Raw genomic sequence first — 55,809 nt, forward strand, 5'->3', positions numbered from 1 at the left:
TGCTAGCACCTAGCACCTAGCACCTAGCACCTGTGATCATTCCTACGCGATATAAAATCGCTGCTACAATTTTGCCAACTTGCTAACTCGCAACTCACCTCATTTAATCGTCTGGGCCTTTTAGGGTAAACACTAAATGCCTGCGCATGTCTTTTAAAATCACGCCTTTTTTCAGCATTGCGCCACTAAGACGTTTTTGCCATTTTAATAGCTCTGGGGTCGCTGCATCGAGTGTTTGCTGGTTTTCAAATTGAAAACATAATAGCAATGAGCCTGGGAATAAGTGGTATTCCACATCAAACCAGCATTGCAACATGCCTTCAAGTTCTGCGCGACCTTGCTCTTCAAGGGCGTCGGCAACATTTAATACAAGGGCTTGCTGTTTTAATTGTACTTTAGAAAGCTTTTTCATTTAAAAACCAAAATCGAGTCGAAAAACTAATTATACCTAAGCTTCATGCTTGGCGGAATGCATTACGCCAGTCTCGCGGTGATAAACCAAACTGAGAGCGAAAATGGTGACGTAAAGTAACAGATGAGCCAAAGCCGCATTGCTCGGCTAAATGTTCTAGAGGTAAATCAGTTGACTCAAGAAGTCGCTGCGCGTGGTTTAAACGTTGATTTAACAGCCACTGCCCAACGCTCTGTCCAGTAAGCGATTGAAAGTGGCGGGTAAAGGTGCGTCGGCTCATGTGCATTTGCTCTGCGAGTGTATCAATCGTATGGTTGCTAGCTAAGTTTTTTTGCATCTGTTCAAGTAAGCTTGCTAAACGCTCATCAGCAACATTTTGCGGGATGGGTAGGGCAATAAATTGTGTTTGCCCGCCAGTGCGATACGGCGCAGTTACCATCATTCTGGCAATAGCATTAGTTTGCTCGCTTCCTAAAAATTTGCGAACTAAATATAAGCAACAATCAATGGCTGCCGCTGTTCCTGCCGATGTATATAGCCGATTATGTTCAAGGTAAAGCACTTGATTGTTAAGTTTCACTTTTGCAAAGCGCGCTTTGAAGTCATCGCTGTATGCCCAGTGGGTAGTTGCTTCAATATTATCTAAAAGCCCAATGTGCGCTAACGCATAAGCGCCTAAACAAAGCCCTACAATTATAGCGCCACGGCTATGCGCGTTTAGCAAACTGGTTGCTAATTCTTTAGAGGGGGCTGTTTCAGGTGATGGCCAAGACGGAATAATTATAATATCTGCTTGATCAAACTTTGTTATTGAGTGATGCGCTTGAATATCAAACCCCGCGCTTGAGGGCATTACAGCTTTACTTTCGCTGCACACTGCTAAGTTAAATTCTTTAATACCAGCTGAGCGAGCGCCTTCACCAAACACCATGCATGGTACTGCAAGGTGAAATGGACTGATATTTGGAAATGCTAATACTGCAACATTCATGGTAAAGCCTTATCAAACACTTTGGCCCAATATTATCGATAAATGGTGTTTGGGTCACTGTTTGATACGTTAAAAATTCAGCAAACTAGGCGTCAATACAATGAAAAAGGGTTTATACAATGACAAACACAGCATTACTAATTATCGACTTACAGAATGATTACTTTGAGGATGGCGCGTTTCCTTTATGGCAGGCTAAACAAGTAAAAGATCAGCTCGTAGATGTGATAAAACAAGCCACAGAGCACGGGGTTTTACCTATTCATATTCAGCATGTTGCTGATCCTTCTCAGGGTTTAGCGCCATTTTTTAATGAAGGTACAGAAGGTGTTGATATTCATCCTGATATTTTAAATGCAGCACCAGAAGCCCCTGTGGTTGTAAAACACTATGCAGACAGCTTTCATCAAACTAATTTAGAAGATGTCTTAAAGTTGCATGGTATTAAAAAACTATTGATCGCAGGCATGATGACGCAAAACTGTGTGACTCATACAGCTATCTCAGAACAAGCTAAAGAGTACGATGTGGCAGTTTTAACGGATGTGAGTACAACAGTATCTGAAATGCTACATTTAATCGCACTAAATGCGCTTGCCCCACGAGTAAAACTGCTAGACGCAAAGCAAGCCTTGCTTAGTTTGCAAAGTAATTAATATTTGCAAAGGCCGAAATAACATCTTTGGCAAATGCAATACGGGGGTGTTTTAATGCCCCTTTGTTCCAAACTAAGTAAATTATGTTTTCTGGGCCTTCGGGCCCCAGTTGCACAAGCTCCCCGGCTTTTATCTGATCGCGACAAAGGTAATCGGGTAATACAGAATAACCAATACCTGAACGAATAATATTGCTAATAGCACGTATGTCCGGGCAAATAGCAATGACGTTTGAGTGGCATTTTGCGTTGAATACAGCTTCAAAGTATTGTCTTATCAAAGGCAGCTCTTCATCATAAGCAACGACATTGTAGCTTGAGAGTAAATCTGCGGTAATGGTGCTGTCTTTGATTTCTCGGCCATGTAAACGGTTCATCACCAAAATGAGCTTTTCTTTGTCGAGCACTAGGCTATCGAATAGTGCTGGATCAGGCGCTGATGCGGCAATAGCAATATCTGCAGTACCTGATTGCAAGGCATCAAAAATTCTCACTTTATTACCAATATGCAGAACAAGATTTACATTGCCAGATTGCAGTAAGTTGGCAATTTGTGGCCCCGATACACTACTAATATATTCGGCAGGTCCTGCAATATTAACAGTGCCATGTGCGGCATCAGAACGTGCCCGTATCGACATGATCTTTTGCTCTAATATATCAATATGACCAGAAACCTGCAGCGCTAGATCATGTGCTGCAGCGGTCGGAGTAACACCGCGGGCTTTGCGCTCAAATAAAGATTTACCAACTACAGTTTCCATTGCTTGAATATGAGAAGTCACTGAAGGCTGAGATAAGCCTAAATTAGCCGCCGCCTTCGTAATATTTTTACAACGATAAACTTCAACAAAGGTTTTTAATTGCGTGAGATAAGACATGTAACTGTACGAGCCATAAATATTCTGATTGCTCCTCTTAATTTATCCGAATTCTACTCGCCCCGCAAACTCACTATGATAACTTCACTTTCTAAGAGGACGAATTATGAAAAAGATATTACAGCGACTAACGCTTGTTGCTGCATCAACTATGTCGATGTTTGCAGTGGCGGGTGAAGGCGAAGTGTTGGTTATTTTATCAAGTGAAACAACTATGGATTTAGCTGACGGCCAGAGCATTGAAACAGGCTACTACCTAAATGAGTTTGGTGTGCCAGCAAAAGCATTAGTTGATGCGGGTTATGAGCTTGTACTTGCAACACCTAAAGGTAATGCGCCTCAAGTAGATAAAAAATCAGTGAGCGCCGATTACTTTGATGGTGATGAAGCTAAAATGCAGAGCATTCAGCGTTTTGTAGCATCACTTCCTGATATCAATGATACCGCGAGTTTGAGCGAAATTTTAGCGGGTGACTTAAGCCAATATGAGGCTGTGTTTATCCCTGGAGGCCATGCACCTTTAATTGATTTAGCAAACAACCCAGAAGTGGGTGAGATTTTGCGTCATTTTAATAAGCAAGGTAAACCAACAGCGGCAATTTGCCATGGCCCAATTACGTTGTTGTCGGCACAAGTTCAGCCAAATTCTTATTATCAAGCAATAAAAGATGGCGAAAAGGCAGCGGCTAACAACTGGATTTATGACGGCTATAAAATGACTATTTTTTCAGACCCTGAAGAGCGTGTTTTTGAAAGCAGTTTAGAAGGTAAAAAGCTTAAGTTTTATCCAGCTATGGCAATGGAAAACGCCGGTGGAAATATGGCATTCGCTAGTGAGTGGCAGCCTAATGTGGTTGTTGACCGCGAACTCATTACGGGGCAAAACCCGTTTTCAGATAAATTATTAGCAGAAAAACTTTTAGAAATGTTAGCTAAGTAAATTAGCTAATTAGCAATTTAAACCTAATTTAAGGGGCATTTAAATGTTGAATTTTATTTATAAAAATCAAACCGAAATTTTGTTTGGTAAAGGTCAAATGAGTGAGATCACGTCACGTTTACCAGAAAACGCTAAAGTACTATTACTTTTTGGTGGTGGCTCAATAAAGAAAAATGGCGTTTACGGCCAAGCAATGAGTGCGTTAGCCGATGTTGATGTTATAGAGTTTGGTGGTGTTGAACCTAACCCAACATACGAAACATTGATGCAAGCTGTGGCAACTGCTAAAGAGCATAATGTTAACTTTATTTTAGCTGTTGGCGGTGGCAGTGTTATTGATGGCGCTAAGTTTGTTGCAGCAGCTTATAACTTTGCAGGTGAGCCGTGGGATATCCTTGTTAAAGGTGCTGAGTTTAGTAACCCGCTTCCTATTGGTGCAGTATTAACTTTACCTGCAACTGGCTCTGAGAGTAACGGCAACTCAGTGGTTACTAAAAAAGAGACGTCGCAGAAACGTGCTTTTTCATCACCGAGTGTGCAACCAGTTTTTGCAGTACTTGATCCTGAATATACTTTTTCGTTACCAGAGCGCCAAGTAAGTAATGGTGTTGTAGATGCGTTTGTACACGTTATTGAGCAGTACTTAACTTACCCAGTAAATGCGCCATTACAAGACCGCTTTGCAGAAGGTATTTTACAAACTTTGATCAGCGAAGGACCTAAAGCGCTGAGCGAACCGCAAAACTATGATGTAAGAGCCAATGTTATGTGGTCGGCTACAATGGCACTGAATGGTTTGATTGGTCAGGGTGTACCGCAAGATTGGTCTACACATATGATTGGTCATGAATTAACAGCACTTTATAATCTTGATCACGCACAAACACTAGCGATTGTTTTACCTGCGCTAATGCATGTTCAAAAAGAGCAGAAGTCTATTAAAATTCAGCAGCTTGGTGAGCGAGTGTTTGGTTTTAATTATAGCGATGAAGCTGAACAAATCGATAAAACGATTAAAGCAGTGCAAGACTTCTTCGAAGCAATGGCTGTGAAAACACGCCTTGCTGATTATGACCTTGATGAACAAGCAATCGACGCGGTTGTTAATAACTTAGAAAAGAATGAGTTAACTACGCTAGGTGAACACGGTGATATTGATTTAGCGAAAGTTAAGCAAATATTAGCGCTTGCACTTTAGGGCTTAAATTTAAAGGCGTAACATAAGCTGTTACGCCTTTTTAAAAAATTGAAGACGTTTAATTCTATTGCATAAGCTAGTAAAATCTAGGCAATAAATTATCGATAAAAATCACACCATGAAACTTACCCATTTATTTTCAAGCGCTTGTTTAGCTTTATCTTGCTTTGTCTATGCAGAACCTGCAAAGTTTTATGCTAATGAAGCATTGCAAAAACAAACGCCAACAGCATACGCGCTCAGTGAATCTAATATTCCTTGGTTAGAGCAAGCACATAAGCAAAGACAACTTGATGCAGAAAAACTGGTCAACGCCTTAAAGCAAAATAAAGCGCTTTATAAAAAGTTAATGAACTGGGAAGCGCTATCGTTTGAGCAGCGAATGGCTTTACTACCAGAGGTGTTTGCAATTGAAATTAAAAGCTTTGCTATTACAGCACCAACCTTGGTGATAAATAACACCTTGTATCCGCAAAGAGCAGTTAATTTTGTGTTTGATGTACGTTACCCAGGTGCAGGATTAGTTTATTTAAACCCAGATAAGCTCAAAGAGATGGAAGTTTATGCGCCATTAGCGTTTTTATTACACGAAACCCGCCATGCATACCAATTTCAGCTAGCCTTTAAAGAGCAAAACTTATTAGCAAAAGGTTACTTAAGCGCATTTAAAACGCAGAGTAACTTATCGGGCGCATCATTTAGTGATTTTTTAACACTACTTAATGAGTACGAGGCGTTTCAATTTGGTAATCAGGTACTTGAACTGCTCACTGATGGTAAGTTTGAATCAGCAATGATGGGCACGTTTGCTAGCCAATTTAATGAACATAACCACTTAAAAATTGATTTGCTCGAACTGGCTAAAGAACCCCAAAAGGGCAGTTTACTTGAGCGGTTTAATGCCGCGATGAAAGAGCAATATCAGCTACGTTACCCTGAAAAATAAACTAACGTAGTGAGTATTCACTATTTCATTGAGCGCCATGCAAAGGTCGAGGCTGCAACCACAATCGCAATAGAAATACCAAGGTAGAGGGTTTCTATTGTGCCGCCAAACTCAACGGCGTGTTCTAAAAACAGAATCACCAAAATCACAGATGTTACCTGCACTAAAGTAATTTTTAAGTCATGAAAATCTTCGATATGAAAGGCGGCCAAAAACTGGCTGCTTTTTGTTGTTGAGGGCGATATAAATAGCCGGTACAGACTGATGGTAATGACTTGAAGAGTAATACCGATAAGTAATAAGTCGAGAATTTTTAAAAGCTCGACAATTAACTCTTTCCCCCCTTTTGCTGAGTCAGGTAGCGCGGTGATGGTGACTTTAACAACATTGAAAACGATATTCACACAGGCAATGTAAACAAGTAATGATGAAATTGCTGTAGTGATAATCGCGATGATGACTAAAAACCGGCTATTTTGAAAAAGGCGCTCCATATCAACTCACACAAATTAATTTCTTTAATATACGAAGCTTAGCTGGTTTTTGATTAATTACTGAACTTATTATATGCCAAGTTAAACCTAACTTATTAGTTCTTTGAGTATTTACTCGTAAGGTCGGGTTGTGTATAAGTTTAAGGAACAACAAAGGTTGTTCTTATTTAGCTTTATTTTAAAAGGGATGTTTATGGGTTCTATGGCTAAGCACTCACTGGAACTGGATTTAAATGATAAAAAATGGTTTCGATATGCAGCCTTTAAAGGAAAATCGTCACTAACCGAAGAGTCAATAACAGAACTAGAATCTCTCCCAGGTTTAGCGACGTTATCTGGGTGGACCGAAGTTTTTTTTGCACTTATGGTATGCGCAATTTCACTATCTAGTTTTTATTTAGTAGATGCTTTTAACCCATGGTTGGCTTTTTTAATTTCCCTTATAAGCTTTTTATTGGTGTTTATTACCAAACGCATCATGACTTACAAGAAGTATGGCTTTGGTTCTAAATGGGCAATGAGCATAAGCAAGGATGAGCTTAAAGTTGATAAATTGACTTTTAAAGAGCACCAAAATCACACTCTCATCATTGCTAAAAACCAAATCGCAGAGGTGTTATTTCACTATACGATGGATCTAAAACGCAAACGAAAGTTTGGCGAACCACGAGTTAGATTACCCACCTTGCATGTGTGTGAAATTCACTTAAAAAATGGTGATACCCATGAAATTGACGGGATGCGGGTAGGGCTTTTTAACGTATTATATTTAATGGTTTTTCATGGCTACCCATTAAGCTTTAAAGGCACTTTTGCTGGTGGTGCAGGGAATGTCTTAATTTTGTTACTAAGGATGTTTGCTCTAACAGCAATTGCAAGTGCGCTTAGTATGCTTTTCGTTAATTTAAAGCCATGAGCAGTTGTTGTGTGTTCTTGAATGAAATAGCGCCTATTAAAATCAATAGACGCAACAGGTACGCTCGTATTAAGCAATAAAGTCGAGGGTTACAAGTAGTCGTTTTTCGCCAGCAGCGAGTGCTGGTGAGCGGTGCACAAGGCCTTTGCCTTCGTTATCTTGCCAAGTTTCGCCTTTTAATAAGGCTACATCACCGACATTTAGAGAGTGAATTTTAGCATTTGCTGTCATTAAGCCTGATTCTTCATCGCTTAATCCTTGATGACCAGCGCCAAGTTTGGTGCGATCAAGTCCTGCATTTTGCAACCACTGCGAACCACTACCATAATATGTGCTGACTAACCGGCAAGGGACTTTATCAACATGAAAACGTGGGCACATGGCACGTTCAAGAACTCTTAAACGTAATCCGGTGCGCTTTAACTCAAATAAATAACAAAACATATCAACAAGCTGAGCGAGGTCGGCTTTAAGCTCTTTTGTTTGAGGTAGTTTTTCAAGGGCTTTATCAATGTCAGCCACAATGCTGTTTTGATTGATCACAGCGTTAATGCTGAGTTCTGGGTTGGCTGTAATACTATCAGCTACTTCTGATTGCAGCTGCTGAGATAAGTTACGTTGCCAAATTACAATGTTATGCTCAGGTTTATAAATTTGTGAAAACACCACAGGGCTTAGCGCTGTTGCGGCCGCTGATGGTAGGTTATCAGTGTCATGTTCTAATGCGTAGGCTGTCATTATGCTTCCTCCCAGACAGGAAATGGATCGGGCAGGGTTTGCCAAAGCGCTTTGCTTGCTAATAGTTCATCGTCGCTAAGTAAGCAGTTATCGAGAGCTTGAATGATCGCTGCTTGATTGAGGTTTTGACCAATAAAAACCAGCTCTTGGCGCATATCACCAAAGGGTTCTTGCCATACTTGGTTAATTGAATCTAAGTAGTCGCTATCTGTAGGCCACTGATCTTTCGGTAAGGCTTTCCAAAATACCCCGCCAAAACCATAGCGGGCTATGCCGCCAGCTTGATTCCATTGGCAAGCAAATTGTGGTCGAGAGGCTAACCAAAAGTAGCCCTTGGAACGAAGTAATTTGCCTTCGCGCTGATTGTTATGAATAAAGTTATAAAATTTTTCAGGGTGAAAAGGGCGGCGGGCTCCGTAAATAAAGCTGCTAATACCGTATTCTTCGGTTTCTGGGGTATGCTCGCCGCGCAGCTCTTTTAGCCAGCCAGGTGCTTGCTGAGCTTTTTCAAAGTTAAACAGGCCCGTGCCGAGAATTTTATTGATATCAACTTGGCCATTTTCAATGGCAATTAGCTCTGCAGAAGTATTTAATGAGCTTAAAATGGCTTTTAAACTCTCAAGCTCATCGGCGCTAATTAAGTCTGTTTTACTAATTAAAATAACATCAGCAAACTCAACTTGATCAATGAGTAAGTCGGCCACGCTTCGCTCATCTTCTTCGCCTAAATGCTCGTTGGTTTCTTGTAAAAATTTGGCTTCGTTAAAGTCGTTTAAAAAGTTAACGGCATCAACGACCGTGACCATGGTATCAAGCCTTGCAACATCAGAAAGTGACACGCCATCTTCATCGGCAAAGGTAAATGTTTCGGCAACAGGAAGGGGCTCAGAAATACCCGTTGATTCGATAACCAAATAATCAAACTGGCCCGTTTGCGCTAAAGCGCGTACTTCAATGAGTAAGTCTTCACGCAGTGTGCAGCAAATGCAACCATTGCTCATTTCTACTAGTTTTTCTTCGCCTCGGCTCAGCGAAACATCGTTTTTAACTGTTGCTGCATCGATGTTTATTTCGCTCATATCATTGACGATTACAGCCACTTTTTTGTCTTCACGGTTATTTAAAATATGGCTGAGCACAGTGGTTTTACCTGCACCTAAAAAGCCAGAGAGCACGGTGACGGGAAGTTTGCTCATAGTAGTGACCCTTAATAAGATTAAACAAAATACGATAAATGTTTTGTTATAATATATCAATAAGGGGGCGTTTAGGAATAGTAATCGTTGTTCGAGTAAGACTATTTGGCAGTGTACTAATAGGTACAGCTAGCTTAGTCTTTAGCTAATTAATTGCTTATTAAGGACTTATATGCGCTTAGCCAAACTGTTGTTAGCATTTTCTATTACTTGTTCATCTTATACGTTATCGGCAAAAGAGCCGTTAGCACCAAAGCTCCCTGAAGCCATTCAAGAAATTTACCCAACAGTCATGAATCAACAGATTTGGGTTGCGGGTGGTATCTCTACTGAGCTGCCAGCATCAGCGGGTAAGATGACTGCAAAAGTTCATTTTTGGTCGCCTGATTATGCAAGTTGGCAATCAGCCCCGAGTTTGCCTGAAGGGCGTCATCACACGTATTTAATCGCAGTAGAAAACAGACTATTTGCTTTTGGAGGTTTTGTTAATAGCCAAGGCCAATGGACCAATAGCCGTGATGTGTTAATGCTCAATGAAGGTGCTAACGCATGGCAAAAAGTGGCGAGTTTACCTTTTGCATTAAGCGAAACGGTGGGCGCCGTGCTTAATGGTAAAGTGCATTTAGCTGGTGGCCGCAGCCCAAACAGTGAGAAAAATGGGCAATGGCAACATAGTTTAGATGTGAGTGCGCATTTAGTGTTTGATCCTAATAGCTTCACATTTACAGAAGCGGCTCCTTTACCTTCAGCTAGAAACAGTGCGGCGAGTGCACAAGTAAATGGTCGTTGGTTTGTACTAGGTGGCAGAACCGTTGGCGGTGAGCCTATCACTGACATGCTCGAATACTTACCCGAAAAAGACACTTGGCAAGCACATGCAGCACTCCCTAAAGCACGGGCAGGGCATGCGGCAGCGGTTATTGATAATGCTATCACTGTGTTTGGCGGTGAACATAGCAAAGGAGTTGATCGTGAGGTTTTTAGCTATGATTTGTCTAAGCAGCAATGGCGCAAATCTTTCGAGTGGCAAACGCCACGCCACGGTTTAGGGGCTGTTACGTTAAACAGCCAAATTTGGCTAGTGGGTGGCGCCACAAAGGTAGGACTTTCTGAAACGAGCCGTGAAGTGAATAATGCAAATGTGCTGCTTGAAGGTATGAAAGGTTTATGATTACTGTCTGTTAAAAATAATGTTATATTTGTATTCTTATTAAAAAGTAATAAAATAATACAAATTAAAATTTAACGATCAGGTTTCAAGATGACATTACAAACAAATAGTCCGTTAGTAGAGCAGCGTGCCGATCCATTTGTGCATAAGCACAGCGATGGTTTTTATTATTTTACCGGTTCTGTACCAACTTATGATCGCATTGAACTTCGTAGGGCTGCGACATTAGAGGGCCTAAAAGACGCTGAAACCTTTGATATTTGGTTCAAACATGACAGCGGCCCGATGAGTCGTCATATCTGGGCACCTGAAATTCATTACCTCGATGGCAAATGGTATATCTATTTTGCAGCGAGTGAAGAAAGTGATATTTGGGCATTACGCCCGTATGTGCTTGAGTGTAAAGGTCAAGATCCGTTAAATGATGAATGGGTTGAGCTTGGCATGATGCAAGCGGCTGAGGGCGATGAAAAGTCATTCACTGATTTTTCTCTAGATGCCACTATTTTTGAAAATAACGGTAAGCGTTACTTCTGCTGGGCAGAGAAAACGGGTGGTCAATTTGCGGCATCCAACCTGTATTTAGCACAGATGGAATCTCCAATTAAGTTAAAAACAGCGCAGTTTATGCTGACGACACCTGATTACGATTGGGAACGTGTCGACTTTTGGGTAAACGAAGGCCCTGCAGTACTTAAAAATAACGGTAAAATCTTCATTGCTTTCTCTGCAAGCGCAACAGGTGCATGTTACTGTATGGGCTATATGGAAGCTGATGAAAACAGCGATTTACTTGATCGTAATTCGTGGACCAAAACACGTATGCCAGTACTTGAAACAAGTGTTGATAAGAAAATTTTTGGTCCAGGTCATAACTGTTTTACAGTAGCTGAAGATGGTGAAACACCACTGTGTATTTACCATGCCCGAGACTATGAGCACGCAGTTGGTGAACCAAGTGTGGTGCCAAAAACAGACACTCGTCCACTTGAGGAAATAGTAAAAGATCCACTTTACGATCCAAACCGCCACGCTCGTGTGATGGAAGTAAAATACGACGAAAATGGTCGTCCGCTATTTGAATTGTATTAATTTACAGTGATTCAAAATTCGCTTACAAAGCCACCTACTCAGGTGGCTTTATTGTATGAGGTTTAGTTAGCTAACAATAGCTGGGTACCAGTTTGCCATAGTCACCCCAAATAAGCCGATTAAGAACACGATTGATATTAGCGTCATCAAACAGGCGGTGCCGATAGTGATAAAGGTAATATTCGTGCGAGCTGCATAGCGGACAAGTTCGGCTATTAAAAGGGGGACTAAGTAAGAGCAAAGGCTAACAGCAAGCACGGCAGGCCCTGTGAATGTGGCGGTATCGACGCCTAAGGTGCCAAATACTAAAAACCATGCAAATATTAATAATCTAAAAAACAACACACCGTTAGCGGCAAGATATAAGCGTATGGCCCATACTTGATGGGCGTTAAAGTTACGAGCCCTTGCGGTTGTAACCGCAAATAGACTTGATACGATAACCACTAAGCCGCCAAACATTGTCAGCGCATGCATTAAGGTATTACCAACGGTGCCCCTTACTATCATTAAATACATGCCAGCAAATGAAATACAGCAAGCTAAAACAACAAATACACGGCCATTATAGCGATGAAATGTTCGGTATTTTGTTCTCAGTTTTTCAATCAGCTGTAAGCTTCCGCCAAGGATCATCACGACAGCAAATAATACATGCACTGCATACATCAAATTCCCCGTTGCATCATTGGCAACATAAGCGGTGTTATTAAGTCGGTTCCAACCAGAAAGACCTGTAGTTAACCCTGTCACTCCATAACCAAGAATGAGGTAAATCACAAAGCAAGTTTGCGCCATTATCAGGCTACTAAACCAAATCTTTTTACTGTATTCGAGCGCCTTTAAAGGCGTGAGTTTGCTATTTTTGTTAAACATCATCAAATCCATTATATTTTTCTAATACCGCAAATATAAAGGGCTAGAGAAGAAACTCTTCTCAAATTCGAAATTTGATCAATAAAATATTGTGATTATTTATGAGAACTCACACAGGGTTTGACACATTCACTAACAAACTCTTTTTGCTATGTTGATTTTGAAAAAGTACACTTATCTGATTGGTAAAAAATTCATCAATCACCCAATTTAAGGCATGAAGAGTTATGCAAAATACATCCCCTTATTACTTACTCGTTTTCGTTTGTATGGGGCTCATGCTGCTAAATGGCATGAAAAAAGAAAAGCAACTTATTCATTATCTGTTTGCTGTATTTTGTGGCTCGCTTTGTATGGTTGGGGTGCAAAAAATTAGTGCGCCCAGTATTGGTGTTTACAGTTATTTAATTGGCTTATTTACCTGCGCAACTTGTAATATGGCTTGGCTTATCTCACGGACTTTATTTCGAGAGAAAAAGCCTATTACTAAGGTGCATATTGCAGTGGCAACTGCTATTGCGGGGTTAATTATGTTTAACCAGACGTGGCATTATTTGGTGAGTATTGATGTAGAGCTTTTCCCTGATAGCCAATTTATGTGGCGTTTAAAGCAAGGTATGGCCGAAATAACGGTACTGCTCTCTTCAAGTATTCTGGTGTTGTCTTTTTGGGAAGCATTACGGGGTTATAAAGGTAAAACACAAACGCAAAAGTTGCAGGCAAAGATTTTTGCTAGCTGCTACTTCTTAGCTGTATTTAATGCCAGCATTTTGCCTAAATTTTTATTCAGTGAGAGCGAATTTCGACAATTTGAGCCGCTTATAATTACCTCATCTGCATTGTTGATTGTATTTGCCATGCAGCTAGTAATGTTCTTGCAAAAACATGCCCACAACAGCGTACCTGAAGCTGTTGATAGCAAAGTGCTGAACTCTGAAAAGGTAGTGAAAGTTACCAATCAGGCTGAACAACCTGAAAATAGTGAGGTAGAGGCTGAGCTTATTACTGGCATAGAAGCACTCATCAATAAGCAGGTTTATTTGCAAACTAATTTGAAAATTTCTGATTTTGCCCAAGCTTTAGCAGTACCTGAGTATAAGATCAGCAGGGCAATTCGTTACCACTTTAAAGCTACAAATTTTAATTTATTTATTAATCAGTACCGAATACAGCATGCGCAAGGGTTGTTACTAAAAGACGAAGCAAGTCATTGGAGTATACTTAGTATTGCAATGGAAAGTGGTTTTTCTTCGCTTGCTACCTTCAACCGTGTTTTTAAAAGCATCGTTGGGGTTAACCCTAACGAGTTTCGTAAGCAGAACAACTCAATAGGTGAACAAAAAATCATAGAGCTTACCGACTAAAAGTTACAGAGGCTTTTGCGTTAAATGCTCAGCAATGACCTCAAACATGGTTTGTACTTCTATTGGCTTGGCGATGTAACCTTGCATGCCAGATTCTTTTGCTTTTGTTAGGTCGGCTTCCATGGTGTTGGCGGTCATGGCGATGATTGGAATATGCGCAAACTTTGATTGCTGTTTAATTTTATTCGCGGCGGTATAACCATCCATTCTTGGCATTTGGCAGTCCATCAAAATACAATCGAATGTGCCTTTTTCTACAGCTTCAATCGCTGCAATGCCGTCTTCTGCAATATCAACAATAAACCCATTTGAACGCAATATTTGCGATGCGACTTGTTGGTTTAGCGGGTTGTCTTCAACGAGAAGTATTTTTGAGCCTGCGAGCGTTTTAAAACAGGTGTTATCTACTTTGTTTTCCTTTTTAGTAGCGATCCCCATCACATGCTCAAGGGTTTTCAACAGGTTCCCTTTTATAATCGGCTTTAAAAGTATTTCTTCAACGGTTTTATCTAGCGTACTTAGCGTGTCTTTAACTTGTTGGTTTTCAAAAGATGCGAGAATAATGGTTTTTTTAATGTCGATAGAAAGCTGTTTTTTGAGGTTTTCTAAAATGTTATTTTGTTCACAGTTTAAAACGTGCCAATCTAAAAAAATAAAGTCGTAACTATGGCTAATATCGACCTCAGAGAGTTTTTCATCCATGCAATCAATAGTTTTTACATTGATGCTTAATGTGTTGAGCATGCTTTGGAGAATAGCTTCAGGTTGGCCGCTTTGCTCAATAATAAGAGCTCGCTTATGTTTGAAAATGTTTGTGTCGTGGCAGCTTTGCATACCCGATAGCGCAAATGACACATCAAAACTAAAGCAACTCCCTTTGTTTAATTGGCTTTTTACCTCAATGTGACCACCCATAAGCTCGATGATCTTTTTACTGATAACAAGACCTAGACCTGTACCGCCAAACTTACGTGTTGTTGAAACATCGGCTTGTGAAAAAGGCTTAAACACACTATTTACTTGCTCTTGAGACATACCAATGCCTTGGTCAATGACCTGAAATTTAATACAAATAGAGGTATCGGTTTGTGACTCTTTTGTCATTTTTAGCGTGACATTTTGCTGGTTTGAAAACTTAATAGCATTGCTCAGTAAATTTAACAAAACTTGATTGAGCCTAAGTGCATCACCGATTAAAAATTCAGGAATATCATCGTCAATTTCAAAAATGACTTCGATGTTATTTTTCTCAATTAAGCTACTGGCTAAATTAGCTAGGTTAGCGAGAAAGTTGTTTAGATTAAAATCACTATTTTCAAGTTCGAGCTTATTGGCTTCTATTTTAGAAAAGTCGAGAATGTCATTGATAATACCAAGCAGTGATTTGGCCGAGAGTTGGATTTTTTCAATGTAATCATATTGTTTGTCGGTTAATTCTGTATCAAGGGCGAGGTGGGCCATGCCTAGAATTGCATTCATTGGCGTACGGATTTCGTGACTCATATTCGCTAAAAACATCGATTTAGCTTGGTTGGCGGCATCGGCTAACTCTTTGGCTTTATTTAAATCCTGGGTGCGAATGATGACTTCTTGTTCTAGATTTTCGGCGGCATGTTTTAGCGTCATATTGGCTTCATATAACTCTAAGGACTTCTGTTCTAAAAGCGCTTCGGCTTCTTTTCGAGCCTGGCGCTCTCGTTCTATTCTACGTTTGTAGAGTTCTTCATCCACATTAAGCTTCTTTTGTTAGAGTAAAAGTGGCAGATTGATAGTTATCCTCAATCTCGCTTTTAACGGTAATAACTTCATTGAAATGTTCGCATGCGCCCTCAATTAAGCCCTCAGCTAGACATGCAAATGGGTTACCAGAGCGATAAAACATTTGCATTTCGCTCTGGCTAATTCGTTTAGTTTCAAAGCTTGGTAATTCAGCGTCGTTGTAGAGCTTTTTAACCTCAATATGTACGTGTTGGTCAATGGTATCAAGGAATTCAAAAGTACTTTCGACACTATCAAAAAAGTGTGGAAATAAAACAAAAAAACGCTTTAACAAATACTTACCATAAGCATGAACCAGTTCATCAACAGGTTTGTTTATATGTTTGCTCAATGAGCTGACCAACATTAACAGCTCTTTATTGTCGTAGTTTCCAACGCTGGTGTAAGCGCCGTTTGAAGTAAGTGAGTTTTCTTCAATGATTTTGTCTGCGACCTCATAAGAAAACTCATTTTCGACCATTTCTAAAAACTCGGTAAAGACGATACCTTTCATATAATTGGCCTAATGATTTTTCATACTTAAAGTTTAGATATAAACAAGAGTTTTACAATTTTTATGTATCAAACTTTAGTATGGCTAGCGATAAAATCAGCTATTAAGTTTTTTGCTTTAAATAACACAGACTTTGTCGGGAGTTGTAGCCATGTAGTTTTCAGATGGCTTACTAGTTTCTTTACAAAAAATAAACATTAATTGTGTTTTTGGGTACATGCAGGTAGTCTATCTTTATAGGTAATTTAATATTATAAATAGTTAAGGAAGATAGTCTTGAAGATTTACAGCTCAACTAAGTTGTTAGTGAAAACATTAATAGTACTTTTGTGCTTTACTCAACATACCTTACAGGCACGAGAATGTAGTGCTATGCCAGAATCTGGCAATGTATACTCTGTAATTAATAGGGGGTCTGGCCTTGCACTTGATGTAAATACCAGTGATTCTAGCTCAGCCCCGAATATTATTAGCTACGAATACTGGGGTGGAAATAACCAAAAGTTTCAGCTTATTCAAGAAGCAGATGGCTATTGGATTATTCGCTCTAAATTTAATAATAAAGTTCTTGATGTGTTGAACTCATCGCAATCAAATGGTGCAAATATAATTGCTTATGATGATTGGCAAGGAGCAAATCAACGTTGGTTGTTAAAAGCATCTTCATCGGGCGGCTTCAATATCGTTAATAAGTTAACCGGTAAATCTTTGACAGTTGCAGGCTCAAATAATACTGCAAATGTTTATCAAAATGATGATGCTGGCATCAGTTCACAAAGATGGTTTATTAATCCAGTAAATGGCGACTGTGGGACTTCAGGTACCGTGCCAAGTGATTTAATAGGATTTGCATCTCAAGCAGGCCAAGATGGATTGAGCACAACGACCGGTGGTGGTAATAACACAGCCATCACAGTATATAGCTGTGATGATTTAAGTACGGCGTTGAGTTCTAGTTCTGCTGCGGTTATTCAGGTTCCAGATAACACCGTGATTGATTGTAGAACCGCCAATAGAACGGTGCCAGCTTGCCCACTTGATTGTGGCCAATGGGGTGATTACGGTAAAACTTGGTACAGAATACCTGTTGGTAATCAAAGCTGTAGTGAGTTGGGAAGTAGCTCAAACTCAACCGTGAATGTTACCCGCAATGATAGACGTATTATTGTGCAATCAAATAAAACGCTGCAAGGGTTAGGTAAAAACTCGAAAATAATTGGTGCCAGCCTCGTTATCAGTAATCAGCGAAATATTATTATTAAGAACATTATGCTTGAGGATATTAACCCTGCGCTTGTTGAAGCTGGTGATGCTATTTCAATAGATGATAGTAGTCATGTATGGGTTGATCACATGGCATTTAATAAAATAAGTGATGGATATATTGATGTGGACAATAGTCAAAACGTTACTTTAAGTTGGAATCGTTTTTACGGGCATAACACGCAAGTTTGCGCTAACCAGCATTGGTATACTCATTTATTCAGAAACTCTCAAATAACAGCGCATCACAATTTTTGGGATACAGCAGCAGGGAGAAACCCTAAAGTCGATGGCTATAATTCACGTGTGCATATGTTTAATAATTACTGGAAGAACATTACTTACTTCTCAATTAGTGCAGGTAATGGCGCTGAGGTTTTAGTAGAAAACAATTACTTTGAAAATTCAGCAAAACCGCACTGGAATCAAGGCTCGGGTTATTTTAGTGCCTCAGGAAATGTTTACACTGGAAGATCAGCAACTGATCAATATCGTGATAGCGGAGCAGCGGTATTTGGTGATGTTCAACTCTATCCATATCGATTAGATGATCCAAATTCTTTGGGCAGTAAAGTGAATGGCGGAACAGGCCCACAATAAATACTTATTGTGAGTTGGAAAAAGCTCAGCTATTACTAAATAGCTGAGCTTAACGTTTTAAATTGCAACTAAGCTTTGCTCCAGCATCGCTTTAATTTGCTTAACAATTTTAGCTTCTGTTTCTGGCTCAAATTGTTGAATACGTGGGGTGTGAATATGCCCTGTAGGGATGTCTGAATTAAGCTCATCACGCAGGCGAATACTACGGTACGAAATTTCATTTGATAAGTAGCCGCCGCCACCGCCTTTTACTGCAATCGCACCTTCTAACTCTTTAAGAGATTGTGGCTCAAATGCTTTTTCAAGCGTAACGACTTTATGATTGTCGTTGATTGGGAATGGCCCTTTGGCTTTTTGCATTTGTTTAACTGGTAAGCTAAAAGTGACAAACTCATTGCCCGGAAGTGGGCGGTCGTTAAGGCTCGAAATTTTCGGTGCAGTGGCTGTGCCGCCATACACAATATTGGCGTTATCGGGCGCCGTTACACTACGGCGTTTACCTGGAAAGCGTTCAAGATCAAAGTCTTTACTGCCCATACTAATAGTGGCAATCATATCGACATTGTTAAGTGCGTAATAGGGCGCAAGTAATGATTCGATAATACCTTGATCAAAGTCTTCGTAGCGTACTGGCACCATTACCGTATTGATCTCTGCGCTAATGCCATTGTAATTAATCACTTGGCCATCAAGTAATAATGCCGCAACACCTGATGGGTTACTTTGATTAATATTTCTATCTAATAAGAATGGATCAAAACCTGTAATTAAAATGCGTTTATCGGTTTTTTTACTGTAATCAAGGTCGGTTCGGCCTCGGCTGCCATTTTCAAGCATGGTTAATAACGCGGTTTGTTCACTGTCGGTCATTGCAAACTGAGGTTTGCTGGTGCGAATAATCTTGCTTGAAAGTAAACGTGCCCAATACAGCTCTCGGTCGTCGAAGCTGTTGGTTTTAATTATACGCGCTTTGGCATCGCGCCATAATTGTTTGGCGTAATCATCAATAAGGTCACTTGCTTGCTGATAACTGGTGGCAGCTTGCCACTGTTTTTCAAATTGATTTACTTCATCAGAAAAAGCACTCAACACCTTTGGCATGGCTTTGCTGGCTTTTTCAATACGCAGTTCTTCAACGGTTAAATTGGCTGCAAATGCAGTAAATGACGAGGCGATTAAGCTAGTGGCAAGTAAAACTTTTTTCATGATTATCCTATTTAGTTACAGCAGGTTTTGTAGGCTTGAGTTAACTATCCTATGGATAAAAGCTGAGCGCAAATAAAATTGCTCAAAACAGAATTAGAGAAATAATGAATGAACAGAGGTAGCGCTTTTGCTCAATACTTTACCTCAAAGGAAGGACTTTAAATGTTCGATATGAGTTAATTAATTATCGTTTTTCGGTAATTTTGGTTTGTTTTTTAACTTTTTCAGTGCCATATTAGTTTTTTTACTAGAAGGATCGTGAAAATGAAATTTGGTTCTATAGCAATCGTTTCGCTGATTGTGTTGTTATTAACTGGTTGTACGACAATTAAAGTTGAGGAGTCTCACTTTTTGTATCCGGATAAAAAAATAACGATGCAGGATATACAAAATGTTGATGCGACAGCCAAAAAGCAAGAAGTAACTTTATCCACCGATGAAGGCATCACTCTTAAGGGCACCCTAATTAAAGTTGCAGATGCACGCGCAACAGTTATTTACTTTGGTGGCAACCAGTTTCGCGTTAGTGCCGCAGGCGGGGATCCTGCCAAGCTACTTTTACCTTTTCAGGTAAATATTCTAATGATGGACCATCGCGGTTATGGGCTGAGTTCTGGAGTACCCAGTGTGGCTAACCTAAAAGCTGATGCATTACTGGTGTTTGATTATGTGAAAAGCAGAGCCGATCTAAGTACTTTGCCTGTGGTGATCCATGGTCATTCTTTAGGAAGTATGATCGCAGGTTATGTTGCCAGTCAGCGCAACGTCGATGCTCTCGTACTCGAAGGCAGTGTGACAAATGTTGAGCAGATGACAGCAGCACGAATTCCGTGGTTTGCTAAACCGTTTGTTAGTGTTGAATTTAGTGAAGAGATTAATCAAGTTGATAATTTAAAAGTATTACAAGTTTACCAAGCACCGCTATTAATAATCACCGGTGAAAAAGACACACAAACGCCACCTGAGTTAGCGGAAGATTTATATCAACATGCAAAATCTCAGCAAAAGCAGCTTTACATTGCAAAAGGTAAGCATCATTCAAATGCGTTGACAGGTAAGCAAATAGCGACTCACTATGAGCAACTTTTAAAACAAATAACACTGAGTAAATCGTCATGAAAAAAATAGTGTGGATGAGTACGCTGATCCTAAGCTTGCTACTTTTTACGCTTACTAGTTTGTTAGTAACAAGTATTATTGTCCTTTTCAGTGACAGTGATGTGTTAAGTTTTACGCAAAGTAACGGTGCGCATATGTGGATTGGCCTTGAAGTCAGTGGATCTTGGCAAGGAATCGCTCAGACATTGGGTGAGCATGGCTTTGATAGTGTTTTATGGCTGGGTCTTGTGCAATTGCTGCCGTTTTTTCTTATCAATATAATTTTGATTCGGTTATTTCTGCTTTACCGATGTGGATCTTTTTTCACTATTGAAAATATCCAATGTTTTAAATGGTTAGGTGGCGTATTATTAGCGCAATTTGCACTAGTTGTATGCTATCCACCACTACTTATAACTCTTCTTAATTTTGCAACAGGAACTGATATGGGAAGAGTCGTGACGATACAAGATACTGATATTATAGGTTTAGTGGTGGGGTTGATTATTTATGTTATTGGTTGGATTATGGGCCAAGCACAGCAACTACAAGAAGAGCAAGAGTTAGTGATTTAATGGCGATTATTATTGATTTAGATGTTGTGTTAGCTAAGCGAAAAATGAAATCTACAGAATTAGCTGAAGCGATAGGTATTACGCCACAAAACTTATCCGTTCTTAGGGCTGGGCGAGCTAAAGCTGTACGCTTTACAACCTTAGATGCAATTTGTAAGCACTTAGGTTGTCAGCCAGGTGATATTCTGCGTTTTGAAGATGACTAACGCAAAATGAGTTTTGTTTGTTTAGTTTGAGCGTCTTTTAATAACTTGCGGTATTTTGCCGGGGTGACGTGCATTATTGCTTTGAACTCTTTGATTAAATGGGGCTGATCGGTAAAGCCACACTCTACAGCAATATCTGCAAAGCTTTGCTCAGGGTTCTCCTTAATTGCTTGTTTAGCCAGTTTTACTCGGTAAATACGTTCAAAATATTTAGGTGTGACACCACATTGCTCCTTAACCTGCCTTTCAAGCTGACGTTGGCTCAGTGGGGCACGCTGATAAGCCGTTTCGAGAGGCGTTAACTCAATGAGATTACGGATTAAATGTTTTGAGTGTTTATTATGTTGATTTAATCTGTGCTGGCTAGTGAAATACGATTTGACCAAGGTCACAAACTTTTCGAGGTTGGCACTCTGTTGCAAGGTTTTTGCTATAGCATTTAATGAGCTCTTTGCGACGATAGGGTGTGCAGAGCGTTCAAGTTCAGGTAATACGGTCGGGTTAAAACGAATACCACAGAACACAGCATTTTCTGAAAAAGTAAGTTTAGAAGCATGTGTAGATGTTTGTTGGAATGCATAAGGGGGGAGCAACTGATGGTCATCAAGCAGTAGCTCACCTGCAACAGGAAATATAACACCTGTAGCTCCGTCACAAGCAAGCCATTGCTCCCCTTGAAAATTCGCCTTGGCAAACCAAATAGCTTGAATACTTTGGGCAATATCACCTTTAGGGGTCATCAGTTCTAAGGTAAGGTGGTTACTCATTAAACTCCACTTCAGGTTTAAACATTTTCACAATACGGTTCCAACTATTTATAGCATTAATAGCGATTGTGAGAGCGACTAACCCTTCGTCTGTAAATTCTTTAACTAGCGATTGGTAGAAAGTATCATCAATTGGCTGTGCTTGTGTCAATTTTTCTGACAAAGTTAGCGCAAGTTGTTCTTGGTTAGTGTAAAAGGGCATATCTTTCCAAGCACATAAACCAATAATACGGTTCGTAGTTTCACCATAGTCTTTTGCTTGTTGTGTGTGCATCGCAATACAAAAAGCACATTGATTAAGTTGCGACACTCTTAATTTAATAAGCTCCCATGTTTTTAAGCTGAAAGTCGTTTCGGCAGCCTGTTTTATAAGTTGCTCTTGTTCCATTAGGTGCTTTATTAGCAGTGGTTGTAAAGAAAAATAGTTAGCTCGTTTCATAAATGATCCTTAAATAATATTTTCAACGAGCTTAGTGCTTATGCATTGTTTAATATTGCAAAAAAACGACATTTTATAGAGTTTCTTAGACACGCCAATTAGCACCTTATTTTGAATCCTGCTATGCTACGCGCATTTGCAACACTGAGTATTTGAGATGATTAACGATAACGATGTAATTGAAACATTAGATGAGTTAGAAACGTTTTTACGCCTAGTTGAAAATGGCGGTTTAGGGCTTGAGAACGTAGCCGGAGTTGCACTTGCTACAAACAATAGTGATGGTCGCCCATTTGTTGCGGTGCTTGATGATAGTCATAAGCTGCTACTGGGTCGTTACGTAAGTAATGATGTTTATGAAAACGGTAAAGATATGATCCGTTATGGGACTAAAAAGCCGCATTAATCATTACTGGTTACGAGTAAAAGTGGGGCGAAGACGCCCCATTTTTATTTGTATTCGGCAAGCTCTCTGTGAATGCTCATTACCAGTTCGCTAGGAATGCATAACTGATTGGCCAATGTGTCTAAGTAGTGTTTAGAAACTGTTTGGTTCAAATCAATTGCACTGGCACTGGCTGCATATACTTCAATACCCATTTGTGCGTTTGGCACAGCGGCAACTAACTCTGATAGTTGCATTGGTTTTCTTAGCTCATCAAACAGCATGGCTTTTTCTTGCACTGACAATTGCATTGTTTCTACTTGTGCGAAGATTTTTTGTCTTTCGGTTTCATCAATGTGGCCATCAGCATAGGCAGCTGCAATCATAGCGCGCATGAGTAATAATTGCCCATCACTGTGATTATCGTCGATTGCATCAGTGAATGACTGCTCAGGCAGCGTGGCGGGAGTAAAATCAAAACCACGTGAACTCGTTTGCTGAACTGGGGCTGATTTTTGCTCTGAATATTGTTTATAGGCTTTCCAGGCAAGACCACCTACAGCAGCCAATGCTCCGTATTTAACGGCTTTTTTACTGCTCTTTTTACTTTTTCTGCCCATCAAGCTCGTTAGCCCACCGCCGGCAACTCCACCCAAAAAGCCATTCAGCGCGCCTGATTTATTTAAATTACCCACTAATTTTTGTAAGTCTTTCATTGTTCTCTCCTTGCAGATATGTGCCCAGATTAGGTGATTTAAAATCAAAAGGAAACGAGATAAATGTTACAAAACACATCAGTTAACAATTGGTGGTATATTTTTATTGGGTATTCTATCGGCAATATTAATATCTGCTATTGGGGTGAATAGCGATTAACTTAAGTCAAGAAAGCCAGCAAACTAGCTGGCTATCTATTGGTGAAAATATAAGGTTTAAATTAAGGTAAACGTCCCTTGCATAATTGCGTAGTGACCAGGGTATGAGCAGAAAAATGCATAATTTTCGCCCTCTTTTAAAAGGTTGCTTGCGAAGGTTACGCTGGTTTGTTCGCCACCCCCTATAATTTTAGTTGCAGCAAGTACACGGCTATCACCTTCTTTTAGGTAATTTTTGTCAAGCCCTGCGCCCATGCCATCGCTGGCGATATCTGGAATATCTGCTTGTTTAGAAAGCACCCAGTTATGGCCCATGGCATTTTTTGGTAATTTGCCAGTATGTTTTAGTGTTACCGTCACTTCTTTACAGCTTTTTGGGGCAGTTAATGACTTAGTTGAAAACTGCATCATATCGTTTGATTCAATTGTTAGTTCACATTCATTAGCATTTGCTGAAGCTGCAAGAATAAACAAAATAGAGCCTAAAATTTTCTTCATGGTATTCTCCTTAAATGAACATATTTACACAGTGGCACGTGCATCTTTAGTTAGTTGAACAAGTGCTTTTCGTACTGCTTGAGGGTTATCACATACCTCATTAAAAGGGATGTAGTAGTTCTTGTTATGGCTTCTGATGTAGCAGCCTTGCGGTAGCAAACCATTCATTACTGGTGCTGTGTCGTCAACATGGTAGTGATGGTTTAGAATTAAGGACATTGCATCTTTGTGGTCTTCGTTCATATGATTGATCATATGCAGCTCTTGGTTGTCATCCCATGCTTTTTCTGATGTAAGCCATTCATCTTTTTCAATCCAAAAAATCTTGCCAAAGCCGCCTATATAGCGAATGCGAACAGGGTCTAATTGCCATAAGTTAAAGTCATGAGCGCTACGATAAGAGTCAGCTTCTGGGTATAAAGCAATATATTTGTTGAGTAATACTTCAGCATTTTCTGCTGGAACTAATGAGCCATCACCCACGATGGTTACTCGACCATGTTCGTTTTGATCGCCTGTTTGCGCTGCATCAAATATTGTTAGGCTCATGCGCTTGTCGTGAACTAGGTTTTTAGTGTGTTGAGCAATATCGCTGATAAAAAAATACAGTTTTCCTTGCTCATCACACATGTAAGGAGTTACAGAGCCAAATGGATAGCCGCGTAAATTATATGAAAGGGTAGACATTACTCCGCTATTTTTTTTGTATACCAATTGCTTGGCGTCGTTGACGGCTTGTGTTCTCATGAAAACTCCTGACGTTGAGAATAAATCATTGGGGCGTCATGCAGTGGATGTGACTTAACATACAAAGGCATGGCGTAAATGTGTTTTAAATTATGTTCAGTGAGGACATCTGATGTTCTGCCAGACGCCAAAATGTGTTTTTGATGCAACATAATAATGTCGCTGGTATAAAGACTTGCTAAATTTAAGTCGTGGATTGCAATAATGGCGGCATTGCCTTGCTCAACAAACTTGTTAACACAACCCAATAAAGCATGCTGGTGGCGCATGTCGAGCGCTGAAGTTGGCTCATCTAATAACATGAGCTTCGGCTGAGCATCATCACTAAATGCATCGAGTTGCGCTAAACAACGCGCCATATTCACTCGTTGTAACTCGCCGCCCGATAAAGCCGTGGCACGACGATCTCTCAAGTGACCCAGCTCCATAAAATCAATGTATTGAGCTACTTTTTTAGCACAGTGCTGCGTTGTTTCTTTGTAAGGGTAGCGCCCCATTGAGACAAGCTCTTGCACTGTGAATGCAAAACCCAGCTGCTGAGACTGCATAACAACGGCACGTTGATGGGCCAGTTTAGCTTGGCTAAATTTTGCTAAGGGGTGGTTGTGGAGCAGTATTTCACCTTGATAAGGATGACTTCCGGCTAGAGTGTGGAGCAAGGTGGATTTTCCAGCTCCATTTTCACCAATTAAGCCCACACATTGACCTGCTTTAATCTCACCAGTTAAATCTTGCAAGATGGCTTTTTCGCCGTAATTAACACTTAAGTTATTAAAACTAAGCAATTGCGCCTCCTTGCTTACTTTTTAAAATAAGGTAGATAAACAAAGGCGCACCAAGTAGGGCGGTGATAATCCCAATAGGAAGTTCTGCTGGCATGACTAATGTGCGTGCGAGCCAATCAGAGAGTAATAAAACGATAATGCCAAGCAACATACACAAAGGCATCATAACCCGTAAATGGGGACCCACCATAAGCCTTGCAATATGCGGAACAACCAAACCAACAAACCCGATTAAGCCTGTCATTGCGACACTTGCTCCCACACCTAATGCAACTAAAATAATGATTTGAAATTTAAGAGTCTGCGTGTTTATTCCTAAATACTGAGCTTGTGATTCACCTAGCAGTAAACAATTCATAGGTTCTTTTAAATACCACAGGCCAATTGCACTGATAAGTAATAGTGGTAATGCTTGATTTAAATTAGCCCACGTAGCACCACCAAGTGAGCCCATAGTCCAATAGTTTATTAACCTCAGCGCACTGTCATCAGCATAAAAACTTAATAACCCTATTAATGCAAAGGCAAGAGCGTTTACTGCTACACCGACCAAAATCAAGGTCGTCACATTAACTTGACCGGCCTGTTTAGCGATAAGGTAAACAAAAAGCGTGACAGCCAATGCACCTAAAAATGCGGCATAAGGTAAATATTTATCGGCTTGAAAATCAAATTTCGCACCCAGTGCGATAAATGCCACTGCAATAACTGCAGCGCCTGAACTAATACCAATAATAGATGGGTCGGCAAGTGGATTACGGCACAGGGCTTGAGTCGCCGTTCCTGTTTGAGCCAGCACTAAACCAATCATTACTGCTAACATAAAACGTGGTAAACGAATTTGCGTAACAACATTAATTTGTAACGGGTCAAACTGTGTAAAGTGCTCTGGCGCAAGCCAAGCAATAGCTAAACGCCAGTCCCAGCCGGCGGGGCCAAAACCAATACTTAGTAAAGATAAGGCGGCAATACTCAGAACGCAAAGGACTATCCATTTTTTAGGAAAAAGCCTTGTTCTTAGCACTATTGGTAAAGTAATTGAACCGTTCATAGCTTATTGCGATATTCACTAACTTGCTCAATGGCAATCGCTATTCTTGGTGTTAACCCCAATGATAATAAACTATCCATAACCAGTAACTTACAGTTTTGTGCTGCTTTTAATAAAGATAAAGCGGGCAGCTTACAAAATGCATCTTTACCACCTAATGAGTAAACGACATGAGCAGGTGCAATAATAAAATCGGGTTGCTCTACGGCAAGGATCTCTCTATTTAATGGTTTAAAGCCTGAGTGAGTCTGCGCTAAGTTTTTAATTCCAGTATATTCAAACAACATTTGCGGCACGGTATCAGTACCGGCAGCAACTAAGCCTCTATCATTGGCCGATAATAGAAAAAGTGCTTTTTTACCAGTAAGCGAAGATTTTTCAGGTAAGCTATTTTGGATTTTTTGATTTAAAGCACGTGCTTGCTCTTGCGCACCTAATTCATTACCTAAATTAGTAATTAAGCTATTTAGCTCACTGATAGAGTCTGGCTTAGGGTAGGTTTTTAACGTTACACCAGTCGAACTGATTTGTTTCAATACTTCAGGTCTGCCAGTTCCTTCAAGTGCAAAAAGTGCCGTTGGGCGTAAAGAAAGTACACCTTCCGCAGCAAGATCGCGGTAATACCCAACCTGAGGTAACTCTGTGGCCGCTTTTGGATACATACTCGATTGATCAACACCTACTAGCTCTTGCTGCTGACCTAACGCGAATATAATTTCTGTTAATGTTCCTCCGGCACTTACTATTCGTTGCTCAGCGAAGACTGAGCTTGAAAGCAGTAATAACATGACGCTTAAGTATTTCATATTTGCACTCACTTGAATGATAGTAGCCCTATTATAATTAATTAAATGCAAATGAAAATAGTTATCACAATCAATATGCGTTTGGGGGTGTAACTTCGTAGTTCAACTCTTTGTGCTAGTCTTGTTGGATGAAATTTAGATTATACTCGATCATCTATTACTTTGAGGGCGGGAGGCTTGCATGAGGCGTTTTTATGAAACAGAACGAACTTTAATGGATTATCGAGAAAGAGAAAAAAGCCGTTGGCTTAGGATGCTTTTTATTACTGTGATTAGTATTGCAATTTCTTTACTGATTACTTTCTTGATTCTTCTTGCTACAGGGACAGAAATGATGCCTATCATTTTTATTATAGCGACAATTGCTCCTGCAGTTACTGCACCAATCGTTTCATGGTCTATTAGTGGTTTGATGATTAAAGTTCAAAAATTAGAGGAAACACATCGAAAATTAGCAATGTATGATCATTTAACAGGATTGCTATCTCGTCGAGAGTTTCTAGCTCAAGGGAATGAACTATTGCAAATGTGTCAAAGTAATAATCAACCAGTTGTATTTGCTTATTTAGACTTAGATCACTTCAAAAAAATTAATGATACATACGGTCATGCTGCTGGAGATGAGGTATTGGTAAGTTTTGCAAACCTAGTCAAGAAAACTTTAAGGCAAGAGGATTTACTAGGTCGTTTAGGGGGCGAAGAGTTTGCTCTAATTTTGGTAAACACGCGAGTGGTAGAGGCAAAAAAGAAGCTAGAATTGCTCCGTAAATCTGTCGCAAAGATGACAATTAATTACGCTGAGCAACCGCTAAAGATTACAGTTAGTTTAGGGGTAGCTGATTGGGACCGTCCTCATGAAGAAAACTTAATATCGTTAATGAAAAGAGCTGATAATGCACTTTATAGTGCTAAATCATCTGGGCGAAACCAGCTTGCATTTGCCAAGCTATTTTAATGGCTTGCTCCATAAAAACACTGATATATTGTTTGTCTTTGAAACATCTAAATTCTTTAAATAATTTTATTTTTTAAGTAGGGCGCATGTTACGATTTTTTTCTATAGACCAAGGTGTGATCACAGAAACAGAGCCAGCTGCTGATATGTCTCTTGCAACCGCTATTAAGAATGCCCATTGGATTGATACTATAAATCCGACTGAAGAAGAACGACAAGCGCTGGCAAGCACCCTTAATATCACCTTACCCGGCGCTGATGATGTTGAAGAAATCGAGGCCTCTTCTCGTTGCTTTATCGACCATGAAGGCTTGCATGTGCATGCGCTTTTCATGTCACCAAACGAAGGGCGCTTTAACACGGTAACCGTAGCTTGTTTGTTACAAGACAACTGTTTGCTGACAATCCGCGATGATGAACTAGCCGATTTTCGTCTATTACGACTACGTGCTCGGAAAGGGCAAGTGGCGTGTGATAATCCAAAGCAACTTTTGGTGACTTTATTTGACCAAAAAGTCGAAAACCACGCTGATATGCTTGAAGACATGCATCATCAGTTAGAAAAACTCAGTGCCTATGTACTTGAAGAGGATGACTCTGACTTAGAAGAAGCCGTTAGCCGAATTTCTCGCCTTGAAGATAATAACGGTAAGGTGCGTTTATGTTTGATGGATACGCGCCGGAATATTTCGTTTTTACTGCGCCACCTAGGAGCGCCGACAGAAGACCGCGAATCACTACGTGAAATTGTACTCGATATTGATACCCTTATGTCTCACTGTACATTTTTGTTTGATAAGGTGAATTTCTTAATGGACTCGACTCAGGGTTTTATTAACATCGAACAAAACCAAATTATCAAAACCTTCTCTATTGCCTCAGTGGTGTTTTTACCTCCAACCGTTGTCGCCAGTATCTATGGGATGAATTTTAACAGTATGCCTGAACTGCAATGGGCATGGGGTTACCCGTTTGCAATTGGCATTATGTTGCTGTCTGGCTTTGCACCTTACTTGTTCTTTAAACATAAAGGTTGGTTGTAACAAAGCATAAAAAAGCCCAGCAAATGCTGGGCAAGGGGTCTTCGGATAGACCTAGGGGGTTTAACCTTTCAATTCGCCGGTAGACGATTCAATATGCGCACGAACAAACCATTGGAATTGTTCTAAATCAGCCAGTTGGCCGGTGATCATATCTTCAGAAACTGGGTCTAGCTCACCAAGCTTTTCGATAGCAGCACGGTGATCTTTATTAACACCGTTATACACTTTATCAAGCGCTGTTAGGTGGTCAGTAACTAAGCCTTTACCAATTGAATAATCTTGCCAAGTACGGCGTTCTACAATTGATTGAGGTGTGCCAACAGGTACACCGCCCATGGTTGCAATACGCTCTGCAATCGTGTCAGTCATCTCTTGCACTGCGCTTACTTGTGGGTCTAACATTTCGTGTACACCAATAAAATTAGGACCAACAACATTCCAATGAATGTGTTTTAAAGTGAGGTGTAAATCGATTAAAGCGACCATGCGTTGGTCTAGAATAGCAATCGTGTCCGCTGCAGCTTGGTCTTTAACACCCGGTGCTGTAAATTCTGCGATTTTTGATGATGAATTACTCATTACTCCTCCGAGATTATCTGTAAATTTCCTTTCGCTTTTAATCTAAAAAGCATGTGTAATTACACAGAAGCAAGCGTTGTGCCTAATAATTTTTAAATTATAAGGTTATGAATTTAATAGATTAATTTTATTTAAGTCTTGAGGGAGGGTGATACTAGCTAAGAAGAAGTATGAAAACTCTGCACACCTTCTGTAAAAAATTCAGTGTGCAGATACAAAGTTACGACTTAAGAAAGTAAAGCCGCCGCTAAACGAACAAAATCAGATGAGGTTAGAATGCCCACTAGGTTGTTATCTTTATCAACCACAGGCATGCAGCCATGACGGTTTTCAACAAAAAACTTAGCAACTTCGTGTAGCGGTTGCTCTGGCGAGATACTGGTAAAATCGGTAGCCATAATATCAACCACTTTAGTTTGCTTTTCCTTGCGTTCGAGGGCGCTGGCACTGTAATTAGCCATGATATTCATTACCTGAGCAATCATGATTTTTTGCGTTAACATGCCAACCAAACCACCATGCTCATTGATCACAGGGATATGACGAACATTTTTCTCTTTCATTAGATTATGAGCATCATGCAGGGTATTTTGCGCGCTAATAGCAAATGGGTCTGGCGTCATTAAATCACTAACTAGGTGTGTCATGGCTACATCCTTACAATTAATCAAGTTGTGGTAAGTTTAGCGCTTATCTAGTTAATTTCACTTAAGTGAGATCAAAGTATTAGTGATTAACGGTGTAATTACTTATGCAGTTCAGCAGTAGGTAAAAAGATGTAATGAGGATAATTTTTACCTTTAAATATTAATTTTATGAATTATTAGCTTGTTCAATTAGCGTATAAGCATCATGCGCTTTTTCACTTGGTTTTATGCCTTTTCCTAAAATGATTGTTAATTGTACGACTATTGTGCGCTCTAATAACGTTGACTCATGCAGTGCTGGCGAAGTTTGACTTGTGCAGGTTAATAAACCGCAGTGGGCTCTTTGCTCGAAACGAGGTTTGTTAGTGGGCTTGGCGCGTTCAACATCAACTGCCTGCTCGGCAACGAGAAACCAGTCATAACCGGTGTCTATCGTAATGTTGGCGGCTTGCAGCATACTTTGCTCAAGCGCTGAGCGCTTTGAACCGTGACGAGTTTCGTATCGAAGGATATATTGATTATCCGCAAGCTGCTTAGTTGTTAGACCAGGAATGTTTTTATCATTCGAATGTTGGCTGCTGGTGCAGCCAATTAATACAATGGCAAAATAAGCTAATAATACGTGTTTCATGATTGTCTCGCTTATTGCCAATGGTTAGTTAGTGCTTGTTGTTCGGCGTTACGATCTAACGGCTGGCCTTGAATGTGCTCGTCGATGTAACTATCAAGCGCAGGTGTTTTACTTGCTAAGCGATAGCTTTGGCTTGACATTGCGCGTTGCTCGCTCGATGCATGAAGCTGCCAAATTCCTTGTTGTTTACAAGCAATATGTGTTTGCTGGGTAGTTTTAGAATACAGCGTGTATTGGCGGCAAAAATCGCCATTAGTATTAACAAAGCTAAGCTGTGCAGTTAGGCTTCTGTTTGTATCTAATAGTGTGTTGTCGCCACTCAGTTGTTGATCTAATGCGTTGGCAATGGGTTGTTCCAAACCTTGTTGTTGAACAAAGCTAGCAATAGCGACTGTAAAAAGCACCGCAATACTTGCTGCAACGGCCATTTGTTTGCGACCAGCTAGTTTAATTTGCTGCCATTTAGATAGCGAAACGACATTCTCTTTATTATGTTGCTCGATTGTTTGTGCAAGTTCATCAGACAAGGGCATTGCATCAATCTGTGCTGCGTGTTGTTTAACTAGCATGTCAACTTCAGATAGTTCAGCTAGGCGTAAAGCGAGTTGCTCATCTTCAGCAATTGCATTACGTATTGCGTCCATTTCGTTTGCTGGTAATTCATTGTCTAAAAAAGCACTGAGTGTTTGGTCATCAATCTTCATGCGTTTTCCTTAGTGAAATCAGGCTTAATTAATTGATAAAGTGCAGCTCTGGCTCGTGACAATTTACTCATCACGGTGCCAACAGGTATCTCGAGGGTGTGCGCAACATCTTTGTAAGCCATACCTTGCACTGCCACGAGGGATACAATAGCGCGCTGTTCATCTGGCAAGGTTGTTAAAGCGTTATTTACCCGCTGCAAAGTCTCTTGGGTTGCGAAACTCTCTTGTTCATCGTCACAGATGGGTTCTTGAAGTTCTGTATTTTGAACTGCCTTTAAGCGCACATTTTGCGAGCGGTATTCGTCGATCCAAACATTGCGACAGATCTTGAAAGCCCATTTTAGTGGTTCAATATCATCGGGCATGCCTTTTTGTAAAAGTTTCTCGATGGTCATTTGTACAATATCATCGGCATCTGCTTGATTGCCGGTAAGCGAAAATGCAAAACGTCGCAGCGCTGGTAATAAACTGGTTACTGTATTTGTCATAGTTTCCCTTATTGGTTAGGGCTAGGGCCGATTAATGAAACAACTCATCAATGATTCAGCCAACTCACACTACTATAACGGGCAAGAAAAAGTTTTATTCCCAATAAATGCAATTTTTCTTTCACTGAAACGTTATAGTAATACCTAACTAAATGAGAAGTCACTGTAACATGAAATTGAAATCAGTCATTTTAAGTAGTTTGTTGTTTACTTCAAGTACGCTATCAGCAGCGATTATTAAGCCAATAAATGGAGTGATAGAGCAGATAGATCCTGTTGTTAATCAACTTGAACCGCGCATCACTAGCCAAGTAGAAAGCATACGCAAACATGAGTTAATCGACGACGCAACAGCCATTGTGACCTCGCTACCTAAAAGGCTAGAGATACTTAATCAGTTGCAGGCTCCTGCATTTGTTGAAGTCGACGTTGAGCATGGTTTTCGTGCAGTTGAAAGGCAATGGATAATGCTCGCGAATGAACAACATCAGGCAAAACTGTTGCAAATTGGCGCGCAAATTATCGTCACTAAACAATACACGTCATTGGGTTTGTCATTAGTGCGGTTTGTTGTCCCGACCAATTACGATTCAAAAGCGCATTTGCAACGTTTACTTTCACTCGATGATGCAGCGTTATTGGACAGAAATCATATTTATCAAGCGCAAAATGGTTCTCAGCAAGATGCGTCTTCATCAAAGCTTACAGCAATGTGTGACTGGTCTGTAAAAATTGGCATGATTGATAGTGCGATTGATACGACTCATCCGGGATTTAGTAACACACAGATAAAAATGCAGTCATTTCTTGCAAATGACTTAGTTTCACCCGATTTGCACGGCACTGCGGTTGCTGGCGTTTTGGTAGGTAAGTATGGGCAGCTCATGCCGTTATTAACTGAGGCAACATTATACAGCGCGGCGGTGTTTTATCAGCAGTCTGATTTTTCACAAGGGGCGACATTAGCTGCAATAGTTGAAGCACTTAATTGGTTGGTTGCTAACGAGGTGCCAGTTATCAATATGAGTTTTACTGGGCCCGACAACGCTATTTTAGCGGCCGCAATCAATGCTACAGCGGCTAAACAAGTAACTTTAGTGGCGGCTGCAGGCAATGAAGGACCTGCTGCGCTGCCACTTTATCCTGCGGCATACCAACATGTCATTGCTGTCACGGCACTAGATAGCCAAAACCGAATTTATCGCTGGTCAAACAAAGGTAATTATATTGATTTTGCGGCATTAGGCGTCAATGTCATGACGTTAAAAGCTGGGGGGTATCTTGGCCGGGAATCTGGAACCTCTATTGCCGCGCCGCGTATTTCAGCGGCGGCTGCATGCTTATCGGCAAAGCCAAATGCTTCTCCTAAAAATATTTACCAGGCGTTACAGCAACAAGCGAATGATTTAGGTGAAGTAGGCAAAGATGCGGTGTTTGGACATGGCGTAATCGATTAAAAGCTGGCTTTTAATGACAGCGAAGCAATACTTTGGGTATAGGTGTTTGCTGCCAGCTTAGATTGATAATCGCCGTACTCTGCTTCAGTAACAATTTGCAAAGAGTCAAAAACAGAAAGCTGCCAAAATGCGCTGACTACACTGCGACTTTCATCCCGAGATGGCTCGCTTTGTGTAAGTGGTTGGTTGATAACTTCTTGGTAGTTTTTATCTTGATAGCGCCAGCTTAATCCTGCTTTATTGCTTATATCAAACGCTTTAAAACGATGAGTGATGCCTGTATTTAAGCCCCAACTTTTAAAGTTATATTGCTCTGAATCAGCATTTTCTCTATCTAAACTAGCGCCTAAAAGCAGCATCGTTTTACCCTGGTTAATAAAGTAATACAGGTTTGAATCAAGCCCTAACCCTTTTGCATCGCGCATTGACTGTGTGGCGAATTGTTTATCTGAAGCCCTAATCGCAGTGCGCAGATAGGTTGTTGGATTAACGTAATGGCCCACATACAAACTTGCTTGATCCAAGGTTAAAAATGTTTCTTTTGCTACTTTTGCTAAAGCACCGTCATAACGAATACCGACATCAGTACCAGAAAGGCTATAGCTAGAATCAAGGCTATATTGATGCAATGCCAAGTCATACTGGTCAAGCTGGTGATAATTGGTTTGCTCGTATCGATAACTTGGTGTGAACTTGAGGTTGTCAGTTGTATGTAACTCAGCGCTAACACCAGCTTTAAGTATTGAACCCGTATCACTTTGTGAAGAAATATCATCTAACTCTTTAATGGCTAAATCAGAGTTAGTTGTTAAGCCAATTTGTGCATCAGCATGAAAAGTCGCATCCTTAGCAAACACTTGAATGCTTGTGGTTAACGCACTTAAGGTGATGAGCTTATTAATTGTACGCATAATAATCTCCTAAAGGAGCGCCGGGGGATAACCCGGCACGCTATTGGTTAAAGGCCTAAGTTCAGGCTGTTTTGAATGTTATTAACGACTTCGGTAGTCGTCGCTGCGGATACTTGCTCAGCAACTTGTTGATTGACGCTGTTGCTAACAGTTGATGAAATGGTTTGCTCAACACTACTTTGTACAGAGCTCATTGCAGCTTGTTGTACATTACTAGTCAGTGATGATTGCAGGTCATTAGTGATTTGCGAGGCTTGACTTAGACCAGCAGAGCTTAGCTCACTAGGCTCTAAAGACGCTAATACATCTGTTTGCTGACTCAATTGATTTTGCATTGCGTTAGTTGTGTTCGAATTAGTGTTCGCGACGGCTACATTACTAACAGCAGATGTCGCAGTTGACAGCATTGATTCACCAGCTAGCGCTACGGTATTGGCAGCTTGAGAAGCGCTTGATACCGAGTTTGTTAAACCAAGCTCTGGCATAGTTCCCGCAGGCTGCTGCTCATCGTTTTCAAGCGTTGTTTGATTATTTGCTTGGCCGCTATTTGAGCTTTCAGTATTCACACCAGCTGATGAATTTTGTGTTGTTGCCGAGCCCGACACTTGAGTTGATTGTATCAGTGTCGTATTCGACGTTGCTTGGTTTGAACTTGTCGAAACTTGACTATTATTTGCTGTTTGCTGCTCAGATGCTACTGATAGTTGCACGTCAGCTGCTGATGAAGCCGCTGAAAAGCCTGTTGCAGTTACGACACAGATTGCGATAAGTGATTGTTTGAAGTTTGTCATTGTCTCGTCCTCTTTTTTGCGAATTGACATAGAGGTAACGAGTGGGCGAAAGGTTTATTCCAAAAAATTTTAACTTTTTTCCATCAAATTAGCTAACTTATTGAAACCTAGACAGAGTTTTCACTTTTTGTTCATTCACAGGTCACTAAGCTTTAAATTTTTAAAGAAGCTACTGCAATGAAAACATGTTTAGTTTTAGCCTTATTATTTTGCTCTGGATCGGTTTTGGCTAATAGCGTCTGTGGCGGAACGACTGCCAATGGCTATGTGCGTAATGCAGTAAAACTACCCAGCAAGGGTGATAACTTTACCAGTTACAGCAAAATGGCAGAGCTGGCAGGGCGTACTTATGTTCATTCGCAGGTAAAAAACATCATTGTTGATACCTACCAAGCGCTCCAGAAATCCCATCCTGATAAACGATACAAATACGCTGAAACGGGCTTAGAAAATGGCGGGAAATTTAGCCCGCATAAAACCCATCAAAATGGTTTGTCGGTTGATTTTATGACACCTGTTATCAACGAAAAGGGGCAATCAGTTCATTTGCCAACACATGTATTTAATCGTTTTGGCTACGATATTGAATTTGATAAACAAGGCCGGTTTGAACAGTTTAAGATTGATTACACTGCTTTAGCAGCTCATGTTGTTGAGCTGCATAAATCGGCAACAGCAAAAGGTTACGACCTTTGGCGAGTGATCTTTGACCCAACCCTGCAAGCTGGGCTTTATAAAACCAAGTATGCCGACTATTTAAAAGAGCATATTCAGTTTTCGACTAAACCATCCTGGGTGCGACATGATGAGCATTACCATGTTGATTTCTTAGTGCCGTGTGAAAAATAGTCTTCAATTCATTACGGTTAGAATTGTTAATTAGATTATACGGTTTTAGTGAACAAGCAGCTGAAAGCTGATAAAGTACGTTGCGCAAAACATGGATGTTTCAACTTGTGCCACTTTTAAGTAAGTCCCTCACGTTTTCTTTAAGAAAAATAGAATCATGCCTCTGTTTGTATTTAATATGCTTAAAGCCTCACTATGCACATAGCTTAAGCATTTTAATTTAGAATTTACTATTAAATATAGAATTTAAAAATATGAAAAAATTAATACAAATCTTTGCTATTTTATTCTTTGTATCAACTTTATCTGCTTGTATGACAACTTATAACCCTGTTCCTCAAGGATATCAGGGCGAAACAGCAACTATAGATGACACCTTCAGAACCATGGCAACTAGTACAGGTCGCTTCTTTTACTTGAGTAAAGTGAATGGTAAAGATGTCAATAACGCTATTAGGGCAACAAACCAAGCTACTTATGGACAAGGTATGGTTCTGTCACCAGTGGGGTTTAGTCGAAAAGTACCAGCAGAGGAAATGACACTAACACTAGTAGCGCAGGTCCATCATGCCGCACCTATTAACTATATGTTTAATTCAGGAACGAATTACATTGTTACAGGTGATGTATCTTTTATTCCAGAAGCAGGACAAAGCTATCTAGTAAAGGGATATTTGAGTAGTGACTTTTCGTCTGTTTGGCTTGTAAATAGCGCTGGTGAGCAAGTATCTGATGCTGTTGTTTTAAAAGGTGATCCTGATAAGAGTACAGCTGTAATCGCCAAATTAGTTAAGGGTAAAGTTGTACTTCCCGAGCCGCCAAAAACGCAAGCGACTATTAAAAAGCAGGTTGCTATCACAACAGAGTCATTTGATAACCCATTGTTTTTTCTTGAGCAGGGGCTAAGCGCAGAAGCTATTATTAAGAAGTTAGGTGAGCCTGATCATATTCGTTATATTGAAAAAGGCTTTTTTAATAACAAGCCTGAAATACAAATATTTCATTTCACAGATCTTGGCAGTGTTCAAATGGTTAAGTCACCTGCAGATGGGCAGTTTTACTCAAAGTTAACTTATAATGTTAATAGCCAAGAGCATTATCAGTTTGTTGATGTAGTGAACCAAGCTGATGGTACCGAAACTCAAATCCTTGGTAAGAAATTTTATAATATCGGTGTTTATAAAGAGCAATACCTAGACGCATTAGCGAATAAGCTCTGGCAAAATAAATATACTGTCGATGGGCGTATGCTAGATGGTGTCGCGTACTATTGTAAAATTATTGCCAATGCACAAACGATGCGTTATCAAGCTATGCTAAAAAGCCTTGTTGCAGATAAAGATGTTCCTTCAAAGTTACGTCGTCATTGTAAAGCGGCCAAAAAAGATATAGACAAATTAAAGCTCGCAACTGTTGAGCAGTTTGAATTTATGTAGTTTAGATCCAAGCCAATTCACTTAATCAAGTGAATTGGTATTTCAATCTTAATAATTATTTAAAACAAACTAAACATCACTGAAGCGATTAACAGTATTGCCATTAGGTAGTTAAATGCTTTTAAGCGCTTTGGGCTGGCAAGCCAGTGTTGTAGCTTTTCGCCAAGTAGAGTCCACGAGCTGACACAAGGCAGGTTAATTAAACCAAATACGAGGCTTACGATTAACACTGAGGTGAGGTTTTTATCTGGGGCATATAAACTAACCGCGCTTAATGCCATTGCCCACGCTTTTGGGTTCACCCATTGAAATAGTGCAGCCTGAATAAAAGTAAACGGCTTACTTTCACTACTGGCTTTTTGTTGTGCGTTACTTGTGGCAATTTTAAACGCCAGATAGAGCAAGTAAGCAATGCAAAATACCTTTAATATCAAGTAGCTTGGTGGAAACAAGTCAAATAGCTGCATGATGCCAAGGCCCACCAAAACCAGCATCAACATAAAGCCAAGCGTCACGCCAAGTAAATGTGGTGTGGTTCTTTTAAAGCCAAAGTTAGCACCTGAGCTCATCAACATTAAGTTATTTGGCCCAGGGGTAATTGATGATACCAAAGCAAATAATGCCAAGGCTGATAAAATTTCAAAACTCATCGCTATCTCTCTATTTGAATTTAGATGCAATTATAAGTTGTAATGTGCGCAATTTTTGCGCTTAATGTTGTTGTGTATATTTAAAGTTCACAATCAAAAATGAAAAAAGATAAAATTAACGACAGAATATTGCATGAGCTTAAACGCAATGGCCGAATTGCTAATGCCGAGCTGGCAGATAAAGTGGGTTTATCGCCATCGGCATGTCTTCGTAGAGTGCAAGAGCTAGAAAAGCTTGGGGTTATTGCGGGGTATAGGGCGGTTATTAATAATCAGGCTGTTGGCCTAGGATTTATCGCTTATGTAGGGGTTGGTTTAAATGAGCACTCAACCGTCTCTCAGCGAGCATTCGAACACGCTCTTGAGTTTATTGATGAAGTAAAAGAGTGCCACAATGTAACTGGCTCGTTTGAATATTTGTTGAGAGTTGAGACGGCGGATCTCAAGTCCTATAAAGCATTTCATGCTGATGTACTTGGCTCAATCCCACAAGTACGAACCATTACAACTCATGTAGTGATGGAATCGCCGAAGGATGAACGCGCTTAGTGAATAGGTTTAGAGCCTTTATATAGAAAACGTTTGGAAAAAGGCATTAGCAAGCGCTAGTGCCTTTTTTGTTTAACGGACAGTTAGCGCAATAATCAGCGGTTACAAGTTGGTAGTGTAAGCAGCAGGTTTTACGCATAAATGTCAGCTTATTGTTTTGATCACTAAAGCGATGTTTACCACATAGCTTTTGCCATGGTTGAAAACGCTTTGCTATAAATTTTATCGATTTGTCTGGCCAGCAAGCGATTAACGCTGCGTGGAAAGTATCACTTTGTAAACGTTTTAATAATCCTTTATTTAGCCTGTATTGCAATGGCAAGTTATTATACCAAGCTTGCTGGTGGTCAAATAAATGATTGGCTGCCAGTTCAATCAAATCTGCATTATTAAAAGAGTCTTGTTGAGCCATGATATTTAAATTAGCCAAACCATAAATATGTGAGCCTGTTACCCGCTGCTTAATATTGACCAGATCAGGAATGCAACCAAGCTGCTCTACACAGGCTACTAATAAGTAAATAACTTGCCAGTTCAGTTGTAAGTAGAGATTGATTGCGACATATCCCTCAGTAACATTTGCTCCTCTTAATTTTATAGCGTTAGCCAAATCGGTTAATTGCTTGCTAGTTAAACATTGACTGCTAAACCATTGTTCATCGATTGTTGGAGTCAAGAACGTCAGCAGTGAGCACTGCTGACGTAAGGCTAACTCAAGCTTATTATGCTGTTGTGTTTGCAAGTGCATATTGCGCCAATGGGTTTTGTAAATCACCTGCATACTGCAAGCTTGAAGCTGGGTCGGTAATATCAACCATTTGTTGATTGTTACGCAGCTGTAAGCGGTTTAAGCAAGACAATGGGAATGACTCAGCAAATAAATCATGCTCAGCAAACTTGTCTTTAAGTGCGGGATGACTAGCCTGATACTGAACAATTGTATCGGCGACGGCTTGCCAAAATTGTTGTTCAGTCAAAAGGCCATCAGTTACTAAAATTGCCGAAAGGTAACGGAAGAAGCAATCGAAAATATCAGTAAAAATAGACAACACGGCAACGCCTTCTGGGATGGTTACCTTAATCCGCTTTATTTCATCATTCAGCTCGATATTACTATTTAATAAGGCAATTTCTTCACCAATGTCTTTAATGAATACGCCTACCGGAACATGATTGTTAAATCGAACGATGAGGTTTTCACCATGTGGCATAAAGACTAAATCATACTGGTAAAAACAATGTAGCAATGGTGTCATATAAGCCTGTAAGTAGTGGGCTAGCCACTTATCAGCACTTAGCCCCGATTTGGCAATTTTAGCACTTACAAATGAACGGCCTTCGCTATCGATATGAAGCAGACTTGCCATAGTAGCAAGGCTTTCATTCTCGTCCATGTATTGAGCAGGATTTTCACGCCAAAGAGCCGCCATCATTTTCTTATAAGGGTTATCGCCAAGTGCTGGATGAGTGTAATACTGCTCATCAAAGCCAAGGGTTGCGACTTCTCTTAAAGGTTGAAACTTCAGAGATTTTAAATAGCTATCTTGGTTTACTAAGTCGAACAACCATTGATTTATTGCCGGAGTTACTTTCATATAGGCGCTCGATAAGCCCCGCATAAAGCCCATATTTAAAATCGATAAGGCGGTTTTAACATAGCATTTGTGCGGTTTGCTGATGTTATACAGGGTACGAATTGATTGCTGCGGTAAATAACTATCTTGTGAGTAGCCTAAACAGACAATATGTTTTTGCGAGATGTGATAGCTATAAACATGGGCTAATTTGTTAAACCATTGCCATGGGTGCATAGGAAATAACAGATAGTCACTTGGCTTTAAACCTTGCTCAGTCAGTGCTTTTTCAAAGCGTAAACGCTCAGCTAAATCAAGCTCATCGGCAATCAAGCTCTCGTATTTATAATCATCGGTACTTTTAAAGGTGGTGTGCTGTTTGTGACACGCAAGCCATATAATTTGAAATGGGTTTGCGGCTTCCGGCGTATATTGGTGAAAATCTTGTGAGTTAAAACCAATCCGGCCATTGTTGGCAATAAAGCTTGGGTGACCCATGGTCATTTGGGTTTCGATCACTTGAAAATCTGCGTCTGCTAATTGCTGAGCGCTATAGCGATTATTTTTAAATTTAAATGCAAAGCCACTGAGTGTGCTCGCGAGTTCTTCGAGATAGGTGCCAAGCATTGATTTATCTATGTTTAATTTGTCATTACACTCAAGCACAAACGCAATAGCATCTAATGGTTGACTGTGATCAAGCGCCATTTTAGTAATGCTATTTGGCTCAACTTGTAGGTGATTAAGCAGCATTGATTCACCTTTAAACTGATAGCTTTGCCCACCCATGGTATGCAACACGTAATGGTTAGGTTTGTCACTGTCGTAGCTAAACAGTCGTTCGTGATAAAACTCACTGAGCATTTTGGCAATCAGTAAACGATTTGCGTATTGCCACGCTTGTTGGTCTAGATGTGAGGTACTGCAAGATGGCGTTGCTTGTTGCACTGCGGGACCTTGCTGTGAAGTGTCGAATCGAGACGAAAGATGCTGTAAGTAATTAAAATGATCTTTTTCTAAACTACCAAGTAATGCGGTTTTCTCACCCAATTTGATAACTTTATGATGGCTGAAACCTGCCTTTAAGTTAAGACGATGAATTTTATGATTGGCTACATCTGGCTCCACAATCACTCGCTCACAGGCGAGGGTATTAAACATAAACTCTAACACCGACTGCATAACAGCAAGACTAAACCCTGCCACAGAGAACTGCTTTGGAGCGAGTAAAATATGCATGCCTAAATCGCCGTTTTTAAGCGCTAGGTGGTTCTCAAGTTTTAGTATGTGTGGTTGGTAAATCTCAATTAAAGCAATCGGTGTTTGGTTTATTTCAAGCAAATAGGCTTGTTGAGCCTCATCTTTATTGAGTGTTGTATAAAATTCTAAAATCTCTTCGGGTGAATGTTCCATTGCTCCCCAAAATTGAGCTTGGGGGTGTTTAAGCCAAGGGGTAATCGTCGTTAGATCGTGTTCAGGGTTTAATGTTCTGATTTTTACATCACCAAGCAAAGCGTGCTTAATATGAGTTTCAGTAATATTTTTCATAGTCGTGTTCTCTTAAAAATTAATAACTGTGAATAGGGTCTGTTGAGGTATGTTTGTTGCGTAAAAAAAGTAGATAAAACAAACATAAAGTGATGGCAAAGCCGACAGAGCCCGTCAGTAATGGGGTGTTTAGTTCAAAGCGAGAGACTAAATCTCCCGCTAAAAATGAGGCGCAGATGACGCCGATATTTTGCATAAAATGAAGCTTGGCAAAGTCGCTTGAGTAAAAGCGTGGTTCGCTCATTGCAAACAGCATGACTTGCAGACGCACGGTCAGTAAAAATAGCCCAATAGCAAATACAACACGGCCGAGCACAAGCCATTGCCAGTGTGAGCTAAGTTGTATAAATAGGCCGATACTGCTTAATATAAGTGCATAGGCGATTGTTTTACTGTGCTTATTGGTTGCAGGTTTGTTTTTGGTTGTAATCAAAATGACAAGCGCAACCCAAGCTGGGATAGCAAACACAGCGCCAGCTAACAGTGCATTGCTGAAACCACTTACTTGTTGCCAAAGTAGCGTAAAGTATGGCGTTGCTAAGAACATGCTGAAGTACACGCCCATAGATATAACCCCTAAGCGAATAATGTAGCCAGGGAAACGCTGCCGTTTTACTGATGATGCGCTTAATTCCCGTGGCTTGTAGCTTACTTTTAATAAGTAAATTAAATATAAGCAGAGCATAACCTGTAAGCAGTCGCCCGCAGCCATTACTAAATATAAAAAGCGTGGCTCAATACTTTGAATGATTAAGCCACCTAATAAAGCACCGCCAATACCGCCAAAGTGTAAAAGCACACTAAATAAAGCAACGACACCGAGGTGCTGTTGTTTTTCTTCGATACTTAGAACAAAGGGGTAAATAAGCAGGTAACTGGCTTTAAATACCAGCATCAGCTGTGATAACAGCCAAAAGCTCCACACGTTTTCGCTGTAAAAGCACGCAACACCCAATAGCCCAGCCATTATTTGGGTGATCACCCATAAATACAGCTCGTGCACGTGCTGCGCTATTTTCGCCCATACAGGAAAAGCACACATCACAGTGATGCAGCAAACAGCGATATAGGCACCAATGTGATTACTTGATTGCAAACCAAATTGGGCACTAAAAAACTGCGGGTAAAAGGGCAAAATCATGGTGTCGCAAACAACAGAAATAATCGTCAGCAGCACCAAGCTTGATTTTAATGCGGGCTGTTTCATGCTATTTGCTTCTGTTTTTCGTTGACAACATCGGGTAAACCAAACTCTTGAAAGGCAATTTGTGTTTCAACAGGGTAGGGTGCATAACCTAAAATTGAGCGCAAAATATGGCTGTTTCGATAGCAGGCCATGCCCAGATCTGGCGTTACAAATCCATGGCTGTGTAGCTCAGCATTTTGTACAAACAACCTTTGTAGCTTGTCGATACTGTAATTCCGCTCAACAGCAAAACACCCGTTATCTAGCCAATTTATTTCGCTCATTAAGCCACTTAGAAAATCGGGTAACTGATAACTAAAGCCTGTTGCCATAATGACCTGATTACTATGCAAGCTAAATTCAGCCTGTTGTTCACTGTGTCTAAAAACTAACTTACTGCCTTGTTTTTTAAGGAGCTCGCTGTTGGTTAGTAACCTTGCGCGGTTCACACCTTGAATATCAAGTTGATAGAGCTGATCATAAATCTGATTAATTAACTCTGAGTTGATGCCTTTGTATAAATTACGTTGCTTGGCTAGTAACTCCTGTTTGGTGGCCTGTTCTAGGTTATAAAAGTAATCAACATACTCAGGAGAAGTCATTTCAAGCGTGAGTTTCGTGTACTCAAGAGGAAAGAAACGCGGCGCTCGCGTTACCCAATTGAGTTGGTAGTTATGCTGTTTAATGTCACACAACAAATCATAAAATACTTCAGCAGCACTTTGCCCTGAGCCAATCACAGTGATGCTCTTGCTATTTACTAACTCATCCCGTTTATACAGATATTCAGTGGCATGGCAGAGCTGTGTATCTTCAGCCTGAACAGCAGGTGGGTAATAAGGTGAGGGACCTGTGCCCAGTACCAAGTGACGACAATAAAGCGTTTTAGTTTGCTTTGCAGATTCAACAGTGAGTACATAGAGCTGCTTTGTTTGATCAAACTGGCTGTGAATGACTTTATGGCCAAACTGTATGTTACTTAATTGGCTTGCTGCCCACTGGCAATACTGGTTGTATTGCTCGCGCAGTAAAAAGAAACTTTCTCGAATATAAAACTGATACAGCTTACCTTGTTGCTTCGCATAGTTTAAAAAGCTGTATGGATTGGTTGGATCTGCCAATGTGACTAAATCCGACATAAATGGTGTTTGTAATGTAACGCCATCGAGCATCAGCCCTGGATGCCAATTAAATTCATCACGTTGTTCTAAAAATAACGAATCAAGTGTTTCAATTGGCTCCGCTAAACATGCCAAACTGAGGTTGAACGGACCAAGACCCACGGCAATTAAATCGTATACTTTATTCATGGCTAGTTTCCTCAACTTTTAGGCGTGCCTTGATGCTGTAGGCGCAGGCTTTAATATCAGCTGCAATACTTTTAATGTCTTCAATCTGTGTGTTTGGATTAAGTAGCGTGAACTTTAAGTAGTTGATACCTCTAAATTTGGTGCGAGCAATGGCACACTCACCTTGTTTGAATAGCTCATCTTTAATTTGATAATTAAGCAGGTTTAATTGCTCATCACTGAGGTTTTTATCGTTAAAGCGAAACACTAAGGTGCTCAATTCAGGTTGGTGAATTAGCTCAAATTCAGGGTCTTGTTTGAGTGCCACATAACTACTACGGGCTAATGCCATAACAGAAGAAAACACTTTGCCAATCTGTTCGTGGCCCATAATGCGTAAAGTTAGCCAAAGTTTTAAGGCATCAAAACGGCGAGTCGTTTGAATGCTTTTATCAACAAGGTTTGGCGCTGCTTGCGGGTTGTCGTTAAACGGATTTAAATAATCAGCATGATGAGTTAAATGTTTAAATTGTTTTTTATCAGCAACAATAAATGCACTGCTGCTGACAGGTTGTAAGAATGATTTGTGGTAATCTAACGTCACTGAGTCAGCCAGTTCAATGCCATTGAGTAAGTGACGGTGATCATCAGCGGCAAGTAGTCCACAGCCATAAGCGGCATCGACATGAAGCCATAAATTATCAGCTTTGCACCGCGTTTTTAGCTTATCGATAGGGTCTATTGAACCAAAGTCAGTTGTGCCTGCGGTGGCAACAAGCGCTATAGGAATATTGCCTTGTGCTTTACACTCATCAATCGCTGCATCAAGTGCGGCTAGGTCCATTTTAAACTCTTTATCAACTGTAACCGGAACAACCGCGTTATAGCCAAGGCCCAGTAAAGCGGCTGACTTTTGAATACTAAAATGGCTGACTTCAGAGCAAAAAATACGGTAGCGATGAGCATCTGGACCTAAACCAAAATCGCGAATAAGGTGCCCTGATAAGCGCTCTGCTGCATGGTCTCTAGCAAGTAACAATGCCATTAAATTAGATTGACTGCCGCCACTTGTGAATATGCCATCGGCAGTAGCACTTAAGCCAATGCGTTCGATACTCCAGTCAATTATCTTTTGCTCAATGAGCGTCCCGCCAGCACTTTGGTCCCAAGTGTCTAACGAAGAATTTATAGCAGTTAATAACTGTTCGGCTATCACCGCAGGGTAAGCAACGGGGCAGTTTAGATGGGCAACATACTTTGGATGATGAAAATAGACAGCATGATCTAAATACAACGATTTTACTTCATTTAGCGCTTGCTCAACGTTATTGAGAGGTTGATTTAGTTCTACTCTGGCTATTTGTTTACTGAGCTCTTTGTGGCAGACGCCAGAATGAACTTGTTTTGCAGAACGCAGCGCTTGATGGATGAGCGACATTGTTTGCATTGAAGCCATCTCATATTTGAGTAAATTATTTTCGTTAAAAATAAACGCATGGGGCTGTTCATCAACGTTTATTGATGAATGAGCATTAAGCACGGGGGCTAATTGATTCACGACTCAATTCCTTCTTGGTTAATTTGAATCGGGATCGTAATGATAGTGATTATCAATATCAATAATAATAAATCATTAATTTACTTTACAATTTAATTACCTTTAATAAGTTGAAAGTGTTTTGTTTTTAAATTTATCTAGTAATAAATAATTGCCATTTAGTCATAAATTATGACTAAGTTAGTCCCTTTTTCAGGTTCTGTTTGACAGCATTTTTTGCTTTTTCGATGAAAATGCTCACAAATAAAAGCAATAAAGCCATCATTTAAAAAAACAATAATAGGTAGGTGAGAGGTTTTAAGAGCTAAGTAAACACACTTTGAGCTGCTATAAAATGCGTAAGCAAAGGGAGGGTTCTGCGAATAGTTATTTTAAGAAAGACTGTGTTACAAATTTGGTGAGTATTAAATTAATTAAAAAAGTTGCCATCGCTCTTAGCGAGAACGGCAACAGGGAACTTTAGTTTATAAAAACACATAAGCAGCGGGGAGCAGCATACCGCCAATGACTAAAACTGAGCGGCTGCCCCATGGGCTATTTTTACCTTTGATCATAAACAAGCCGCTGATCGCTAAAAACAGCAGCAGCCCTGCAAAAATATCAGAAAAAATAACCCACGATTCGTTTGTCTCGTTCAAGTGTAAACGGTTAAATGCTTGAAATACATGACGAGGCTCAATGGCTTCATAGCTTATGATATCTTTATTAAGTTTAAGGCTGAGATTGTTACCGTTTTTTAAAAACACCTTAAACTCTTGCGGCGACACCCAATAAGAGGCCTTTACCGGCTCGCTTACATCAGCATGAGAGATAATTTGTTCAATCAGCAACTCGTCATTATCTAATTGCCAAGTTTCATCGCTCACACTGATTTGCTGGTGGCTTACTTTGTAGTTTGGGTTCCAATCATCTTTGTGGTTCACTGCAATGCCAGAAACCGCAAAGATAATCACTAAACCAACACAAAAATAACCAATATCGCGGTGTAAGTTTCTGTTTAACTTAAACCAGTTGATACTTGATTTATTACTCAATGATTTCAACTCCGCTCGGTACGAGCTGATAAATAGCCATTGCTTCAGTCACTGAATTTGCATCAAAGCTTTCGCCGGCTTGCTGCGCTTTGTGAGCAAGTAACGCTTTAGTGCGGCCAAGGCTAAGCTGAATTTTATCGAGCTTACCAGTTACGATAGCTTTACTGCCTTTAGCCGTCATCGGGAATACCATGTCGCCATCTTCAACTTTGATACGTAAGTTTTCAAAGCGTTTGTCTGATGCGAGCGTCATCCAGCAACCACGTTTTTCGCAAACCCCAGTGATAGTCCCTTCCACGGTAATTGGACTTGCAAGGTAATCGTCTGGTGAGGCCATAACAGTCGAAATTTTAATGAGTTTGTCACTGTCGACTTGATTGCCAAACTGTAAGCTAAAGGCGTGCTGGCTAAAGCTTAAAAGCGCCAATGAGAATACAATAAATGTTTTTGATTTTAGGAACATAGCGGTTGCTTCTTAAAAATAATTTAAGCCTTAGTTTAAGCGATTTACTTGTATGATAAAAGCTTAATGAGATTAAAAATGATTTGTAATTATATCAAACCTAGATCAATTGCTTTTAATGCTGCACGGGTTCTATCACGTACATCTAGCTTTCTGAGAATAAAAGACACTTGATTACGGATAGTCCCTTCAGACTTATAAAGTGCCTCGGCGATTTCACTATTTGAATAGCCTGCAGCGATTAAATTGAGCACTCTAAGCTCGCTTTTACTTAATTTATCAGGAGTTGCTAAAGAAGTATCGGTTGTTTTAGTGGGCTTATTCAAAATTCGCTCGGTGATCGCAGGAGCTAGCGCTGAGCCACCTTTAGCAAGTGTTTCGATGGCGCTGACCAAGCGCTCTAAATTAATATCTTTTAACGCATAACCCTTAGCGCCATAGCGAATACATTCTAGCACTTGTTCACTATCATCAAAGGTCGTGAGTACCAGTACTGGTTGCCTCAGCTGTTGTGCTTGCATACTTTTCAGTACGCCAATACCGTCTAGAATAGGCATGCGAATATCAAGGAGTACAACATCAATAGAATGTTGCTTGAGCATCTCAAGAGCCGTTTGGCCATTGTCAGCCTCAGCCACGACTTGAATACTTGCTTTAAGGGCGAGTAAGCTTTTTAAGCCTTCTCTTAATAATGTTTGGTCATCAACGAGTAATACCCTAATCATTTTTTACGCCAAAGTATGTGGATTAAGTTTATGAGGTAACGTTGCAGCAATCGCAAGCCCATTATTATTTTGTTCAAACTCGATTGCCCCTCGCACTAAAGCTAAGCGCTCTTGCATGCCTGTTAAGCCATTGCCTAAGTTCAGCTTGGGCATTTCGCCGCCGTTATCATAAATAGTGAGATGCACTGAATCAGCTTGGAGGTCTAAGCTTACCGACAGCTCGGTCGCATCACTGTGTTTAATACAATTCGTAATCGCTTCTTGCACAGTATGAAATAACGTTTGTGCCAATAACGTATCACTTATTTTTATATTTTCATCGTAATTGAGTGTGACATTTAAGCCTGTAACATGGCTGCACAGTGAATTAAGCGATGCATGTAAATCAATGGTTTGGTTTTCTCGCATTGACGAGACAGAGTCACGCACATCATTTAATAACAAGCGGGTAATTTGCTGTGCTTTAGTTATGTGTTTTGGTGCTTCATGATTAGCACAGTGATTGGCGACTTCTAAGTGAATACTGAGTCCTGTAAGGTGGTGGCCAAGGGTATCATGTAAATCTCTGGCAATACGAATACGTTCATCGCGAGTTGCGGTGTCGTTTAAAAGCGCTTGAGTTGCTTTCAATTCACGTAATAAATGGGCTGCTTGATCTTTGGCTTTACGCTCAGAAATAAGCCGAGTAGCAAAGCGATAGGCAAAGCTATTGTATAAAGTGAAAGCCAACCCGTTGAGCAATACAAATTGCTTATCAAAGCCATAGTGAAGCGTCAGCGCCATCAAAAAGGGCAGGCAAATGAGTAAATAGAGGCTGGCTTTGTTTGGCTCGTAATCGCTGAATTTAACTAAGAAGATGATCAATAGAATTGCAACAAAGCCAATATTAAATAGCCACATCAATAGCACAACATTAGCGATAGTGAAGTTCAAAATACGGGTTTGATAGTGCTTAAATCGTGATCTGAAAAACTCAAAATAAATTAAAAAAGCAAAAAAGCTTATAAATAACACACTGATCAAAAACGTATTTATTGTACTAAAACTTAGCTGCGCCGACTCTGCTCTTTGCGACCAAGCGTGCAGAGTATAAATAAACACAAACCCCCAGGTGATTGCTGAGAGTATAAAATCGCTTCGATGTAGCAACGTTTGCAAGAGTTTGTTCATACGCTTAGTTTAATCCGCAATTATTCGTTTATGTATATGACAAATGTCACGATTAAATATGTGACATTTGCAGCAAGTCAGTCCTAATGGTGAGGCGTTAAACTGCATTAAAACACCAATATAGGGACATTATCATGACCAAACATGAATTTCTGCGAAATAGTCTTTTTTCTTATCTGTTGATTGTAGCTTATTGTTTAGCAGCATTATTTGTTGATGATGCCAAGGCCGATGAGCAATCACAGCAATGGCAAATGGAGGTCGGTGCTGCACAATTGGCTATTGATACAGCATGGCGAGATCACGATATTCAAACCATGGTCTTGCCATACTTCAACGCCCGAAAAGGCAACTGGCGCATAGGGCCTAAATATGGCTTAGTGCAATATGCCTTTTTACAAGGCGCAGAATTTGAAGCGTCAATGGGGCTTAGTCTCCGAGATGAAACCTACGATAGCAGTTTAATCTTTAGTGATGAGTTGTCGGATGATGAGGTTTTCACTGACTATAAAGACGGCAAAGGTGAGCTAACCTTCAGAACTCAGCTGCAATATAAACAGCTTTTTGTTCGTTTAGCGCAAGATATTTCGAATCACTCCGATGGACTTACGTTTCTTGCCCGCTATAACCTACCGATTTATGGCCAAGGATTAGGGTTACAGCTAAGTGCTGATCTCGGTTTTTATTGGCAAGATAAAAAATACACTCAATACCTGTATGGCATAGCTAATGGCAATATCGCCCCTGAGTTTGGCAGATATGAATATCAGCCAAGTGCAGCCCTTAACCCATTTACCTCGCTAAACCTGACTTATGTTTTTAATGAGCAGTGGTCTGTTTTTACGAGCTTTCGGTATGAGCAACTTGACTCAACTATCAAAAAAAGCCCGCTCGTGGGAGAAACTGCCAAGCAGCAATTCACTGCAACTATAAATTATCGTTTTTAGAAAAAGGGATGAGCAATGAATTATCTACTGAGATTATGCATTTTACTCTTACTAACTGGTTGCAATAGCGCTGAAGAGGAAGTGTTTGACGAAGACGATTTATACCAAGGTGTCTATGAAAGTGACTATTATGTTTATAACTTTAGCGAGTACCCGGTTGATTTTTATATGATGAACCTACGAAACAACACACCAACAAGCGCAATTTATAAGGAGCAGAACTTCCAACAATCAATCGATGGCTACGGTGGTTTTGAAAAGCTTAACTTTAAGCGTTCTGTGGTCGGAAAGGTTGGCTTTGCAGCTTTTTATGATGCTGAAATAAAAGCTCATCTACAAAAGTGGGTTGTTAGTGATATAGCTAATTATGTGATCATTTATATGGATGGCGAAACGCTGAAACTGGCTTTTTTAGCACGCACTGAGGCTGTAGATAGTGGTGATTACCCTGTGGTTAGGCTGGTTAGTTTTATCGGCAATACGAACTACAGCTATAAACTTGCTAATAGTGAATTAACTGAAGCAACAGCAACAGCTTATATACCGTTAACTCATTGCGCTAGTGACTTACAAATTGCCGGTTTTGAATTTGATTTTTGTAACTTAGAGCAGCGTGGTTACTTAATTGTGCTGCTACCTAATGAGCAACTAGCAATCATCAAAGAGTAGTGCTTTATGACAATTTCGTGAATATTGTGATAATGTAACTTTTTATAGTTTCATTGCTATATAATGCCTTTTTTATTTGTATGATAAAGCTGGTTTTGAGCTTGGAGTTAGCATGGTTTCACGTCGAGAATTTTTAGTAGGGGCGGGCACATTAGCCTTTTTAGGATTATCAAAAAGTGCCATAGGTAAAGTGTCGTTAGGTGATTTAAAAACAACGGCTGTGGGCTTTGGTCCGTTAATTCCTGATCCAGATAAATTGCTCGACTTACCCGAGGGCTTTAGTTATCAAGTAGTTTCAAGCCTAAGTGAGAAAATGTCTGATGGGTTTACAGTACCGGACAAAGCTGATGGCATGGGCTGTCTAGCGCTTGGTAATGACCGCGTTGCATTAGTGCGAAACCATGAGCTCAAACCAAAAGATTTAGCGAAAGCTGAAGCAAGTATTGCCAACCATAAAACGCCCCTGGCTTTTGATACTAACAGTGACGGTGTGGCGTTACCGGGTGGCACAAGTCATATCGTTTATAACTTAAAAACCCATCAAAAAGAGCAAGAATACTTGTCATTGGTCGGCACTATTCGTAACTGTTCTGGCGGTATTACGCCATGGGGCACCTGGCTTACGTGCGAAGAAACCACAGATACCAAAGCCGATGGATTTAACCAAGATCATGGTTATATTTTTGAAGTACCCGCAAATAGCAAAGGCTTAATTAAACCTGAGCCATTAAAAGCCATGGGTCGATTTAACCACGAAGCGGCTGCCGTTGATCCGCGTACGGGCATTGTTTATTTAACTGAAGATAAAGGTGATAGCGTCTTTTATCGTTTTATTCCAAATGAATATGGCAAGCTGCATAAAGGCGGGCAATTACAAGCGATGGTGGTAAAAGGTAAGCCACAATTCGATAGCCGTAACTGGAATGATAAAGCCATGGGGCTACATCAAGAGCTTGAGGTTGAGTGGGTCAATCTAGATAACCCTGAAAGCCCGAAAGACGACCTACGCCTACGCGGCTACAAAGAAGGTGCAGCATTGTTTGCTCGCGGTGAAGGTATTCACTGGGGTGATAAAGAGCTTTATTTTTGCTGTACCAATGGTGGTAAAAAACAACTTGGTCAGGTTATGAAATATCAGCCATCAGAATTTGAGGGCACAGATAAAGAAGCACAGCAACCTGGTAAGATCTCGTTGTTTGTAGAAAGTACTAGCAAAACTCTCTACAACTTTGGCGATAACCTAACCGTGTCACCTAATGGTCACTTAATTGTCTGTGAAGACCAATACACCGATGTGGTTGATAATCATCTTCGTGGTGTGACACCCCAAGGCCAAGTTTATAATTTTGCCCGCTTAGTGGCGCAAACTGAGCTGGCTGGTGCCTGTTTTTCACCCGATGGTAGCACTTTGTTTGTGAACGTTTACTCACCTTCAAAAACACTTGCTATAACAGGCCCATGGCATCAATTTAGTGTTTAATTAAAGTCTATTTTAAATAGCCACTGCGAGGTGGCTTTTTTTGTATCACGAAAATTTATGTTCCTCTTTTTATAATCAGCTGTTCTAGTTAGAATCACTTTGTTTCACAGGAAAATAATAATAAAACGAAAATGGAGTTGATATGTCTGTTACTGAGCAGAGTCGAGAGCAAGTTAAAGCAAAACTAGTTAAGCAAAGTCCACTTGCAGCCGCAATCGGCGTAGCGTGCTGGAGTATCCCAATCATTATTTTATGGATCACAGTATTTTCAATTAAAAGTGCTATTGGGCCAGTAATGTTAGTGATTAGCGGCGTACTCGTTGGCCTAGCCGTTCGTATTCATGGGCGTGGCTATGATCGTATCTTTTCAGTTATTTCACTTATTGCATACCTATCTGTAATCGCTGTTGCGCTCAGTTCAGAGGTTTTGATCAGCGGTACATTGTCTTTATCAATTTATGCTTTGTTATTTGCACTTGGCTCTTGGTCAGCAGCATTTATTGCACGTAAGAGCATTCCATTTATTGACCATAAGTTATTTGCTGAGGTGTATGAATCCGGTGAGCTGGCAGGGTATAAAAAAATTAAAAATCATTGGTTGGTAGTATTACCGAGTACCCTAATTGCTACATCATGTTTGAGTTTTGCAGGCGCCGTTGGTGCATTTGCTCACCAGCAGTATTTATTTGTTGAAAAACAGGTGGAGCAAGAGCAACATCAAGCAGCTAAGTTTAGAGCAAAACATATTCCAACAGATGATGAGTTTCTTGCAACCTTGTCTGACAAAAAAGCATTTAGCTATGCTTTTGCCTACTATTCGGGTCGTCACTTTGATGAGCGAGGCGTTTATCAGGGGAATTTTCCACAAGATACATTTAAATCAGAAACTATTTTACGTTATCTGGTTGAACATAAAAATGAACCTAGAGCGCAATTTATTCTGGGAAGAATGCTTGCTTTTGAGCGTGGTGAAGCACTCATGGCAGAGCGGTGATCAGTTCGCTCGGCTATATGATATTTATCAATTCGGTTGCCATATAGATGCAAAGCAAGGACGTACGCTATTGCAAAGCTTTAAAAAACTCGTAACAGAGCAGTCGGTGATCATCGATATTCAGCAAATGCAGAGTAATGATTTTCGTGATTATTGCGACATTCTTGATGACACCGAATTTGATTACCGTTATATCCGTGATTACAAAAGCTAATCCCCAAGGTCACTAATTATTAGTAACGGAAAGTTCTTTGCTGAGCGGGGCTGCCAATCTGCAAACTCAATATTATTCACATTCAGTGTATTGAGTGCTTTTTTTGAGTAGCTCCAGCCTCTGGCTTTTTGTGCCACAGCTGCACGTTTTAGCTCTTTAGATAAACCAATCGTTAGCAAGTCATGATTAACTCCGCGTTTTGCATAAAAGGCTTTTTCACGAGCCATGGCTTTTGCGATTATTTCATCGTATTGAGTGCGCAAAGCCTGCCACTTGGTTGTTTTTTCTGGCTCTTTTAAATGGCTTACCATGGCATCAATATCGCTATCTCGCCAGCGAGCTGAAGCGGCATCGCCGTGCCAACCGACAATGGCGTTCTTAGCTATGGTGGTAGGGTTTCCTGCAAGTAATACGTAATTAGCACACGACGAAAAGCAAAATTGTTTTACATGAACTTTTAAATTATGCGCCAAAATCAATTCGGCGAGATCCATACCTAAATCAATGTTTCCGCCACCACTGGTGATTTGTATGCTGTTTATGTTTTGCTGCTCAGCCAAAAGCTGTGCAACATGTTGATTGTTTTTGGCATTAATTTCGCCTTGATAAATAATGCGCTGCTCGCTCAGTGACACACCGGCAAAACTTAACCAAGGGATGATTAAAAATAGACTAAAAAATACACGTAACATAAAACGCTAACCTTATAAATTGTATGATAATTCTATCATGCTTTTAGGGTTTTTTAGCGGCTTTTTTGGCGCTGACTTTAGCGGCATGTTTAGCTATCCACTTAGTCATTTTTTTCATTAAAGCGGGCGGAAAATCATGGCCCATTCCGGGCACGACTCTTAACTTACTGCGCTTTATTAACAGGGCGGTGTTGATACCCGCAGACAGCGGCATAACAGGATCAGCACTGCCGTGAATTACTAACGTGGGCGCTTTAATCTTTTTTAGTAATTGCTCGCGATAAGGCGTTGCGGCAATGGCTGCAAGCTGACGTTTAAAGCCTGTTTGATTTGTGTGGGCCCGCTCAATATAGCGTTCAGCGTTGGCGTATAAAGCGTGTTCATCTTGTGGGTAGGCTGGGCTGCCAATGAGTTGGTTGAGCCTAACATTGTAATCAATCGCGGCTTCTTTATTACTGCTTCGGGGGCGTATTTTAGCGAGCTTTACTAGCAGGTTAATGTTTGAACCCGAAAACGATAAGGGCGAGCTACTCGACATAATTGAAGTTAAGCTCAGTACACGTTTTTTATACTTTGCCGCGGCAATTTGCGCAATCATGCCACCCATCGACGCCCCCACTAAGTGCGCTTTTTTGATAGCCAGTGCATCCATTAATTCTTTTACATCGCGAGCCATGTCATCGAGCGAATAGGGCAGCTTTGCGCGAATGGGTAATCTGCGGCTAAGCCAATGCTTTACGAGACTCGGCTTGCCTAACTCATCTAACGATGAGGATAGCCCTGCATCACGATTATCAAAACGAATAACCCGAAAGCCTTTTTCGACCAAGCCAAAATATAGCGACTCTGGCCAAACGGTAAATTGAGCACCTAAGCCAATAATTAAGATGATCACCGGCGCATTTTTATCGCCTTCATCTTGATAACTAATACAGATACCGCTGGCTGTAAGGATATGTTCCATAAACTGACAAATAGGCTTACGCAGGTACCATCAGCTTAATGTGTGAAGTTGGCAATTTAGTGACAGTAAGAAAAATAGACAGCATATGACTACATGCTGTCTATTTTCAGGGAGTTTACTTAGAAGTAAGCCGTAACGCCAATCCAGAAGTTACGGCCTTTATCTTTAA

At 40.4% G+C, this 55,809-nt stretch carries 62 protein-coding genes (1 of these 62 only partly in view); 24 read left to right on the top strand and 38 right to left on the bottom strand.

The window, feature by feature from the left end; translation table 11 throughout:
• Positions 1–103: 103 nt before the first annotated feature.
• Positions 104–412: a hypothetical protein gene (locus tag CWC02_RS17980; RefSeq protein WP_054560743.1), complete on the bottom strand. Its 309-nt coding sequence runs from the start codon at positions 410–412 to the stop codon at positions 104–106.
• Positions 413–455: 43 nt separating this feature from the next.
• Positions 456–1,403 carry a GlxA family transcriptional regulator gene (locus tag CWC02_RS17985; RefSeq protein ID WP_138619647.1) on the bottom strand — a complete coding sequence of 316 codons (948 nt, stop codon included), beginning with the start codon at positions 1,401–1,403 and terminating at the stop codon, positions 456–458.
• 119 nt (positions 1,404–1,522) lie between these two features.
• On the opposite strand from CWC02_RS17985, the gene CWC02_RS17990 reads away from it, so the two are divergent.
• Positions 1,523–2,059, top strand: a complete 537-nt coding sequence (locus CWC02_RS17990) for a cysteine hydrolase family protein (protein WP_138619648.1) — start codon at positions 1,523–1,525, stop codon at positions 2,057–2,059.
• Here CWC02_RS17990 and CWC02_RS17995 read toward each other — a convergent pair.
• Positions 2,040–2,939 carry a LysR family transcriptional regulator gene (locus CWC02_RS17995; protein WP_138619649.1) on the bottom strand — a complete coding sequence of 300 codons (900 nt, stop codon included), beginning with the start codon at positions 2,937–2,939 and terminating at the stop codon, positions 2,040–2,042. The two genes, CWC02_RS17990 and CWC02_RS17995, sit on opposite strands and share 20 nt — an antisense overlap.
• A gap of 106 nt (positions 2,940–3,045) precedes the next feature.
• On the opposite strand from CWC02_RS17995, the gene CWC02_RS18000 reads away from it, so the two are divergent.
• The 3 genes from CWC02_RS18000 (at position 3,046) to CWC02_RS18010 (ending at position 6,023) form a co-directional block, all read left to right on the top strand.
• Entirely contained in the window at positions 3,046–3,879 is an 834-nt protein-coding gene (locus tag CWC02_RS18000) for a type 1 glutamine amidotransferase domain-containing protein (protein WP_138619650.1), read from the top strand.
• Between the two features lie 43 nt (positions 3,880–3,922).
• Positions 3,923–5,077, top strand: coding sequence for an iron-containing alcohol dehydrogenase (locus CWC02_RS18005; RefSeq protein ID WP_138619651.1), 1,155 nt, complete (start codon positions 3,923–3,925; stop codon positions 5,075–5,077).
• A 118-nt stretch (positions 5,078–5,195) separates the two neighbouring features.
• On the top strand, positions 5,196–6,023 hold the full coding sequence (locus tag CWC02_RS18010) for a hypothetical protein (protein ID WP_138599870.1): 828 nt from the start codon (positions 5,196–5,198) through the stop codon (positions 6,021–6,023).
• A 20-nt stretch (positions 6,024–6,043) separates the two neighbouring features.
• Here the strand turns inward: CWC02_RS18010 and CWC02_RS18015 are convergent, their stop codons facing one another.
• Complete coding sequence (locus CWC02_RS18015) at positions 6,044–6,517, bottom strand: YqhA family protein (protein ID WP_138599871.1); 474 nt, start codon at positions 6,515–6,517, stop codon at positions 6,044–6,046.
• 130 nt (positions 6,518–6,647) lie between these two features.
• On the opposite strand from CWC02_RS18015, the gene CWC02_RS18020 reads away from it, so the two are divergent.
• A complete protein-coding gene (locus CWC02_RS18020; RefSeq protein ID WP_138619652.1) occupies positions 6,648–7,433 on the top strand; it encodes a hypothetical protein in 786 nt (261 codons plus the stop codon).
• 69 nt (positions 7,434–7,502) lie between these two features.
• Here CWC02_RS18020 and CWC02_RS18025 read toward each other — a convergent pair whose 3' ends face one another.
• Both CWC02_RS18025 and zigA read right to left on the bottom strand, forming a co-directional pair.
• Entirely contained in the window at positions 7,503–8,171 is a 669-nt protein-coding gene (locus tag CWC02_RS18025) for a DUF1826 domain-containing protein (RefSeq protein WP_138619653.1), read from the bottom strand.
• A complete protein-coding gene (zigA, locus tag CWC02_RS18030; protein WP_138619654.1) occupies positions 8,171–9,367 on the bottom strand; it encodes a zinc metallochaperone GTPase ZigA in 1,197 nt (398 codons plus the stop codon). Before zigA ends, CWC02_RS18025 begins: the two co-directional genes overlap by 1 nt.
• A gap of 172 nt (positions 9,368–9,539) precedes the next feature.
• Between zigA and CWC02_RS18035 the strand changes: the two genes are divergently transcribed.
• A complete protein-coding gene (locus tag CWC02_RS18035) occupies positions 9,540–10,538 on the top strand; it encodes a Kelch repeat-containing protein (protein ID WP_138619655.1) in 999 nt (332 codons plus the stop codon).
• A gap of 90 nt (positions 10,539–10,628) precedes the next feature.
• Complete coding sequence (locus tag CWC02_RS18040; RefSeq protein ID WP_138619656.1) at positions 10,629–11,630, top strand: family 43 glycosylhydrolase; 1,002 nt, start codon at positions 10,629–10,631, stop codon at positions 11,628–11,630.
• Between the two features lie 66 nt (positions 11,631–11,696).
• On the opposite strand, the gene CWC02_RS18045 is transcribed toward CWC02_RS18040, so the two are convergent.
• Positions 11,697–12,509, bottom strand: a complete 813-nt coding sequence (locus tag CWC02_RS18045; protein WP_249364133.1) for a DUF2306 domain-containing protein — start codon at positions 12,507–12,509, stop codon at positions 11,697–11,699.
• 224 nt (positions 12,510–12,733) lie between these two features.
• On the opposite strand from CWC02_RS18045, the gene CWC02_RS18050 reads away from it, so the two are divergent.
• Positions 12,734–13,870, top strand: coding sequence for a helix-turn-helix domain-containing protein (locus tag CWC02_RS18050; RefSeq protein ID WP_249364134.1), 1,137 nt, complete (start codon positions 12,734–12,736; stop codon positions 13,868–13,870).
• A 3-nt stretch (positions 13,871–13,873) separates the two neighbouring features.
• Here the strand turns inward: CWC02_RS18050 and CWC02_RS18055 are convergent, their stop codons facing one another.
• Both CWC02_RS18055 and CWC02_RS18060 read right to left on the bottom strand, forming a co-directional pair.
• Entirely contained in the window at positions 13,874–15,601 is a 1,728-nt protein-coding gene (locus CWC02_RS18055; protein ID WP_138619657.1) for a response regulator, read from the bottom strand.
• Between the two features lies 1 nt (position 15,602).
• Positions 15,603–16,142, bottom strand: coding sequence for a heme NO-binding domain-containing protein (locus CWC02_RS18060; protein WP_138619658.1), 540 nt, complete (start codon positions 16,140–16,142; stop codon positions 15,603–15,605).
• Between the two features lie 276 nt (positions 16,143–16,418).
• Between CWC02_RS18060 and CWC02_RS18065 the strand changes: the two genes are divergently transcribed.
• Positions 16,419–18,005, top strand: coding sequence for an RICIN domain-containing protein (locus CWC02_RS18065; RefSeq protein WP_138619659.1), 1,587 nt, complete (start codon positions 16,419–16,421; stop codon positions 18,003–18,005).
• A gap of 57 nt (positions 18,006–18,062) precedes the next feature.
• Here CWC02_RS18065 and CWC02_RS18070 read toward each other — a convergent pair whose 3' ends face one another.
• Positions 18,063–19,211 (bottom strand): PA0049 C-terminal domain-containing protein, encoded by a 1,149-nt coding sequence (locus CWC02_RS18070; RefSeq protein WP_054551903.1) that lies wholly within the window; start codon positions 19,209–19,211, stop codon positions 18,063–18,065.
• Positions 19,212–19,475: 264 nt separating this feature from the next.
• Between CWC02_RS18070 and CWC02_RS18075 the strand changes: the two genes are divergently transcribed.
• The 3 genes from CWC02_RS18075 to CWC02_RS18085 are packed head-to-tail and all read left to right on the top strand — an operon-like array spanning position 19,476 to position 21,090.
• Entirely contained in the window at positions 19,476–20,330 is an 855-nt protein-coding gene (locus tag CWC02_RS18075) for an alpha/beta hydrolase (RefSeq protein ID WP_228482669.1), read from the top strand.
• Entirely contained in the window at positions 20,327–20,884 is a 558-nt protein-coding gene (locus tag CWC02_RS18080; RefSeq protein WP_138619661.1) for a DUF2975 domain-containing protein, read from the top strand. The genes CWC02_RS18075 and CWC02_RS18080 overlap by 4 nt, the downstream gene beginning before the upstream one ends.
• The gene (locus CWC02_RS18085; protein WP_054551900.1) at positions 20,884–21,090 is read left to right on the top strand and encodes a helix-turn-helix domain-containing protein; all 207 of its coding nucleotides are present in this window, start codon (positions 20,884–20,886) and stop codon (positions 21,088–21,090) included. Before CWC02_RS18080 ends, CWC02_RS18085 begins: the two co-directional genes overlap by 1 nt.
• On the opposite strand, the gene CWC02_RS18090 is transcribed toward CWC02_RS18085, so the two are convergent.
• Complete coding sequence (locus CWC02_RS18090; RefSeq protein ID WP_054551899.1) at positions 21,087–21,857, bottom strand: AraC family transcriptional regulator; 771 nt, start codon at positions 21,855–21,857, stop codon at positions 21,087–21,089. The genes CWC02_RS18085 and CWC02_RS18090 overlap by 4 nt on opposite strands.
• Positions 21,850–22,296 (bottom strand): carboxymuconolactone decarboxylase family protein, encoded by a 447-nt coding sequence (locus CWC02_RS18095; RefSeq protein WP_138599883.1) that lies wholly within the window; start codon positions 22,294–22,296, stop codon positions 21,850–21,852. Before CWC02_RS18095 ends, CWC02_RS18090 begins: the two co-directional genes overlap by 8 nt.
• A gap of 157 nt (positions 22,297–22,453) precedes the next feature.
• Here CWC02_RS18095 and CWC02_RS18100 point away from each other — a divergent pair, with 157 nt between their 5' ends.
• The gene (locus tag CWC02_RS18100) at positions 22,454–22,702 is read left to right on the top strand and encodes a hypothetical protein (protein ID WP_138619662.1); all 249 of its coding nucleotides are present in this window, start codon (positions 22,454–22,456) and stop codon (positions 22,700–22,702) included.
• Positions 22,703–22,746: 44 nt separating this feature from the next.
• Here the strand turns inward: CWC02_RS18100 and CWC02_RS18105 are convergent, their stop codons facing one another.
• From CWC02_RS18105 to CWC02_RS18130, 6 genes are all read right to left on the bottom strand, one after another.
• Positions 22,747–23,397, bottom strand: a complete 651-nt coding sequence (locus CWC02_RS18105) for a tellurite resistance TerB family protein (protein ID WP_138619663.1) — start codon at positions 23,395–23,397, stop codon at positions 22,747–22,749.
• A gap of 216 nt (positions 23,398–23,613) precedes the next feature.
• Positions 23,614–24,054, bottom strand: a complete 441-nt coding sequence (azu, locus tag CWC02_RS18110) for an azurin (protein ID WP_054551894.1) — start codon at positions 24,052–24,054, stop codon at positions 23,614–23,616.
• A gap of 24 nt (positions 24,055–24,078) precedes the next feature.
• Positions 24,079–24,801 (bottom strand): HugZ family pyridoxamine 5'-phosphate oxidase, encoded by a 723-nt coding sequence (locus CWC02_RS18115; protein ID WP_054551893.1) that lies wholly within the window; start codon positions 24,799–24,801, stop codon positions 24,079–24,081.
• Entirely contained in the window at positions 24,798–25,586 is a 789-nt protein-coding gene (locus CWC02_RS18120) for a heme ABC transporter ATP-binding protein (protein WP_138619664.1), read from the bottom strand. Before CWC02_RS18120 ends, CWC02_RS18115 begins: the two co-directional genes overlap by 4 nt.
• Entirely contained in the window at positions 25,579–26,637 is a 1,059-nt protein-coding gene (locus CWC02_RS18125) for a FecCD family ABC transporter permease (RefSeq protein ID WP_138619665.1), read from the bottom strand. The genes CWC02_RS18120 and CWC02_RS18125 overlap by 8 nt, the downstream gene beginning before the upstream one ends.
• Positions 26,634–27,443 (bottom strand): heme/hemin ABC transporter substrate-binding protein, encoded by an 810-nt coding sequence (locus tag CWC02_RS18130; RefSeq protein ID WP_054551890.1) that lies wholly within the window; start codon positions 27,441–27,443, stop codon positions 26,634–26,636. The genes CWC02_RS18125 and CWC02_RS18130 overlap by 4 nt, the downstream gene beginning before the upstream one ends.
• Positions 27,444–27,624: 181 nt before the next feature.
• On the opposite strand from CWC02_RS18130, the gene CWC02_RS18135 reads away from it, so the two are divergent.
• Positions 27,625–28,398 carry a GGDEF domain-containing protein gene (locus CWC02_RS18135; protein ID WP_138619666.1) on the top strand — a complete coding sequence of 258 codons (774 nt, stop codon included), beginning with the start codon at positions 27,625–27,627 and terminating at the stop codon, positions 28,396–28,398.
• 86 nt (positions 28,399–28,484) lie between these two features.
• Positions 28,485–29,441 carry a magnesium/cobalt transporter CorA gene (corA, locus tag CWC02_RS18140; protein ID WP_138619667.1) on the top strand — a complete coding sequence of 319 codons (957 nt, stop codon included), beginning with the start codon at positions 28,485–28,487 and terminating at the stop codon, positions 29,439–29,441.
• Between the two features lie 60 nt (positions 29,442–29,501).
• Here the strand turns inward: corA and dps are convergent, their stop codons facing one another.
• From dps to CWC02_RS18165, 5 genes are all read right to left on the bottom strand, one after another.
• Complete coding sequence (gene dps, locus CWC02_RS18145; protein WP_058585578.1) at positions 29,502–30,020, bottom strand: DNA starvation/stationary phase protection protein Dps; 519 nt, start codon at positions 30,018–30,020, stop codon at positions 29,502–29,504.
• Between the two features lie 227 nt (positions 30,021–30,247).
• Entirely contained in the window at positions 30,248–30,667 is a 420-nt protein-coding gene (locus CWC02_RS18150; RefSeq protein ID WP_054551886.1) for a CBS domain-containing protein, read from the bottom strand.
• A gap of 166 nt (positions 30,668–30,833) precedes the next feature.
• Positions 30,834–31,298: a CC0125/CC1285 family lipoprotein gene (locus tag CWC02_RS18155; RefSeq protein WP_138619668.1), complete on the bottom strand. Its 465-nt coding sequence runs from the start codon at positions 31,296–31,298 to the stop codon at positions 30,834–30,836.
• Positions 31,299–31,309: 11 nt separating this feature from the next.
• Positions 31,310–32,002, bottom strand: a complete 693-nt coding sequence (locus tag CWC02_RS18160) for an RT0821/Lpp0805 family surface protein (RefSeq protein WP_138619669.1) — start codon at positions 32,000–32,002, stop codon at positions 31,310–31,312.
• Complete coding sequence (locus CWC02_RS18165; protein WP_138619670.1) at positions 31,999–32,490, bottom strand: RNA polymerase sigma factor; 492 nt, start codon at positions 32,488–32,490, stop codon at positions 31,999–32,001. The genes CWC02_RS18160 and CWC02_RS18165 overlap by 4 nt, the downstream gene beginning before the upstream one ends.
• A gap of 170 nt (positions 32,491–32,660) precedes the next feature.
• On the opposite strand from CWC02_RS18165, the gene CWC02_RS18170 reads away from it, so the two are divergent.
• Positions 32,661–33,947: a S8 family serine peptidase gene (locus CWC02_RS18170; protein ID WP_249364135.1), complete on the top strand. Its 1,287-nt coding sequence runs from the start codon at positions 32,661–32,663 to the stop codon at positions 33,945–33,947.
• Here the strand turns inward: CWC02_RS18170 and CWC02_RS18175 are convergent.
• Positions 33,944–34,858, bottom strand: a complete 915-nt coding sequence (locus tag CWC02_RS18175; RefSeq protein ID WP_138619672.1) for a surface lipoprotein assembly modifier — start codon at positions 34,856–34,858, stop codon at positions 33,944–33,946. The two genes, CWC02_RS18170 and CWC02_RS18175, sit on opposite strands and share 4 nt — an antisense overlap.
• A 47-nt stretch (positions 34,859–34,905) precedes the next feature.
• Complete coding sequence (locus CWC02_RS18180; RefSeq protein WP_138619673.1) at positions 34,906–35,649, bottom strand: hypothetical protein; 744 nt, start codon at positions 35,647–35,649, stop codon at positions 34,906–34,908.
• Positions 35,650–35,874: 225 nt separating this feature from the next.
• Between CWC02_RS18180 and CWC02_RS18185 the strand changes: the two genes are divergently transcribed.
• Complete coding sequence (locus CWC02_RS18185; RefSeq protein WP_349304125.1) at positions 35,875–36,498, top strand: penicillin-insensitive murein endopeptidase; 624 nt, start codon at positions 35,875–35,877, stop codon at positions 36,496–36,498.
• A gap of 254 nt (positions 36,499–36,752) precedes the next feature.
• Positions 36,753–37,934 (top strand): hypothetical protein, encoded by a 1,182-nt coding sequence (locus CWC02_RS18190; RefSeq protein ID WP_054551872.1) that lies wholly within the window; start codon positions 36,753–36,755, stop codon positions 37,932–37,934.
• 59 nt (positions 37,935–37,993) lie between these two features.
• On the opposite strand, the gene CWC02_RS18195 is transcribed toward CWC02_RS18190, so the two are convergent.
• Positions 37,994–38,584, bottom strand: a complete 591-nt coding sequence (locus CWC02_RS18195) for a LysE family translocator (RefSeq protein WP_054551871.1) — start codon at positions 38,582–38,584, stop codon at positions 37,994–37,996.
• Between the two features lie 99 nt (positions 38,585–38,683).
• Here CWC02_RS18195 and CWC02_RS18200 point away from each other — a divergent pair, with 99 nt between their 5' ends.
• The gene (locus CWC02_RS18200; RefSeq protein WP_054551870.1) at positions 38,684–39,133 is read left to right on the top strand and encodes an Lrp/AsnC family transcriptional regulator; all 450 of its coding nucleotides are present in this window, start codon (positions 38,684–38,686) and stop codon (positions 39,131–39,133) included.
• Positions 39,134–39,179: 46 nt separating this feature from the next.
• Here CWC02_RS18200 and CWC02_RS18205 read toward each other — a convergent pair whose 3' ends face one another.
• The 9 genes from CWC02_RS18205 to CWC02_RS18245 all read right to left on the bottom strand — a co-directional run bounded on the left by CWC02_RS18205 (position 39,180) and on the right by CWC02_RS18245 (position 49,611).
• A complete protein-coding gene (locus tag CWC02_RS18205; RefSeq protein WP_171043867.1) occupies positions 39,180–39,881 on the bottom strand; it encodes a (2Fe-2S)-binding protein in 702 nt (233 codons plus the stop codon).
• Positions 39,856–42,255: a GNAT family N-acetyltransferase gene (locus CWC02_RS18210; RefSeq protein ID WP_138619676.1), complete on the bottom strand. Its 2,400-nt coding sequence runs from the start codon at positions 42,253–42,255 to the stop codon at positions 39,856–39,858. Before CWC02_RS18210 ends, CWC02_RS18205 begins: the two co-directional genes overlap by 26 nt.
• A gap of 19 nt (positions 42,256–42,274) precedes the next feature.
• Positions 42,275–43,462, bottom strand: a complete 1,188-nt coding sequence (locus CWC02_RS18215; RefSeq protein WP_138619677.1) for an MFS transporter — start codon at positions 43,460–43,462, stop codon at positions 42,275–42,277.
• Positions 43,459–44,751 (bottom strand): lysine N(6)-hydroxylase/L-ornithine N(5)-oxygenase family protein, encoded by a 1,293-nt coding sequence (locus tag CWC02_RS18220; protein WP_138619678.1) that lies wholly within the window; start codon positions 44,749–44,751, stop codon positions 43,459–43,461. Before CWC02_RS18220 ends, CWC02_RS18215 begins: the two co-directional genes overlap by 4 nt.
• Positions 44,744–46,288: a pyridoxal phosphate-dependent decarboxylase family protein gene (locus CWC02_RS18225; protein WP_206004100.1), complete on the bottom strand. Its 1,545-nt coding sequence runs from the start codon at positions 46,286–46,288 to the stop codon at positions 44,744–44,746. Before CWC02_RS18225 ends, CWC02_RS18220 begins: the two co-directional genes overlap by 8 nt.
• A 464-nt stretch (positions 46,289–46,752) precedes the next feature.
• Entirely contained in the window at positions 46,753–47,322 is a 570-nt protein-coding gene (locus CWC02_RS18230) for a PepSY-associated TM helix domain-containing protein (RefSeq protein WP_054551864.1), read from the bottom strand.
• Positions 47,315–47,785: a DUF4920 domain-containing protein gene (locus tag CWC02_RS18235; RefSeq protein WP_138619679.1), complete on the bottom strand. Its 471-nt coding sequence runs from the start codon at positions 47,783–47,785 to the stop codon at positions 47,315–47,317. The genes CWC02_RS18230 and CWC02_RS18235 overlap by 8 nt, the downstream gene beginning before the upstream one ends.
• A gap of 89 nt (positions 47,786–47,874) precedes the next feature.
• Positions 47,875–48,510: a response regulator gene (locus tag CWC02_RS18240; RefSeq protein WP_054551862.1), complete on the bottom strand. Its 636-nt coding sequence runs from the start codon at positions 48,508–48,510 to the stop codon at positions 47,875–47,877.
• A gap of 3 nt (positions 48,511–48,513) precedes the next feature.
• Positions 48,514–49,611: a sensor histidine kinase gene (locus CWC02_RS18245; RefSeq protein ID WP_171043868.1), complete on the bottom strand. Its 1,098-nt coding sequence runs from the start codon at positions 49,609–49,611 to the stop codon at positions 48,514–48,516.
• Between the two features lie 203 nt (positions 49,612–49,814).
• Here CWC02_RS18245 and CWC02_RS18250 point away from each other — a divergent pair, with 203 nt between their 5' ends.
• From CWC02_RS18250 to CWC02_RS21000, 5 genes are all read left to right on the top strand, one after another.
• On the top strand, positions 49,815–50,627 hold the full coding sequence (locus CWC02_RS18250) for a MipA/OmpV family protein (protein WP_138619681.1): 813 nt from the start codon (positions 49,815–49,817) through the stop codon (positions 50,625–50,627).
• A 15-nt stretch (positions 50,628–50,642) separates the two neighbouring features.
• Positions 50,643–51,296 carry a hypothetical protein gene (locus tag CWC02_RS18255; protein ID WP_054551859.1) on the top strand — a complete coding sequence of 218 codons (654 nt, stop codon included), beginning with the start codon at positions 50,643–50,645 and terminating at the stop codon, positions 51,294–51,296.
• Between the two features lie 112 nt (positions 51,297–51,408).
• Positions 51,409–52,776, top strand: a complete 1,368-nt coding sequence (locus CWC02_RS18260; RefSeq protein WP_138619682.1) for an alkaline phosphatase PhoX — start codon at positions 51,409–51,411, stop codon at positions 52,774–52,776.
• 142 nt (positions 52,777–52,918) lie between these two features.
• Positions 52,919–53,770, top strand: a complete 852-nt coding sequence (locus CWC02_RS18265) for a hypothetical protein (RefSeq protein ID WP_249364136.1) — start codon at positions 52,919–52,921, stop codon at positions 53,768–53,770.
• Positions 53,745–53,984 carry a hypothetical protein gene (locus CWC02_RS21000; RefSeq protein WP_249364137.1) on the top strand — a complete coding sequence of 80 codons (240 nt, stop codon included), beginning with the start codon at positions 53,745–53,747 and terminating at the stop codon, positions 53,982–53,984. Before CWC02_RS18265 ends, CWC02_RS21000 begins: the two co-directional genes overlap by 26 nt.
• Here the strand turns inward: CWC02_RS21000 and CWC02_RS18270 are convergent.
• The 3 genes from CWC02_RS18270 to CWC02_RS18280 form a co-directional block, all read right to left on the bottom strand.
• Positions 53,981–54,676 (bottom strand): ATP-dependent Clp protease proteolytic subunit, encoded by a 696-nt coding sequence (locus CWC02_RS18270; protein ID WP_138619683.1) that lies wholly within the window; start codon positions 54,674–54,676, stop codon positions 53,981–53,983. The genes CWC02_RS21000 and CWC02_RS18270 overlap by 4 nt on opposite strands.
• A gap of 43 nt (positions 54,677–54,719) precedes the next feature.
• Positions 54,720–55,640: an alpha/beta fold hydrolase gene (locus CWC02_RS18275; RefSeq protein WP_054551855.1), complete on the bottom strand. Its 921-nt coding sequence runs from the start codon at positions 55,638–55,640 to the stop codon at positions 54,720–54,722.
• Between the two features lie 119 nt (positions 55,641–55,759).
• A protein-coding gene (locus CWC02_RS18280) for a TonB-dependent receptor domain-containing protein (protein WP_138619684.1) crosses the window boundary here: on the bottom strand, positions 55,760–55,809 show its end. It continues 2,320 nt past the right edge of the window; only the last 50 of its 2,370 coding nucleotides appear in the window; its start codon lies beyond the right edge, outside the window; it ends in the stop codon at positions 55,760–55,762.

Origin of the sequence: Pseudoalteromonas sp. S2721 (assembly GCF_005887425.1) — a bacterium.
Lineage (GTDB): Bacteria > Pseudomonadota > Gammaproteobacteria > Enterobacterales > Alteromonadaceae > Pseudoalteromonas > Pseudoalteromonas simplex.

Excerpts from the sequence above, each read along its gene's own strand:
- CWC02_RS17980 (WP_054560743.1), bottom strand. The coding sequence starts at position 412 with ATGAAAAAGCTTTCTAAAGTACAATTAAAACAGCAAGCCCTTGTATTA.
- CWC02_RS17985 (WP_138619647.1), bottom strand. The coding sequence starts at position 1,403 with ATGAATGTTGCAGTATTAGCATTTCCAAATATCAGTCCATTTCACCTT.
- CWC02_RS17990 (WP_138619648.1), top strand. The coding sequence starts at position 1,523 with ATGACAAACACAGCATTACTAATTATCGACTTACAGAATGATTACTTT.
- CWC02_RS17995 (WP_138619649.1), bottom strand. The coding sequence starts at position 2,939 with ATGTCTTATCTCACGCAATTAAAAACCTTTGTTGAAGTTTATCGTTGT.
- CWC02_RS18000 (WP_138619650.1), top strand. The coding sequence starts at position 3,046 with ATGAAAAAGATATTACAGCGACTAACGCTTGTTGCTGCATCAACTATG.
- CWC02_RS18005 (WP_138619651.1), top strand. The coding sequence starts at position 3,923 with ATGTTGAATTTTATTTATAAAAATCAAACCGAAATTTTGTTTGGTAAA.
- CWC02_RS18010 (WP_138599870.1), top strand. The coding sequence starts at position 5,196 with ATGAAACTTACCCATTTATTTTCAAGCGCTTGTTTAGCTTTATCTTGC.
- CWC02_RS18015 (WP_138599871.1), bottom strand. The coding sequence starts at position 6,517 with ATGGAGCGCCTTTTTCAAAATAGCCGGTTTTTAGTCATCATCGCGATT.
- CWC02_RS18025 (WP_138619653.1), bottom strand. The coding sequence starts at position 8,171 with ATGACAGCCTACGCATTAGAACATGACACTGATAACCTACCATCAGCG.
- zigA (WP_138619654.1), bottom strand. The coding sequence starts at position 9,367 with ATGAGCAAACTTCCCGTCACCGTGCTCTCTGGCTTTTTAGGTGCAGGT.
- CWC02_RS18035 (WP_138619655.1), top strand. The coding sequence starts at position 9,540 with ATGCGCTTAGCCAAACTGTTGTTAGCATTTTCTATTACTTGTTCATCT.
- CWC02_RS18040 (WP_138619656.1), top strand. The coding sequence starts at position 10,629 with ATGACATTACAAACAAATAGTCCGTTAGTAGAGCAGCGTGCCGATCCA.
- CWC02_RS18045 (WP_249364133.1), bottom strand. The coding sequence starts at position 12,509 with ATGATGTTTAACAAAAATAGCAAACTCACGCCTTTAAAGGCGCTCGAA.
- CWC02_RS18050 (WP_249364134.1), top strand. The coding sequence starts at position 12,734 with ATGCAAAATACATCCCCTTATTACTTACTCGTTTTCGTTTGTATGGGG.
- CWC02_RS18060 (WP_138619658.1), bottom strand. The coding sequence starts at position 16,142 with ATGAAAGGTATCGTCTTTACCGAGTTTTTAGAAATGGTCGAAAATGAG.
- CWC02_RS18070 (WP_054551903.1), bottom strand. The coding sequence starts at position 19,211 with ATGAAAAAAGTTTTACTTGCCACTAGCTTAATCGCCTCGTCATTTACT.
- CWC02_RS18075 (WP_228482669.1), top strand. The coding sequence starts at position 19,476 with ATGAAATTTGGTTCTATAGCAATCGTTTCGCTGATTGTGTTGTTATTA.
- CWC02_RS18080 (WP_138619661.1), top strand. The coding sequence starts at position 20,327 with ATGAAAAAAATAGTGTGGATGAGTACGCTGATCCTAAGCTTGCTACTT.
- CWC02_RS18085 (WP_054551900.1), top strand. The coding sequence starts at position 20,884 with ATGGCGATTATTATTGATTTAGATGTTGTGTTAGCTAAGCGAAAAATG.
- CWC02_RS18090 (WP_054551899.1), bottom strand. The coding sequence starts at position 21,857 with ATGAGTAACCACCTTACCTTAGAACTGATGACCCCTAAAGGTGATATT.
- CWC02_RS18095 (WP_138599883.1), bottom strand. The coding sequence starts at position 22,296 with ATGAAACGAGCTAACTATTTTTCTTTACAACCACTGCTAATAAAGCAC.
- CWC02_RS18100 (WP_138619662.1), top strand. The coding sequence starts at position 22,454 with ATGATTAACGATAACGATGTAATTGAAACATTAGATGAGTTAGAAACG.
- CWC02_RS18105 (WP_138619663.1), bottom strand. The coding sequence starts at position 23,397 with ATGAAAGACTTACAAAAATTAGTGGGTAATTTAAATAAATCAGGCGCG.
- azu (WP_054551894.1), bottom strand. The coding sequence starts at position 24,054 with ATGAAGAAAATTTTAGGCTCTATTTTGTTTATTCTTGCAGCTTCAGCA.
- CWC02_RS18115 (WP_054551893.1), bottom strand. The coding sequence starts at position 24,801 with ATGAGAACACAAGCCGTCAACGACGCCAAGCAATTGGTATACAAAAAA.
- CWC02_RS18125 (WP_138619665.1), bottom strand. The coding sequence starts at position 26,637 with ATGAACGGTTCAATTACTTTACCAATAGTGCTAAGAACAAGGCTTTTT.
- CWC02_RS18130 (WP_054551890.1), bottom strand. The coding sequence starts at position 27,443 with ATGAAATACTTAAGCGTCATGTTATTACTGCTTTCAAGCTCAGTCTTC.
- CWC02_RS18135 (WP_138619666.1), top strand. The coding sequence starts at position 27,625 with ATGAGGCGTTTTTATGAAACAGAACGAACTTTAATGGATTATCGAGAA.
- corA (WP_138619667.1), top strand. The coding sequence starts at position 28,485 with ATGTTACGATTTTTTTCTATAGACCAAGGTGTGATCACAGAAACAGAG.
- dps (WP_058585578.1), bottom strand. The coding sequence starts at position 30,020 with ATGAGTAATTCATCATCAAAAATCGCAGAATTTACAGCACCGGGTGTT.
- CWC02_RS18150 (WP_054551886.1), bottom strand. The coding sequence starts at position 30,667 with ATGACACACCTAGTTAGTGATTTAATGACGCCAGACCCATTTGCTATT.
- CWC02_RS18155 (WP_138619668.1), bottom strand. The coding sequence starts at position 31,298 with ATGAAACACGTATTATTAGCTTATTTTGCCATTGTATTAATTGGCTGC.
- CWC02_RS18160 (WP_138619669.1), bottom strand. The coding sequence starts at position 32,002 with ATGAAGATTGATGACCAAACACTCAGTGCTTTTTTAGACAATGAATTA.
- CWC02_RS18165 (WP_138619670.1), bottom strand. The coding sequence starts at position 32,490 with ATGACAAATACAGTAACCAGTTTATTACCAGCGCTGCGACGTTTTGCA.
- CWC02_RS18170 (WP_249364135.1), top strand. The coding sequence starts at position 32,661 with ATGAAATTGAAATCAGTCATTTTAAGTAGTTTGTTGTTTACTTCAAGT.
- CWC02_RS18175 (WP_138619672.1), bottom strand. The coding sequence starts at position 34,858 with ATGCGTACAATTAATAAGCTCATCACCTTAAGTGCGTTAACCACAAGC.
- CWC02_RS18180 (WP_138619673.1), bottom strand. The coding sequence starts at position 35,649 with ATGACAAACTTCAAACAATCACTTATCGCAATCTGTGTCGTAACTGCA.
- CWC02_RS18190 (WP_054551872.1), top strand. The coding sequence starts at position 36,753 with ATGAAAAAATTAATACAAATCTTTGCTATTTTATTCTTTGTATCAACT.
- CWC02_RS18195 (WP_054551871.1), bottom strand. The coding sequence starts at position 38,584 with ATGAGTTTTGAAATTTTATCAGCCTTGGCATTATTTGCTTTGGTATCA.
- CWC02_RS18200 (WP_054551870.1), top strand. The coding sequence starts at position 38,684 with ATGAAAAAAGATAAAATTAACGACAGAATATTGCATGAGCTTAAACGC.
- CWC02_RS18205 (WP_171043867.1), bottom strand. The coding sequence starts at position 39,881 with ATGCACTTGCAAACACAACAGCATAATAAGCTTGAGTTAGCCTTACGT.
- CWC02_RS18210 (WP_138619676.1), bottom strand. The coding sequence starts at position 42,255 with ATGAAAAATATTACTGAAACTCATATTAAGCACGCTTTGCTTGGTGAT.
- CWC02_RS18215 (WP_138619677.1), bottom strand. The coding sequence starts at position 43,462 with ATGAAACAGCCCGCATTAAAATCAAGCTTGGTGCTGCTGACGATTATT.
- CWC02_RS18220 (WP_138619678.1), bottom strand. The coding sequence starts at position 44,751 with ATGAATAAAGTATACGATTTAATTGCCGTGGGTCTTGGTCCGTTCAAC.
- CWC02_RS18235 (WP_138619679.1), bottom strand. The coding sequence starts at position 47,785 with ATGTTCCTAAAATCAAAAACATTTATTGTATTCTCATTGGCGCTTTTA.
- CWC02_RS18240 (WP_054551862.1), bottom strand. The coding sequence starts at position 48,510 with ATGATTAGGGTATTACTCGTTGATGACCAAACATTATTAAGAGAAGGC.
- CWC02_RS18250 (WP_138619681.1), top strand. The coding sequence starts at position 49,815 with ATGACCAAACATGAATTTCTGCGAAATAGTCTTTTTTCTTATCTGTTG.
- CWC02_RS18255 (WP_054551859.1), top strand. The coding sequence starts at position 50,643 with ATGAATTATCTACTGAGATTATGCATTTTACTCTTACTAACTGGTTGC.
- CWC02_RS18260 (WP_138619682.1), top strand. The coding sequence starts at position 51,409 with ATGGTTTCACGTCGAGAATTTTTAGTAGGGGCGGGCACATTAGCCTTT.
- CWC02_RS18265 (WP_249364136.1), top strand. The coding sequence starts at position 52,919 with ATGTCTGTTACTGAGCAGAGTCGAGAGCAAGTTAAAGCAAAACTAGTT.
- CWC02_RS18270 (WP_138619683.1), bottom strand. The coding sequence starts at position 54,676 with ATGTTACGTGTATTTTTTAGTCTATTTTTAATCATCCCTTGGTTAAGT.
- CWC02_RS18275 (WP_054551855.1), bottom strand. The coding sequence starts at position 55,640 with ATGGAACATATCCTTACAGCCAGCGGTATCTGTATTAGTTATCAAGAT.